This is a genomic window from Streptomyces sp. NPDC059875, assembly GCF_042731085.1.
Lineage (GTDB): Bacteria > Actinomycetota > Actinomycetes > Streptomycetales > Streptomycetaceae > Streptomyces.
Map to the genome: position 1 here is coordinate 1 of NZ_JBHWJZ010000018.1, position 54,765 is coordinate 54,765.

Annotated in this window: 55 protein-coding genes, 1 pseudogene and 1 riboswitch (1 of these 57 only partly in view); of the genes and pseudogenes, 22 read left to right on the top strand and 34 right to left on the bottom strand. The window is 71.9% G+C overall.

Annotated features, from left to right (window positions below; all coding sequences use genetic code 11):
• Positions 1-48: 48 nt before the first annotated feature.
• The 9 genes from ACFV9D_RS22035 to ACFV9D_RS22075 form a co-directional block, all read right to left on the bottom strand.
• On the bottom strand, positions 49-540 hold the full coding sequence (locus ACFV9D_RS22035; RefSeq protein ID WP_385148663.1) for a hypothetical protein: 492 nt from the start codon (positions 538-540) through the stop codon (positions 49-51).
• Between the two features lie 74 nt (positions 541-614).
• Complete coding sequence (locus ACFV9D_RS22040) at positions 615-1,520, bottom strand: hypothetical protein (RefSeq protein WP_385148666.1); 906 nt, start codon at positions 1,518-1,520, stop codon at positions 615-617.
• A gap of 98 nt (positions 1,521-1,618) precedes the next feature.
• Positions 1,619-3,004 (bottom strand): protein kinase, encoded by a 1,386-nt coding sequence (locus ACFV9D_RS22045; protein ID WP_385148669.1) that lies wholly within the window; start codon positions 3,002-3,004, stop codon positions 1,619-1,621.
• Complete coding sequence (locus ACFV9D_RS22050; RefSeq protein ID WP_385148672.1) at positions 3,001-3,741, bottom strand: FHA domain-containing protein; 741 nt, start codon at positions 3,739-3,741, stop codon at positions 3,001-3,003. The genes ACFV9D_RS22045 and ACFV9D_RS22050 overlap by 4 nt, the downstream gene beginning before the upstream one ends.
• An 86-nt stretch (positions 3,742-3,827) precedes the next feature.
• Positions 3,828-5,099: an ABC transporter permease gene (locus tag ACFV9D_RS22055; protein WP_385148675.1), complete on the bottom strand. Its 1,272-nt coding sequence runs from the start codon at positions 5,097-5,099 to the stop codon at positions 3,828-3,830.
• Positions 5,089-5,736, bottom strand: coding sequence for an ABC transporter ATP-binding protein (locus ACFV9D_RS22060; protein ID WP_385148678.1), 648 nt, complete (start codon positions 5,734-5,736; stop codon positions 5,089-5,091). Before ACFV9D_RS22060 ends, ACFV9D_RS22055 begins: the two co-directional genes overlap by 11 nt.
• A gap of 37 nt (positions 5,737-5,773) precedes the next feature.
• Positions 5,774-7,192, bottom strand: a complete 1,419-nt coding sequence (locus ACFV9D_RS22065; RefSeq protein WP_385148681.1) for a hypothetical protein — start codon at positions 7,190-7,192, stop codon at positions 5,774-5,776.
• A 1-nt stretch (position 7,193) separates the two neighbouring features.
• Positions 7,194-8,192: a hypothetical protein gene (locus ACFV9D_RS22070; RefSeq protein ID WP_385148684.1), complete on the bottom strand. Its 999-nt coding sequence runs from the start codon at positions 8,190-8,192 to the stop codon at positions 7,194-7,196.
• Between the two features lie 119 nt (positions 8,193-8,311).
• Positions 8,312-8,695, bottom strand: coding sequence for a peptidase inhibitor family I36 protein (locus tag ACFV9D_RS22075; RefSeq protein WP_385148687.1), 384 nt, complete (start codon positions 8,693-8,695; stop codon positions 8,312-8,314).
• Positions 8,696-9,111: 416 nt separating this feature from the next.
• Here ACFV9D_RS22075 and ACFV9D_RS22080 point away from each other — a divergent pair, with 416 nt between their 5' ends.
• Positions 9,112-10,560 (top strand): DUF2079 domain-containing protein, encoded by a 1,449-nt coding sequence (locus ACFV9D_RS22080; protein WP_385149093.1) that lies wholly within the window; start codon positions 9,112-9,114, stop codon positions 10,558-10,560.
• A gap of 65 nt (positions 10,561-10,625) precedes the next feature.
• Here ACFV9D_RS22080 and ACFV9D_RS22085 read toward each other — a convergent pair whose 3' ends face one another.
• Positions 10,626-11,219, bottom strand: a complete 594-nt coding sequence (locus ACFV9D_RS22085; protein ID WP_385148690.1) for a hypothetical protein — start codon at positions 11,217-11,219, stop codon at positions 10,626-10,628.
• Positions 11,220-11,497: 278 nt separating this feature from the next.
• On the opposite strand from ACFV9D_RS22085, the gene ACFV9D_RS22090 reads away from it, so the two are divergent.
• The 4 genes from ACFV9D_RS22090 to ACFV9D_RS22105 all read left to right on the top strand — a co-directional run bounded on the left by ACFV9D_RS22090 (position 11,498) and on the right by ACFV9D_RS22105 (position 15,572).
• Positions 11,498-12,358: a bifunctional methylenetetrahydrofolate dehydrogenase/methenyltetrahydrofolate cyclohydrolase gene (locus ACFV9D_RS22090; protein WP_385148693.1), complete on the top strand. Its 861-nt coding sequence runs from the start codon at positions 11,498-11,500 to the stop codon at positions 12,356-12,358.
• 2 nt (positions 12,359-12,360) lie between these two features.
• Positions 12,361-12,972 carry a DUF3017 domain-containing protein gene (locus tag ACFV9D_RS22095; RefSeq protein ID WP_385148696.1) on the top strand — a complete coding sequence of 204 codons (612 nt, stop codon included), beginning with the start codon at positions 12,361-12,363 and terminating at the stop codon, positions 12,970-12,972.
• Positions 12,973-13,239: 267 nt separating this feature from the next.
• Positions 13,240-14,337 (top strand): DUF2690 domain-containing protein, encoded by a 1,098-nt coding sequence (locus tag ACFV9D_RS22100; RefSeq protein WP_385148699.1) that lies wholly within the window; start codon positions 13,240-13,242, stop codon positions 14,335-14,337.
• Between the two features lie 245 nt (positions 14,338-14,582).
• A complete protein-coding gene (locus ACFV9D_RS22105; protein ID WP_385148702.1) occupies positions 14,583-15,572 on the top strand; it encodes a malate dehydrogenase in 990 nt (329 codons plus the stop codon).
• Between the two features lie 114 nt (positions 15,573-15,686).
• On the opposite strand, the gene ACFV9D_RS22110 is transcribed toward ACFV9D_RS22105, so the two are convergent.
• Both ACFV9D_RS22110 and ACFV9D_RS22115 read right to left on the bottom strand, forming a co-directional pair.
• The gene (locus ACFV9D_RS22110) at positions 15,687-16,439 is read right to left on the bottom strand and encodes an isocitrate lyase/phosphoenolpyruvate mutase family protein (RefSeq protein WP_385148705.1); all 753 of its coding nucleotides are present in this window, start codon (positions 16,437-16,439) and stop codon (positions 15,687-15,689) included.
• Positions 16,436-16,951 carry a carboxymuconolactone decarboxylase family protein gene (locus tag ACFV9D_RS22115; RefSeq protein ID WP_385148708.1) on the bottom strand — a complete coding sequence of 172 codons (516 nt, stop codon included), beginning with the start codon at positions 16,949-16,951 and terminating at the stop codon, positions 16,436-16,438. The genes ACFV9D_RS22110 and ACFV9D_RS22115 overlap by 4 nt, the downstream gene beginning before the upstream one ends.
• A gap of 47 nt (positions 16,952-16,998) precedes the next feature.
• On the opposite strand from ACFV9D_RS22115, the gene ACFV9D_RS22120 reads away from it, so the two are divergent.
• Positions 16,999-18,453 (top strand): PLP-dependent aminotransferase family protein, encoded by a 1,455-nt coding sequence (locus ACFV9D_RS22120; protein ID WP_385148711.1) that lies wholly within the window; start codon positions 16,999-17,001, stop codon positions 18,451-18,453.
• A 78-nt stretch (positions 18,454-18,531) separates the two neighbouring features.
• On the opposite strand, the gene ACFV9D_RS22125 is transcribed toward ACFV9D_RS22120, so the two are convergent.
• Positions 18,532-19,392, bottom strand: coding sequence for a hypothetical protein (locus tag ACFV9D_RS22125; protein WP_385148713.1), 861 nt, complete (start codon positions 19,390-19,392; stop codon positions 18,532-18,534).
• 90 nt (positions 19,393-19,482) lie between these two features.
• Here ACFV9D_RS22125 and ACFV9D_RS22130 point away from each other — a divergent pair, with 90 nt between their 5' ends.
• Both ACFV9D_RS22130 and ACFV9D_RS22135 read left to right on the top strand, forming a co-directional pair.
• The gene (locus ACFV9D_RS22130) at positions 19,483-19,773 is read left to right on the top strand and encodes a hypothetical protein (RefSeq protein ID WP_385148716.1); all 291 of its coding nucleotides are present in this window, start codon (positions 19,483-19,485) and stop codon (positions 19,771-19,773) included.
• An 18-nt stretch (positions 19,774-19,791) separates the two neighbouring features.
• Complete coding sequence (locus ACFV9D_RS22135) at positions 19,792-20,976, top strand: glutathionylspermidine synthase family protein (RefSeq protein WP_385148719.1); 1,185 nt, start codon at positions 19,792-19,794, stop codon at positions 20,974-20,976.
• 15 nt (positions 20,977-20,991) lie between these two features.
• On the opposite strand, the gene ACFV9D_RS22140 is transcribed toward ACFV9D_RS22135, so the two are convergent.
• From ACFV9D_RS22140 to rocD, 3 genes are all read right to left on the bottom strand, one after another.
• A complete protein-coding gene (locus tag ACFV9D_RS22140) occupies positions 20,992-21,384 on the bottom strand; it encodes a type II toxin-antitoxin system VapC family toxin (protein WP_385148722.1) in 393 nt (130 codons plus the stop codon).
• Positions 21,384-21,638: a hypothetical protein gene (locus ACFV9D_RS22145; protein WP_385148725.1), complete on the bottom strand. Its 255-nt coding sequence runs from the start codon at positions 21,636-21,638 to the stop codon at positions 21,384-21,386. Before ACFV9D_RS22145 ends, ACFV9D_RS22140 begins: the two co-directional genes overlap by 1 nt.
• Before the next feature lie 70 nt (positions 21,639-21,708).
• A complete protein-coding gene (gene rocD / locus ACFV9D_RS22150; protein ID WP_385148728.1) occupies positions 21,709-22,914 on the bottom strand; it encodes an ornithine--oxo-acid transaminase in 1,206 nt (401 codons plus the stop codon).
• A 108-nt stretch (positions 22,915-23,022) separates the two neighbouring features.
• Positions 23,023-23,115, top strand: a riboswitch (ZMP/ZTP riboswitch).
• 148 nt (positions 23,116-23,263) lie between these two features.
• On the opposite strand from rocD, the gene glyA reads away from it, so the two are divergent.
• Positions 23,264-24,553 carry a serine hydroxymethyltransferase gene (glyA, locus tag ACFV9D_RS22155; RefSeq protein ID WP_385148731.1) on the top strand — a complete coding sequence of 430 codons (1,290 nt, stop codon included), beginning with the start codon at positions 23,264-23,266 and terminating at the stop codon, positions 24,551-24,553.
• A gap of 15 nt (positions 24,554-24,568) precedes the next feature.
• Here the strand turns inward: glyA and ACFV9D_RS22160 are convergent, their stop codons facing one another.
• A complete protein-coding gene (locus tag ACFV9D_RS22160) occupies positions 24,569-25,369 on the bottom strand; it encodes a hypothetical protein (RefSeq protein ID WP_385148734.1) in 801 nt (266 codons plus the stop codon).
• Entirely contained in the window at positions 25,344-25,949 is a 606-nt protein-coding gene (locus tag ACFV9D_RS22165) for an RNA polymerase sigma factor (protein ID WP_385148737.1), read from the bottom strand. The genes ACFV9D_RS22160 and ACFV9D_RS22165 overlap by 26 nt, the downstream gene beginning before the upstream one ends.
• A gap of 56 nt (positions 25,950-26,005) precedes the next feature.
• Here ACFV9D_RS22165 and trpS point away from each other — a divergent pair, with 56 nt between their 5' ends.
• Together trpS and ACFV9D_RS22175 are read left to right on the top strand one after the other, a co-directional pair.
• Complete coding sequence (trpS, locus tag ACFV9D_RS22170) at positions 26,006-27,019, top strand: tryptophan--tRNA ligase (RefSeq protein WP_385148740.1); 1,014 nt, start codon at positions 26,006-26,008, stop codon at positions 27,017-27,019.
• Positions 27,020-27,112: 93 nt separating this feature from the next.
• Positions 27,113-27,703, top strand: coding sequence for a 2'-5' RNA ligase family protein (locus tag ACFV9D_RS22175; RefSeq protein WP_385148743.1), 591 nt, complete (start codon positions 27,113-27,115; stop codon positions 27,701-27,703).
• A 40-nt stretch (positions 27,704-27,743) separates the two neighbouring features.
• On the opposite strand, the gene ACFV9D_RS22180 is transcribed toward ACFV9D_RS22175, so the two are convergent.
• A complete protein-coding gene (locus ACFV9D_RS22180; RefSeq protein WP_385148746.1) occupies positions 27,744-28,499 on the bottom strand; it encodes a decaprenylphospho-beta-D-erythro-pentofuranosid-2-ulose 2-reductase in 756 nt (251 codons plus the stop codon).
• Positions 28,500-28,546: 47 nt separating this feature from the next.
• Positions 28,547-29,938, bottom strand: a complete 1,392-nt coding sequence (locus tag ACFV9D_RS22185; protein WP_385148749.1) for an FAD-binding protein — start codon at positions 29,936-29,938, stop codon at positions 28,547-28,549.
• A gap of 136 nt (positions 29,939-30,074) precedes the next feature.
• On the opposite strand from ACFV9D_RS22185, the pseudogene ACFV9D_RS22190 reads away from it, so the two are divergent.
• From ACFV9D_RS22190 to ACFV9D_RS22200, 3 genes and pseudogenes are all read left to right on the top strand, one after another.
• Positions 30,075-30,587, top strand: a pseudogene (locus ACFV9D_RS22190) (phosphatase PAP2 family protein); the annotation flags it as partial.
• Between the two features lie 313 nt (positions 30,588-30,900).
• A complete protein-coding gene (locus ACFV9D_RS22195; RefSeq protein ID WP_385149096.1) occupies positions 30,901-31,785 on the top strand; it encodes a decaprenyl-phosphate phosphoribosyltransferase in 885 nt (294 codons plus the stop codon).
• A gap of 172 nt (positions 31,786-31,957) precedes the next feature.
• Positions 31,958-32,884, top strand: coding sequence for a YihY/virulence factor BrkB family protein (locus tag ACFV9D_RS22200; RefSeq protein ID WP_385148752.1), 927 nt, complete (start codon positions 31,958-31,960; stop codon positions 32,882-32,884).
• Here the strand turns inward: ACFV9D_RS22200 and ACFV9D_RS22205 are convergent.
• Complete coding sequence (locus ACFV9D_RS22205) at positions 32,811-34,067, bottom strand: D-alanyl-D-alanine carboxypeptidase family protein (protein WP_385148755.1); 1,257 nt, start codon at positions 34,065-34,067, stop codon at positions 32,811-32,813. The genes ACFV9D_RS22200 and ACFV9D_RS22205 overlap by 74 nt on opposite strands.
• 118 nt (positions 34,068-34,185) lie before the next feature.
• On the opposite strand from ACFV9D_RS22205, the gene ACFV9D_RS22210 reads away from it, so the two are divergent.
• From ACFV9D_RS22210 to ACFV9D_RS22220, 3 genes are all read left to right on the top strand, one after another.
• Complete coding sequence (locus ACFV9D_RS22210) at positions 34,186-34,431, top strand: SCO4848 family membrane protein (protein WP_385148758.1); 246 nt, start codon at positions 34,186-34,188, stop codon at positions 34,429-34,431.
• Positions 34,432-34,443: 12 nt separating this feature from the next.
• Entirely contained in the window at positions 34,444-35,880 is a 1,437-nt protein-coding gene (locus tag ACFV9D_RS22215) for a metallophosphoesterase (protein ID WP_385148761.1), read from the top strand.
• A 238-nt stretch (positions 35,881-36,118) separates the two neighbouring features.
• A complete protein-coding gene (locus tag ACFV9D_RS22220) occupies positions 36,119-37,675 on the top strand; it encodes an ABC transporter substrate-binding protein (protein ID WP_385148764.1) in 1,557 nt (518 codons plus the stop codon).
• 69 nt (positions 37,676-37,744) lie between these two features.
• On the opposite strand, the gene ACFV9D_RS22225 is transcribed toward ACFV9D_RS22220, so the two are convergent.
• Genes ACFV9D_RS22225 through ACFV9D_RS22235 form a run of 3 tightly spaced genes read right to left on the bottom strand, consistent with a single transcriptional unit; the run spans position 37,745 to position 39,430 of the window.
• Positions 37,745-38,545: a TetR/AcrR family transcriptional regulator gene (locus ACFV9D_RS22225; protein ID WP_385148767.1), complete on the bottom strand. Its 801-nt coding sequence runs from the start codon at positions 38,543-38,545 to the stop codon at positions 37,745-37,747.
• A gap of 20 nt (positions 38,546-38,565) precedes the next feature.
• Complete coding sequence (locus ACFV9D_RS22230) at positions 38,566-38,988, bottom strand: thiol-disulfide oxidoreductase DCC family protein (RefSeq protein ID WP_385148770.1); 423 nt, start codon at positions 38,986-38,988, stop codon at positions 38,566-38,568.
• A 10-nt stretch (positions 38,989-38,998) separates the two neighbouring features.
• Complete coding sequence (locus ACFV9D_RS22235) at positions 38,999-39,430, bottom strand: hypothetical protein (RefSeq protein ID WP_385148773.1); 432 nt, start codon at positions 39,428-39,430, stop codon at positions 38,999-39,001.
• A gap of 147 nt (positions 39,431-39,577) precedes the next feature.
• On the opposite strand from ACFV9D_RS22235, the gene ACFV9D_RS22240 reads away from it, so the two are divergent.
• Positions 39,578-40,384: an alpha/beta fold hydrolase gene (locus ACFV9D_RS22240; RefSeq protein WP_385148776.1), complete on the top strand. Its 807-nt coding sequence runs from the start codon at positions 39,578-39,580 to the stop codon at positions 40,382-40,384.
• On the opposite strand, the gene ACFV9D_RS22245 is transcribed toward ACFV9D_RS22240, so the two are convergent.
• Both ACFV9D_RS22245 and ACFV9D_RS22250 read right to left on the bottom strand, forming a co-directional pair.
• Complete coding sequence (locus tag ACFV9D_RS22245; protein ID WP_385148780.1) at positions 40,356-42,827, bottom strand: DUF4132 domain-containing protein; 2,472 nt, start codon at positions 42,825-42,827, stop codon at positions 40,356-40,358. The genes ACFV9D_RS22240 and ACFV9D_RS22245 overlap by 29 nt on opposite strands.
• A gap of 44 nt (positions 42,828-42,871) precedes the next feature.
• A complete protein-coding gene (locus tag ACFV9D_RS22250) occupies positions 42,872-44,104 on the bottom strand; it encodes an MFS transporter (protein WP_385148783.1) in 1,233 nt (410 codons plus the stop codon).
• 87 nt (positions 44,105-44,191) lie between these two features.
• Between ACFV9D_RS22250 and ACFV9D_RS22255 the strand changes: the two genes are divergently transcribed.
• Entirely contained in the window at positions 44,192-44,764 is a 573-nt protein-coding gene (locus ACFV9D_RS22255; RefSeq protein ID WP_385148786.1) for a MarR family winged helix-turn-helix transcriptional regulator, read from the top strand.
• Here ACFV9D_RS22255 and ACFV9D_RS22260 read toward each other — a convergent pair.
• The 7 genes from ACFV9D_RS22260 to ACFV9D_RS22290 form a co-directional block, all read right to left on the bottom strand.
• Entirely contained in the window at positions 44,712-45,809 is a 1,098-nt protein-coding gene (locus ACFV9D_RS22260) for a serine hydrolase domain-containing protein (RefSeq protein WP_385148789.1), read from the bottom strand. The two genes, ACFV9D_RS22255 and ACFV9D_RS22260, sit on opposite strands and share 53 nt — an antisense overlap.
• A gap of 91 nt (positions 45,810-45,900) precedes the next feature.
• The gene (locus tag ACFV9D_RS22265) at positions 45,901-46,443 is read right to left on the bottom strand and encodes a hypothetical protein (protein ID WP_385148792.1); all 543 of its coding nucleotides are present in this window, start codon (positions 46,441-46,443) and stop codon (positions 45,901-45,903) included.
• Between the two features lie 161 nt (positions 46,444-46,604).
• Complete coding sequence (locus ACFV9D_RS22270; protein ID WP_041130880.1) at positions 46,605-47,363, bottom strand: succinate dehydrogenase iron-sulfur subunit; 759 nt, start codon at positions 47,361-47,363, stop codon at positions 46,605-46,607.
• A complete protein-coding gene (gene sdhA, locus ACFV9D_RS22275; RefSeq protein WP_385148795.1) occupies positions 47,363-49,117 on the bottom strand; it encodes a succinate dehydrogenase flavoprotein subunit in 1,755 nt (584 codons plus the stop codon). Before sdhA ends, ACFV9D_RS22270 begins: the two co-directional genes overlap by 1 nt.
• Positions 49,118-49,142: 25 nt before the next feature.
• Complete coding sequence (locus tag ACFV9D_RS22280; RefSeq protein WP_329116889.1) at positions 49,143-49,619, bottom strand: succinate dehydrogenase hydrophobic membrane anchor subunit; 477 nt, start codon at positions 49,617-49,619, stop codon at positions 49,143-49,145.
• An 8-nt stretch (positions 49,620-49,627) separates the two neighbouring features.
• The gene (gene sdhC / locus ACFV9D_RS22285; RefSeq protein WP_015035721.1) at positions 49,628-50,008 is read right to left on the bottom strand and encodes a succinate dehydrogenase, cytochrome b556 subunit; all 381 of its coding nucleotides are present in this window, start codon (positions 50,006-50,008) and stop codon (positions 49,628-49,630) included.
• 192 nt (positions 50,009-50,200) lie between these two features.
• Positions 50,201-50,764, bottom strand: a complete 564-nt coding sequence (locus ACFV9D_RS22290; RefSeq protein ID WP_385149099.1) for a 2-oxo-4-hydroxy-4-carboxy-5-ureidoimidazoline decarboxylase — start codon at positions 50,762-50,764, stop codon at positions 50,201-50,203.
• A 183-nt stretch (positions 50,765-50,947) separates the two neighbouring features.
• On the opposite strand from ACFV9D_RS22290, the gene ACFV9D_RS22295 reads away from it, so the two are divergent.
• The 3 genes from ACFV9D_RS22295 (at position 50,948) to ACFV9D_RS22305 (ending at position 53,908) form a co-directional block, all read left to right on the top strand.
• Positions 50,948-52,570 (top strand): glycoside hydrolase family 20 protein, encoded by a 1,623-nt coding sequence (locus ACFV9D_RS22295; RefSeq protein WP_385148798.1) that lies wholly within the window; start codon positions 50,948-50,950, stop codon positions 52,568-52,570.
• 95 nt (positions 52,571-52,665) lie between these two features.
• Positions 52,666-53,298, top strand: coding sequence for a DUF4328 domain-containing protein (locus tag ACFV9D_RS22300; RefSeq protein WP_385148801.1), 633 nt, complete (start codon positions 52,666-52,668; stop codon positions 53,296-53,298).
• 58 nt (positions 53,299-53,356) lie between these two features.
• Positions 53,357-53,908 (top strand): hypothetical protein, encoded by a 552-nt coding sequence (locus ACFV9D_RS22305; protein ID WP_385148804.1) that lies wholly within the window; start codon positions 53,357-53,359, stop codon positions 53,906-53,908.
• Between the two features lie 177 nt (positions 53,909-54,085).
• On the opposite strand, the gene ACFV9D_RS22310 is transcribed toward ACFV9D_RS22305, so the two are convergent.
• Positions 54,086-54,765, bottom strand: the 3' portion of a protein-coding gene (locus ACFV9D_RS22310) for a Clp protease N-terminal domain-containing protein (protein ID WP_385148807.1). Its footprint extends 55 nt past the window's final position; 680 of the gene's 735 nt are visible here — the last part of the coding sequence; the start codon falls outside the window, past its right edge; it ends in the stop codon at positions 54,086-54,088.

Consider the following 54,765-nt stretch of genomic DNA (forward strand, 5'->3'; position numbering starts at 1 on the left):
CAGCCGGTACGTCACGTACCGGCGGGCCGCCCCGTACGCGTGCCCCGGTCAGGTCAGGAAGCTGCCCGCAGCGCAGGCCGAGGCGTACACCCACTGGTGGGAGCGGATGTCGTCGTCGACGTCCTCGTCCCAAGGGCCGTTGTGGAACCTGTTGTCGGTCAGATCGTCCGCGTACTTCTCGCCCGGCCTGAGGCAGGTGTAGCCGTCCGCGTAGGCGTAGTTCTGGTACCTGTAGAACGCGACCACGTCCTTGCCACCGAAGTATCCGCTGTTCATGACGGACGAGGCCTTGTCCCAGGCCCCCGTGAACCCCCCGCCCGGAGCGTTCCAGTCGGGGTCGTTGCCCGCAGTTCCGCCGAGGTACGCGCCCCAGCAGTCGAACCCGTCCCAGGCGCGGACGTAGCCGTCACGGCCGGGCCACTTGGCGTTGCAGTTTTCTCCCTGCGTACCCACTTCGGTGGCCTGGGCAGTCGTGGCGGGGCCCACGAGGCCGACGGCCGCGAGGCCGAGTGCTGCGATGACTGTGCCCAACTTGCGCATGGCTGACTCCCGATGGTCTGTCCGTTGATGGGCGTGCTCATCCACGGCAGGTGCCGTGGAGGTCTGTGGTGGTGTCAGGTCCGCGGGCCGACGATCTTCACCGCGCGTGCGAGCGCCTCCCGCCGCATCCGGAGGCTCGTGTCGAGCGCGTCGCCGTACTGGGCGCGCAGCTTGTTCACGTAGTAGGCCTCCCGCTCCGTGCCGACGGCCCGGAGCGAGGTGTCCCGCGCGCAGGTGGCATCGGCGACCGCGAGCTGTCTCTCGGCGGCGAACGCTTGGTCCGGACGTGTTCCGGGGGCCTGCCGAAGAGCCGCCTGGCGGACCGCCGGTGGGTCGCTGAAGGGGTGGCCCGCCCGTTTCATGCACTGCGACCAGGCCTTCAGCGCCGCGGTGAACTGCTTGTCGCGCAACACGTTCGGTACGTAGAGCGGCCTGAGGTTGCTCGCGGTCTTGTCGGCGGTGAACCACGCCTTCAGATCCCCGTACAGCTTCTTCTCCGCCTCGGCCGCGCATCCGCCCACGCGTTTCTGGATCTTCCCGCCGGAGGGGACGTCGGCCGAGATCACGGGTGCGTCGCGCCCGCCGTCCAGAGCGGTGTCAAAAGCCACTCGCCGCTCCTGGGACAGCGTCGTGAGGTAGGCGTGGTTGGGGTTGGCGTGGCGCGCGCGCTCCTCCTTGGCCAGGATGCGGCTGCCGTAGCCGTGCTTGCGTGCCCAGTCGACGTCATCCGCCACGTATCCGAGCGTGCGGCTCTCCTCCAGGCTCAGCCGGGGACTCGTCCAGTAGGAGAAACCCGCCCGGGCCATGCACTGCTTGATCAGCGCCTCGGTGGCGTCCGAGATCCGCAGTTCTTCGGCCTGCGTCAGCTCGCGCTCCGGCCGGGCCTCGGCCGGCCGGACCGCCTCGTGGGCGGCGCACCCGGTCGTGGCGGCCGAGAAGACCGCCACGACCGTGCACGCCCGAACGAACAGCTGCTTCATTCCGGCGCCCCCCGTGTGACTGCGCCGCCCCTCGGCGACGCAGTCACACCATGGCCCCCGCAGGGGAAAGGGGGTACCTCGTAGCTCCTAGGGTCGGCTCACCAGTCGAGCTCCGGTTCCCGTACCGGGACTTCGGAGGGCGACGTGCAGCTCGCGCGCCACATGTGGGACATGGGCGACACCGGGGTGGTGAAGTCCGTGCGGGTCGTCCGCTTCAGGCACCCCATGAGCTCCTTGTGGGCGGCCTTGGAGTAGTACTCGACGTCGATCAGGTTCGTGCCCCTGTCGACGTTTCCGTTGTTGAAGACCGACCTGGCCGGCATCTCCGCCGCCCAGGCGCACCGTCCCGGTCCCTTCGACCAGTCCGGCGAATTGCCTTGCCAGGAACACATCTCGCCCCGGCCGCCGGGCTCGCTGAAGAAACAGACAGCGCCTGGTACACAGCGTTCGTAGCCCGATGCGTCCGTACCCGCGTCCGCCTCACGCCCCAGCGCGCTCAGTGCGAAGCCGAGCGCCGTCGCGGCCAGCCCCGCCGCGGCCACGACGGCCCGCCGACGAGCCCGCGGCAGCCGGATCCGGCGGCGCGTCACCCGCCCGGCCGACGCCTCCCGGACCCGGCGCAGGAGCGAGGCCGCGTCATGGGCCGCTCGTTCCTCGTGCGTACGGCTCAGACAGTCCGCGACGATCTCCCGCCACGGCGGCGGCAGTCCGGGGGAGAGGCGCAGTTCCTCCTCGCCGCGCGCGTAGCGCAGCGCCGCGTCCCGGCGGGCGGTCGGCGTGCCGCCGGGGAGCGGCGAGGCTCCGGTGAGGACGAGGTGGGCGAGGACGCCGAAGGCCCAGATGTCGGCGCTCGGGCGGATCCGCATGCCGCGGTCGCCCAGCTCCGCCCAGAGCAGTTCGGGCGGGGTGTGGTCGGGCGTGGCGAAGCCGGGGGCGTACGCGTGGGTGCCCTCCAGTTCGCTCGCGGTGCTGAAGTCGCCGAGCCGGACGCTGCCGTCCTCCATCAGCAGCACATTGGCCGGTTTGAGGTCGCCGTGCACCCAGCCCGCCGTGTGCAGCTGGTGCAGGCCTTCGCAGACCTGGACAAGCAGCGCGGGCCCGGCCGGGGGCGGGGCGGCCCCCGACAGCAGCGCCTGGAGCGAGCCTTCCGCCTTCTCGAGTACGAGAACGGTGGCGCCGTCCAGCTCGGGGTGCGCGGGGTCATCGACGGTCAGCGTCTCGTACATCCGGATCAGACGTGGCGAGCGCAGCCGGCGCAGCAGCTCCACCTCGCGTTCGACCAGCTCGCGCAGATGGCACAGCTGGCGCGGGGTGCGGGTACCGGTCGGCAGGAACTTGAGCGCCGTCAGGGCCGGTAGGTCGTCCCGGCCGCCCGAGCGGCGGGCCGCGTACACGCTGGCGAACGCCCCGGCCCCCAGCGGTCGTTCGACCGTCCAGGCGCCGACCCGGTACCCGTCCGGAACGGTCAGGGGGAAGCCGCTCATCGCGCCGGGGCCAGGGCCGCGAGGTCGTCCTCGCGGACGAGGTCGAAGCGGAGCGCGAGCGAGACCAGGGACTCCTTCTTGCCGTTGAGCCGCGGTCCGGCGTCGGCCGTGTCCGGTCCCGGTTTGAGCCGCAGCTTCACCGCCAGGTAGTCGATGTTCCACTGCACGGAGGCACGGTTCACGGCGGGCCACACCGGACGCAGCCGGTCCGCGATCTGATCGACCGTCGGCAGCGGCGCGTGCGGAGTGTCCCGCAGGCGTAACTCGCACAGCGCGGCGAGCACGAGGAAGTACCGTTTCGAGCGGTCGAGGGGAAACGCGAGCGCGGTCGGCTCGCCGCCCTCGGCGGCGGGCGCGTGCTCCACGTAGTCGTGGCGCGGCGCCCACACGCCGAAGTCGAGCAGCTCACCACCCGCGGGCAGTACGACCCGGGAGAACTCGAACGGGATGGGAGCGTCGACCCTCCCCGGAGCGATCTTGACGTGTTCTCCGGCTCCCTCCGGGTTCTCGACGACGTAGGTGGAGGCCGCGCTGAAGTTGCTGAGAGCCCAGTGACTCCCGGTGGCGCTGATCTCGCCGGCCGAACGGGACACCCCGGGGTGGGGGATGTCCAGATGCCGGCAGCGGTCGGCCGCGCGAGGGTTCGCGCGGCCGAAGTGGAGCCTCTCCCCGGGGGCCAGTCTGACGTGGCTTCCCGGCGATGTGGCGTGTCTGGGCACCACGATGATGCTGTACATGGCGCTTCCTTTCCCCGAGGTTCTGCGCGGCCAGGCTAGGAGGAAGCGATAAACGAAAGCAGAACGTGAGGACATGGAAGGGGAGTTCAGCCGCGGAGCGTCTCCGCCGGTGCGATACGGGACGCCGCCAGGGCCGGGTACACCCCCGCCAGCATGCCCACCGCGAGGCCGAGCAGCGGACCGGCGGCGGTGAGCCGGGGGTCGAGGACCACCAGCCAGCCCTTCGCCAGCGCCGTACCGGCCGTCACGTCCACCCCGACGGCCGTCCCCAGCACCCCGCCCACCAGTCCCAGGAGCCCGCACTCCACGAGGAACTGGCCCGAGACCGCCGCCCGTCCCGCGCCGACCGCGCGGCGCAGACCGATCTCCGAACGGCGCTCGACCACGGACACGTACGTCGTGTTGCTGACGCCGAGTGCGCCGATGAGGAGGGACACCCCGGCCAGGCCGAGGAACAGGGCCCGGGTCTCGCTCTCCACCCCGCCGCGGAAGCTCCCGAGATCGGCCGGGACGATGGCCGCGAGCCGGTCCGGTCCCTCCGGGTGGAGCGCCAGTGGGGCCTCCTGCCCGACCTGCTGCGCGGCGCCCAGTTCGGTGCGCAGGACCGCCTCGGTCGCGCCGAAGACCAGCTGTTCGCCTCCGCCGTGCTGGGGGCGGTTCAGGACTCCGCCGTCCGTCGCACACGCGGTGTACGGGACGATCACGCTGCCGGTCAGCCGGGCCTCCCCGGCCGGGGCCCGGAAGCTGCCGATCACCGTGAACGGCCGGCCCGCGAGATGGACCGAAGGGGCGGCCTCCGGGTTCTGTTCGAGGAGGGTGTCCAGGCCGAGCGCCTTGGCGGCCACCGTGTCCACCAGCGCCACCGCGTCACCGCGCGCGATGTGCCCCGCGTCCGGCAGCCGCCCGGAGCGGGCGGTGACACCGAGGGCCACGAGGGCGCCCTCGTCGGCGGCCAGGACCCGCAGCTCCTGCGGGGTCGCCCAGTCGTAGCCGGGGCCGAGGGCCGAGACCGCCGGACGCTCGTCGGCGGTGCAGAGCAGCCCGGCCGACCGTACGCCGTTCAGCTTCCGTGCCCGTACCGCCGCCGCTGTCGTGGGCCGGGCCGCCTCGTTGTGGAAGCGGACGGTCACGGCGGTCGCCTTCAGCGCGTCGAAGCGGCCGGACACGGCGTCGGCGGCGCTCGCCGTGATGCCGGTGGTCGCCAGCGCGGCGGCTATGCCGAGCGCGATGCCGAGGACCGTCAGGACGGAGCGCAGGCGCCGCCCGAGGACGGCGTGGACCGCCTGGACGACGATGTCCGTGAACGCCGTCCCGGTCCGGCTCCGTCGGCCCCGTCTGCCGGGGCGCTCAGACCACATGTCCGTCCACGACCCTGAGTTCGCGGTCGGCCCGCTCCGCCACGTCCCGCTCGTGGGTGACGACGACGACCGTGCGCTCCGGGGTGACGAGCCCCCGCAGCAGGGTCATCACCTGGTCGGTGTTGGCCGAGTCCAGGTTCCCGGTCGGTTCGTCGCAGAGCAGCACGGACGGCTGGTGCACCACGGCCCTGGCCAGGGCGACCCGCTGCCGCTCGCCGCCCGAGAGCGTCGTCGGGCGGGCGGAGATCCGGTGACCGAGCCCGACCGACCGCAGCGCCCGTTCCGCCCGCTCCCGTCGCTCGGCGCGCGGGTGCCGGGTGTGCACCAGGGGCAGCTGGACGTTGCGCAGACAGGTCAGGTACGGCACCAGATGGAACGACTGGAACACGAACCCGAGCCGGGTCGCCCGCAGCCGCGTCCGCTCGCGCTCCCCGAGCGTGCGGACGTCGACGCCGTCCATGGCGTAGGTGCCGCCGGTGGCGGTGTCGAGCAGGCCGAGGATGTTGAGGAGGGTGGACTTGCCGGAGCCGGAGGGGCCGGTGATGGCGACCATCTCGCCGGTACGGATCTCCAGCGTCGCGTCCTTGAGGGCGGTCACGGGCGTGGCGGCCGGGTAGGTCTTGGAGACCCCGCTCATCGCGATCACCACGCGCGGTCCAGGGGGTGAGGCTCCGTCAGCCAAGGCCGGCCTCCCGGTAGGCGTACCCGACGAGCAGGTGCGCGCCCTTCGCGAGGGCGGGGTCGGCGCCGGTCACCGCGGCGCGGCCGCCGACCGTGAGGCCCACGTCCACCGGTACGTGCCGGCGCCGGTCGCCCTGGACGACGGTGACGGAGACGAGACCGGCCGGGTCGGTCCACAGCGCGGAGACCGGGACGATCAGGGAGTCCGGCGAGCTGCTGCGGCGGACGGCCTCGACCTTGACGGAGCTGCCGAGCGCGCTGTCCGGCACCGAGCCGGTGACGTCGAAGAACGCGTGCCGCGCGGTCCCGGTCGACACCTTCTCGTACGAGCCCTGGAGCGCGGCCCCGGCGAGCCGGTCGCCGGAGATCTTCGCGCGCGTGCCCTGGGGGAGGGAGGTGAAGTCGGGCAGGGTCGTGTCCGACACAGGGATCTTGATCTGCCAGCGGCCACCGGTCACGGTGAAGAGCGGGTCCGAGGCGTTCGCGCCGACCCGGCCGGAGACCTCGCCGACGGTCGCCGGGAGCGAGCCCATGAAGACGACCTCGGACATGGGGAGGGTGACGACGGTCCTGGTGGCGGGCGGCGGCATCGCACCGGACCCGGAGGACCCGGCGGACCCGGCTGACCCTGAGGACCCGGAGTTCGCGCCTGTGGCGCCGGTCGCGCCTGTGTCGCCTCCGCCGGTCCCACTCCCGCCCGTCTTCCCGTCCGCCGTGCCGCTCGTTCCGGCGGACCCGCCGGCCGTGGACCCCGCATCCCCGCCGCCCTCGGCCCCGAGCAGCGGCCGGTATCCCGCGCTCCGGTACAGCCGCTTCAGGTCCCGGGCCGTGCGGTCGTCGAAGGTGCCGGTGACGGGCGTTCCGTACAACTGCTGCAAGGCCTGCTGGAGTTGGCGTACGTCCGGGCCCTGCATGCCCTCGCCGAGGTCGCGGTAGGCCGGGAACGCCCCTTCGAGGAGGAACAGCGGACGGCCGGAGATCTCCGCCCCGAGCGACCCGTTGGCCAGCTTCCTGCCGGGCTTCACGGAGAGCCGGGTCACGACCTGTCGGGCCGCTCCCCCGCCCGACTCGGGACCGCGGACGACCAGGTTGCTGCTGCGGGTCAGGGTGCCGTCCCAGGTCCTGCGGTCGACGAGCGGGCCCGCCTCGGCGGGGACGGTGACGCTGGAGCGCGGCGGGGCGGCGGCCGAGGCGGCGCGCTGCTCCGGCGTACGGGCCTGGGACGCGGCGAGCCAGGCGCCGCCGCTCGCCGCCAGCGCGACGACGACACCGCTCGCGGCCGCGACCCGGCCCCAGCGGCGCCGCGGGATCACGCCCCTCGCGGCCCCCGCACCCTCCGCGCGCTCCTCGTCGTGCTCGCCGGCGACGGACTCCTCGTCCGCGGTGCGGCGGCCCCCGCCGCTGATCTCCACCTCAGGACTCCAGCATCTTCTGGGCCTTCTTCTGAGCCTCGGTCAGGATTTCCTGGTAGGCGACCAGGTCGGCCTCGTTCTTGACGTAGAGCGCGCTCAAGGCTTTCTGATTCGCGCTGCGCCAAACCGTGTCGTACTTCGAGGTGTCGGCACACCTCGCGTCGGCTTTCGCCTGGGCGATCTCATTCTTTCGGCCGGTTTCCACGGCCGCCGCGTCAAGATTCTTTCCGGCGTCTTTTCCGCCGTAGTAATCCTTGGCCTTCTTCACTGCCTCGGTCGGCGATTTCAGGCCGTCGTATCCCGCCTTCGCCATGCAGGAGGACCAGTCTCCGACGGCTTTGAGGAATGTGTCGGTCTGTTCGGCCTGTCGGCCGGCCTCGTGGCGCATTCCGTTGTCGGTCAGCCACATGAGGCGGAGATACTTCGGCATGTCGCCGTAGAGCTTCTTGCGGGTCTCTCCCATGCAACCGCCACTGGGCGAGGAGAACGTGCCCTCCCCGGTCTCGTAGCTGACCAGTTGGTCGGGGTCGCCGCTCTTGGCCAGGGTGTACCGCTGCTTCTCCGCTTCGGGCAGGTCCCGCCAGGGGCCGGGCTGCTCCTGTGTGGAGTTCTCGGGCTGCTCGCCTTCGGTGGCCGGCGCGGCGCCGTAGCCGCGCTGGGCCGCCTGCTCGGCGGTGGGGGAGACGCGGCCCTCGGGGGCGTCGGTGCCGTCCGCGTCCGGCATGGCCACCGGGTCCGGCGGATGCACCGTGAACCCCTGGGAGACCATGCACTTCTTGGTGATCTGCATTTCCATCGCGCCGACCTGGCGCGACAGTTCCTTCGCCGAGTTGAAGGCCGAGGTGGCCTTCGCCGCGCTCGCCGCGTCGGGGGCGGCCGCGGGGCCGCCGGACGGATCTCCCGCTCCGTCGCGGCCGGTGTCGGATCCTGAGCTGCAGCCGACGAGTGCGGTCAGGGCGGCGGCGACCAGGCCGGCGCCGATCCGGTGACGGGGGAGCATCTGGGTCCTCTCGGGGATATGGTGGGCCGGATGCCTCCCCCTCCTGCGATGAGGGGGAGGCATCCGGCTTTTCACCTGAGTGCGAACCTCGGACCGTCGGACGGTCCGTCAGTGGCGCGTCAGCACCAGCTGGTGCCGTCCCACTTGTGCGAGCGGCCGTTGTTGTTCTGCGAGCTGCCGCCCGCCCCGAGCTGGTAGCCGGGGTTGAAGCAGGTGTTCACGGTGGAGTAGTTGGCGAGGGCGTACACCTTCACCGTGACGCTCCAGCGGTTCCGCCAGGAGCTGTCGTTGTCGTAGATCGCCGACTGGTCGGACCAGTTGGCGTCCGCCCCGCTGAAGCGGTACATCGGGTAGTTCGTGTTGAACTCCGCGGCCTGATAGACGCAGAAGTTGCCGTCGTAGCAGTTGCGGTCGACAGCCTGGGCGGGAGCCGAGGCGACCATCGTCATGCCGGCCGCGGCGGCGGTGCCGAGAACGGCGGCCATCAGTCTGCGCTTGACCATGTGCTCTTCCTTTCACGTGCCGTGAGTGGGAGAAACGGGTCTTGCCGGTCGAGGAAGCTAGCACAGCATTTGAATGCCTCGGACGGAACTTTTTGCTCCGCAGGACGAGTTCGGGCCAGCGTCGTTGTCATGTGGCCGAAATATCGCAGCGTGATCGAATGATTCCGCTCGTGACGAATCCGTGAGCGGGTAGATCCGCCCCCACCGCAGCCAGTGGGAATCGCGAACAGGCGGGGGGTGGGTGGGAGTGGAGTGGCGAATTCCAACTCCCGTCAATGTGACGCGCATCACACTCTCTTGATCCTCTTTCCCGGATCCCCCTTCCGCGCGGGTTTGACCGGTGATTCCGCCCCTCGCGCCCTCTCTGGTCTAATGGGTTGCTCTTTTGTCGGCGGCTGCTAGGTGGGGGCGCGGTGTTGGATGTACAGAACGGGGCGGCGGCGGAGACCTCCGCCCCGGAGACCGGCGCCGGGCCGCCGGACGGCAGCCCCTCCCAGGTGCCCATACGCCCGTACGTACTCGTGGCGGGCGTGCTCTGCGCGCTGTACTTCCTCTATTCATGGGTGCAGTACGAGCAGTTCCGTACGCCCTCCTGGGACCTCGGGATCTTCAACCAGTCCGTCCGGGCCTACGCCGAGCTCCGGGCGCCCGTCGTCGACATCAAGGGCCCGGGCTTCCTCATACTCGGGGACCACTTCAGTCCGGTCACCGCACTCCTCGCGCCCCTGTACTGGATCTGGTCCTCCCCGCTCGCGCTCCTCTTCGCGCAGGCCGCGCTCTTCGCCGCCTCCGCCGTCGTCGTCGGGCGCACCGCGCAGCAGGTGCTCGGCAGCCGGGCGGCCGGCCTCGGCCTCACCGTGGCCTACGGCCTGTCCTGGGGCCTCCAGGAAGCGGTCAAGTCCGACTTCCACGAGATCGCCTTCGCCGTCCCGCTCCTCGCCCTGACCTGCCGGGCCCTGCTCCTGGGGCGCTGGACCGCCGCCGTCGCCTGGTCCGCCCCCCTCGTCCTGGTCAAGGAGGACATGGGGCTCACCGTCGCCATGGTCGGCGCGGTCCTCGTCGTGCGGGGGCAGAAGCGTCTCGGCGCCGCGCTGGCCGCGTTCGGCGCCGCCTTCTTCGCCCTGACGGTCCTGGTCCTGATCCCCGCCGCGAGCCGGGTCGGGCAGTACGACTACTGGGCCAAGATCGAGAAGTCGAACGAGGGGGCCGACGTCTCCTTCGCGCACGCCGTGCTCTCCTCGCTCGGCTCCGACGTCAAGTGGGAGATGCTCTTCTTCCTCGTCGGCATCACCGGCTTCCTGGCCCTGCGCTCCCCGCTGATGCTGCTCGTCCTGCCGACGCTCGGCTGGCGCTTCCTCTCCCAGGACCCGAACCACTGGGGGATGATCTGGCACTACAGCGCCATCCTGATGCCGGTCGTCTTCCTCGCGCTGGTCGACGCCGTCCGTGCCGTCCGCACCTCGCCGCGCGGCTGGCTCGTCGCGTACGGCAAGGTCGCCGTCCCCGTCGTCACGGCGGTCTCGATCGTGATCGCCCTGGACCTGCCGCTGCGGGAGCTGCTGCGCTCGGAGACGTACCGCACGGACACCCGGACGCTGGACGCCAGGCGGGCGGTCGACGCGGTGCCGGAGGGGGCGAGCGTGGAGACGAACGTGACGCTCATGGCCCACCTCACGGCGGACCGCACCGTCTACTGGGTGGGCGGGGCGAAGGGCGTCAGCCCCGACTATCTCGCCCTCGACCTCGACTCGGGCTGGTCCCAGCCGGTGACGGACCCGGTGGGCCTCGCGGCGTCACTGCATCCGGAGGCGCGGTACGAGGTGTCGGCGCGGGCGGGACAGTTCGTGGTCCTCAAACGCGGCTGAGAAATGCCGAAGGGGCCCGGTTCCGTGCGGAACCGGGCCCCTTCGCGTGAGTGGATCCGTTCGGATCAGTACTGCTGACGCGGGCGGTTGAACCAGGCCGCGCCGTCCGCCTTCGCGACGAAGACGATGATCAGGATGCCCAGCACCAGGCTGACGATGCCGCCCGGCAGCGAGAACACACCGCTCACCACGAGGAAGGCGCCGTAGACGATGGAGCAGATGCGGACGCCGTTGCCGCCGGACTTGAACTTGGCGGCCAGCACCATCGCCAGGACGGCGAAGACCAGCACGAGGACGCCCACGAAGATCAGAAGGCCCTGGCCGAAGTCGGAGAACATCTCGGCGTCGGCCGAGCTGGCGCCCGAGTCCTTGGCGAGCTCCTCGACGGCGAAGGACATGACGAAGATCATCAGCGCGCCGATGACCTGGAGGCCGCCCAGGATCCAGAGCATGACGCGGGCGGACTTCACACCGCCGGGCATCTCCATGACCGCGCCCGGGTAACCGCCGCCGTACGGCTGCTGGACCGGCGGCGCCTGGGGGTAGCCGTACTGCGGGGGGACACCCTGCGGGGTCTGCTGCGGGTATCCGTAGCCGGGCTGCTGCTGGCCCTGGCCCTGCGGCTGGCCGTAGGGGTTGTTCGGTTCGCCGAAGCTCATCGCCGGTTTCCTCCGTGGGTTGTGCGGGGACGACGCGGCCCGCGCGGAGGAACTTTCACAGCTTATGAGTGATTTGCCCCCCGGCACTGCCCGCGGCACTGCGCGGTCATCGTCGTCGCAGCATCGACTTTTTGTCCAGTCGGAATGCCGGGAGTTGTGCAAGTGCAACCTCCCCTGACGCGCCCCCTGTGCCCTGAGGGCGTGGGGGGACCCCCAGCCCGCAGGGCCGTGTGCGGCCGAATTGGAACAAGCGAGGGGTCATCCGGGAGGATGGGCTCATGAGCGCCCAGATTCTCGATGGCAAGGCCACCGCAGCCGCGATCAAGTCCGACCTGACCGCCCGTGTGGCGGCCCTGAAGGAGAAGGGCGTCACGCCCGGCCTCGGCACGATCCTGGTCGGCGACGACCCGGGCAGCCAGAAGTACGTCGCCGGCAAGCACCGTGACTGCGCACAGGTCGGCATCGCCTCGCTCCAGCGCGAACTGCCCGCCACCGCCACCCAGGAAGAGATCGAGGCGGTCGTACGCGAGCTCAACGAGGACCCGGAGTGCACCGGGTACATCGTCCAACTGCCGCTCCCCAAGGGCATCGACGAGAACCGCATCCTCGAGCTGATGGACCCGGCCAAGGACGCGGACGGTCTGCACCCGATGAACCTCGGCCGTCTCGTCCTGAACGAGCCGGCGCCGCTGCCGTGCACGCCGTACGGGATCATCCAGCTGCTCCGTGAGCACGGCGTGGAGATCAACGGCGCGGAGGTCGTGGTCGTCGGGCGCGGTGTCACGATCGGACGCCCGATGCCGCTGCTGCTGACCCGCCGCTCGGAGAACGCGACGGTCACGCAGTGCCACACCGGGACGCGCGACCTCTCCGCCCACCTCAAGCGGGCCGACATCATCGTCGCCGCGGCGGGTGTGCCCCACCTGATCAAGCCGGAGGACGTGAAGCCGGGCGCCGCGGTGCTGGACGTCGGCGTCTCGCGCAACGGCGAGGGCAAGATCCTCGGCGACGTCGACCCCGGGGTGACCGAGGTCGCCGGCTGGATCTCGCCGAACCCGGGCGGCGTGGGTCCCATGACCCGCGCGCAGCTCCTGGTCAACGTCGTCGAGGCCGCTGAGCGCGCGGCCGCGGCGCTCTGACGATGACCACGCGCGTGAGCGCCCAGGGCGCCGCGGGCGCCGAGGATCCGGGCGAGGGCCCGGACTCCTCGGCGATGAAGGGTTCCGCCGAGGGTCGGGTTGAGGGGGCGGAGGCCCCTGCCGCGCCGTCCGGCGAGGACGCCAAGGGCGCCGAGGGCGCTGCAAAGGACGTCAAGGGCGCTGCCAAGGACCCCGCCGAGACCGCCGCCGCCGTGCGGCCGTCGCGGCGTCCGCCCGCCGTGACCACCGATACCGCGCGGCCCGAGGGCGGCGGGCGGGCCGCCCCCGGTGGGGCGCCCGCGCCGGCGCGGCAGTGGCCGCTGCTCACCGTGCTCGGCCTGACCGCGCTGGGGCTGCTCGTCGTCGGGACCGATCTGTTCGCGCAGTCGTTCCGGGTCGGGGCGATTCTCGTCGGGGTGGCGCTGCTCACCGGCGCGGGTCTGCGGCGCGCGCTGCCGTCCGTCGGGATGCTCGCCGTACGGTCGAGGTTCACCGACATGGTCACGTACGGGGTCATGGGCGGACTCATCGTGCTGCTGGCGCTCATGGTGCAGCCGAGCCCCTGGCTGAGGATCCCGTTCCTGGAGGACATCCTCCATCTCACGGTCACCTAGGCACCCGCGACCAGGAGCTCCGGCCTCACGACGGCGCCCGTCCTCTCCCCCGAGGGAGGACGGGCGCCGTCTGCGTCTGAGCGTCATGTACGCGCCAATGTGGTTCAAGGGTCGTCAGCGCCCTGTGGCACGGAAGTGACCATTCCGCTACACCCGGGGGCGCACGTCCGATTCGTATGCACCCGTGCGCTCCTGCCCCGGGAACTGCCATCCTGGCCCCGAGCATCCTTCTGGGGGGACACAAAGGGGGACAAGGGGGGAACGCGCATGCCTCGCTGGAAAGCGCTGCCCGACGAACTCGACCCACGGATACGCGAGTTCGCGAGTCAGTTACGACGGCTGGTCGACCGCAGCGGACTGAGCATCGCCGCCGTCGCGGACCGCACCGGCTACAGCAAGACCTCGTGGGAGCGGTATCTGAACGGACGGCTCCTCGCGCCCAGAGGCGCGGTCGTCGCGCTCGCCGAGGTGACCGGCACGGACACCGGCCATCTCACGACGATGTGGGAGCTCGCCGAGCGCGCCTGGAGCCGCTCCGAACTGCGTCACGACCTCACGATGGAAGCCCTGCGGATCTCGCAGGCACGCGCCGCCCTCGGCGAGCCGGGCCCGCCGTCCGGCCCCAGCGCCGGGGCGAGCGCCTCGACCGAGACGAGGGGCGGGAGCGGGGGCACCGGCGCCGGGGTCACCGGCGCTGGGTCCGGGGGCGCCGGCGCCGGGGCAGGGCGTGTCGGTGGCGGGGCCGGGCGTGTCGGTGGCGGGGGCGGTGGTGCGACCCCCGCCCGGCGCACCACCGCCCCCGCGGGACCGGCCCCGCCGGCCCCCGTACCGCCCCGGCAGCACTCCGCGGCGTCCCGCCCGCGCCGCGCCGCCCTGATCCTGACCGGCGTGCTCGGCGCCCTGCTCGTCATCGCCGCCGCCGTCCTCCTCACCGACCTCGGGGGCGGCGCAGGCCGCGACGACGGGAAGAAGGTCGGCGGTACACCCACGGCGACCCCGAGCGCCCCACCGAGCACCACCCTCCCCGCAGGGGTGAAATGTGTCGGCGCCGGCTGTGCGGGCCAGGATCCGGAGGCGATGGGCTGCGGCGGCGCCTTCGCCACCACCGTCTCCCGCGCCCGCGTCGGCACCGCCGGCCAGGTGGAGCTGAGGTACAGCCGGACGTGCGGCGCCGCCTGGGCCCGGATCACCGGGGCCGGCCCGGGCGACACCGTCACCGTCACCGCCGCCGGCACCAGCCAGAACGTGGTCGTGGAGGCCGACACCGACGCGTACACCCCGATGGTCGCCGTGGCCAAGGGAACGGACGCGACGGCCTGCGCGACGCTCGGCAGCGGGGCGAAGGGGTGCACCGGGGAGGGGTGACCGCGCCGTGGCCGCGCCCCGGCCGGGCCCCGTCCGGGCCGTGGCGCGGTGCGGACGCAGTCGGGTGGCAGTGAGCCGGACCACAAGGGGGTGGGGGTTGAGCGGGTCCCGGGTCGGATAGCCTGACCGCTGGATATCTCTTCACGTCGAGACATCGACCGCTCGGCCGATCGATCGTCGATCAGGAGAGGTGTCCCGCACCAGGGGCAGGGACCCCCACCGCCAGCTGTCTTACGGAGATCGCCATGACCCGCACTCCCGTGAATGTCACCGTCACCGGCGCGGCCGGCCAGATCGGCTACGCGCTGCTCTTCCGCATCGCCTCCGGCCACCTGCTCGGCGCGGACGTGCCGGTCAAGCTGCGCCTCCTCGAGATCCCGCAGGGCGTCAAGGCCGCCGAGGGCACCGCCATGGAGCTCGACGACTGCGCCTTCCCGCTGCTCAAGGGCATCGACATCTTCGACGACCCGAACCAGGGCTTCGAGGGCGCGAACGTGGCCCTGCTCGTCGGTGCCCGCCCGCGCACCAAGGGCATGGAGCGCGGCGACCTGCTCGCCGCCAACGGCGGCATCTTCAAGCCGCAGGGCAAGGCCATCAACGACCACGCCGCGGACGACATCAAGGTCCTCGTCGTCGGCAACCCGGCCAACACCAACGCCCTGATCGCCCAGGCCGCCGCCCCGGACGTGCCGGCCGAGCGCTTCACCGCGATGACCCGCCTGGACCACAACCGCGCGCTCTCGCAGCTGGCGGCCAAGACGGGCGCCTCCGTCGAGGACATCAAGCGCCTCACCATCTGGGGCAACCACTCGGCGACCCAGTACCCGGACATCTTCCACGCGGAGATCGCCGGCAAGAACGCCGCCGAGGTCGTCAACGACGAGAAGTGGCTGGCCGACACCTTCATCCCGACCGTCGCCAAGCGCGGCGCCGCGATCATCGAGGCCCGTGGCGCGTCCTCGGCCGCCTCGGCCGCCAACGCCGCCATCGACCACGTCCACACCTGGGTCAACGGCACGGCCGCCGGCGACTGGACCTCCATGGGCATCCCGTCGGACGGCTCCTACGGCGTCCCGGAGGGCCTGATCTCCTCCTTCCCCGTCACCTGCAAGGACGGCACGTACGAGATCGTCCAGGGCCTGGACGTCAACGAGTTCTCCCGCGCCCGCATCGACGCCTCGGTGCGCGAGCTGGCGGAGGAGCGCGACGCCGTCCGCGAGCTCGGCCTCATCTGAGCCGACCCGCAATCCTGCGCCCCGCCCCCGGTCGTCCGCGACCGGGGGCGGGGTCGTTTTTGTCTGCCGACCGGCCCGAGCGGCAGGAGGTCCTGAGCAGGGCGTTCGGCTTCTTCAGGCCCGGGCCCTGAACTCGGCCGTGTCTCCGGCCAGTTCTCCCGCCAGCTCCGCGACGCCCCGCAAGGTGCGGAGCAACAGCCCGTGGCCGAAGGTGATCCGGGCCGCGCCCAGCCGCCCGAGCTCGGCAAGCGAGGGCCCGCCGGGCAGGGCGAGGGCGTTGAGCGGCGCGTCGATCCCGGCGCACAACCGCGGAAGATGGGCCGCCGGCGCCTTGATCGGGTAGACGCAGTCCGCGCCCGCCGCCGCGTAGAGCCTCGCCCGCTCGATCGCGGCGGCCGGGTCGTCCACCCCGCACAGATACGTGTCCACGCGCGCGTTCACGAAGAGCCGCGGCCCGGCCTCCGCCCGTACCTCCGCGAGCCACGTGGCGTGCTCCCGCGGGTCCTTGAGCGCACCGGAGCGGTCGGAGTCCTCCAGGTTCAGGCCGACCGCCCCGGTCTCCAGGACCCGCGCCACGAGCTCCCTCGGGGCCAGGCCGTAGCCGTCCTCCAGATCGGCCGTGACCGGTACGGAGACGGCCCGCACGATCCGCGCCACGGCCGCGAACATCTCCTCGGGCGGGGTCGACCCGTCCTCGTACCCGAGCGAGGCGGCGATCCCGGCGCTCGGTGTCGCGAGCGTCGGGAAGCCGGCCTCCTCGAAGACACGGGCGCTCGCCGCGTCCCACGGGCCCGGCACCACCAGCGGATCGTCGGCGGCGCGGTCGGAGTGCAGGGCGCGCAGGACGTCGGCGGCGGCGGGGCTCACTGCTTGTACATCCCGGGGGTGTAGTGGCCGGGCGTCAGCCGGGTGGTGACGCCGATCCGGTTCCAGGCGTTGATGACCGTGATGGCGGCGATGACCCGGGCGAGCTCGGTCGGATCGAAGTGGGCCGAGGCCTGCGCGTACACCTCGTCCGGGACGAAGCCGTCGGTGAGGACGGTGACGGCCTCCGTCAGCGCGAGCGCGGCCAGCTCGCGCTCGGTGTAGAAGTGCCGCGACTCCTCCCAGGCCGACAGCAGGACGATCCGCTCGACCGACTCGCCGGCGGCCAGCGCGTCCTTGGTGTGCATGTCGATGCAGAACGCGCAGCGGTTGATCTGCGAGGCCCTGATCTTGATCAGCTCGTAGAGGGTGGGGTCGATGTCCTTCGCGGCGGCCTGCTCCAGCCGGATCATCGCCCGGTAGAAGTCGGGGAGCTGCTCGGCGAGGTTGAGGCGGGGGCCGTGCTCGTGGGCGTACTCGGCGGTGTTCGCGTGATCATGGGTCGTGGTCGTCATGGTTCTCACCGTACGAGGGCGATGGCGCAGGAGTATGGTCCATTCACATGGCGAATGACTGGGCCACTTTCGGGGCCGACCTCCATCTGGAGCTGCGGGGACCGGGGCTGCGTACGGGGCTGATGGACGCGCTGCGGGAGGCGGTGCGCAGTGGGCGCCTGGAGGCGGGGGTACGGCTGCCGTCCTCTCGCTCGCTCGCGGCGGACCTGGGCATGGCCCGCAACACCGTCGCCGACGCGTACGCCGAACTGGTCGCCGAGGGGTGGCTGACCGCCCGGCAGGGCTCCGGGACGCGGGTCGCCCAGCGGGCGGTGCCGCGGCGGACGGCGGGGGTGACGGCCGGTGGGGCGGGTGCGGCGGGTGCCGTGGTCGGGGCGGGCGCGCGGCGCCCGGTCGCGGCCAGGCCGAGCGCCGCCCGGCCGACGTACGACCTGAAGCCGGGCGTGCCCGACCTCGCGTCCTTCCCGCGCGCCGAATGGCTCAAGGCGTCCCGGCGCGCGCTGACGGCCGCGCCCCACGAGGCGTTCGGCTACGGCGATCCGCGCGGCCGGATCGAACTGCGCACCGTGCTCGCCGAGTACCTCGCCCGGGCGCGAGGGGTCCACGCGCGGCCGGAGCGGATCGTGATCTGTTCCGGGTTCGTGCACGGGCTGATGCTGATGGGCCAGGTGCTGCGGGCCCGCCGTGTGCGGGAGGTGGCGGTCGAGTCGTACGGGCTCGACGCCCACTGGGAACTGCTGACCCGCACGGGGCTGCGGCTGCCCGCGCTGCCGTACGACGAACTCGGCACCAGGACCGAGGAACTGGGCGCGATGAAGGGCGTCGGTGCGGTGCTGATGACGGCCGCCCACCAGTTCCCGCTCGGCGGCGCGCTCCGCCCCGAGCGGCGGGTGGCGGCGATCGACTGGGCGCGGGCCGCGGGCGGGCTCGTCCTGGAGGACGACTACGACGGGGAGTTCCGCTACGACCGCCAGCCCGTGGGCGCGCTCCAGGGCCTCGACCCCGAGCGGGTGGTCTACATGGGCACGTCCAGCAAGTCCCTGGCGCCCGGGCTGCGGCTGGCGTGGATGGTGCTGCCGGAGAGCCTGGTGGACGAGGTGGTGGCGGCGAAGGGGCGGGTGGACTGGGTGTCCAGCTCGCTGGAGCAGCTGACCTTCGCGGAGTTCCTCGCCTCGGGCGCGTACGACCGGCATGTCCGGGCGATGCGGCTGCGGTACCGGCGGCGCCGCGACGAGCTGGTGGAGGCGGTGGCCGCGCACTCCCCGGAGACCCGGGTGAGCGGCATCGCGGCGGGCCTGCACGCGGTCCTGCAACTCCCGCCGGGCCTGGAGCCGGCGGTCCTGCGCTCCGCCGCCTGGCAGGGCCTGGCCCTCCTCGGCCTCAACCGCTTCCGCCACCCCGACGTCCCGACGACCCAGGACGGCCTGGTGGTCGGCTACGCCACCCCACCGGACAGCGCGTGGTCGGGCGCGCTGGGAGCCTTGTGCCGCGTCCTGCCATGACGACGAGACCATCCGCCCCCGCCGGCCTCCCGCCCACAACGGGGGCGGGGTGGTTGGGCGCGTCGCCGCCCGGCGTGGCTAGTGGCCCGTTGGGGCGCGGCGGGCCCCGGAGGTCGCCGGTTCCGGTACCGGGGGCGTCGGGGGTTCTCCGAAGCGGGCCAGGACCAGCGCGCCGGCCAGTGCGATCGTGAAGCCGAGGATCGCCAGCCACGCCAGCCCCTCCCGCGTGGTGTCGCCGAGCCAGACCACGCCGACCAGCGCCGGCCCGATCGTCTCGCCCAGGACCGCACCCGCCGTCGCCGTCGTCACCGAACCCCGCTGGAGCGCCGAGGTCAGCAGCAGGTACGCCGTCCCGCCGCCCAACAGCAGCGCGTACACGGCGGGGTTCGCGAGATCCCAGCCGTCGATCAGCCGGACCGACACCTCGACCACCCCGAAGCCGAAGCCCGCGAGGAGTCCGAGCGCCAGCGCCCGCGGCCGGTCGGACAGCCGCCCGGCGACCGCGCCGAGCGCGAGCACCACGAGCGCCGCCGCGAGCATCGCCCACCGAAGCGCCACCGACGCGCTCTGCTCGCCCTCGGACCCCGAGGCCAGTGCGAGCATCGCGAGCCCCGCGCACACCACGCCCACCGCCGTCCACTCCCAGCGGCTCAGCCGGACCTCGAGCAGCCACGAGGCGGCCACCGCCGTGACCGCCAGACTCGCGGCGAGCGCGGCCCCCACCAGGTAGATCGGCAGCGTGAGCAGGGCGACGATCTGCAGCCCGAACCCGATCCCGTCCAGGGAGAGCCCCGCCACGTACCGCCACTGCCGCAGCGCCCGCCACAGCAGGGCCACATCGACCCCGCCGCCCGTGCCGGGCTTCACCGCCCGCGCACCGAGCGCCTGCAACACCGACGCCATACCGAAGCAGAGCGACGATCCGAGCGCACAAATCATCCCGAAGAGCACAAAGGGACTCTAGTGCGAGGGCGTTCGGGCACCGGCCTAAACTGTGCGGTCGCTGACGATGCGATCGAGAGGAATGACATGCGCAGGCTGAGGTCGAGCACGGTCGTGCTCGGCGGGATGGGGGTGCTCGCGGCGACGATCACGTCCTGCGGCTCCGAGCCGGACCGGCGGTGTGTCGACCCGCTGACACGCGAGAAGCTGCCGAGCTACGAGTGCGAGAGCGGCAGCGGCAATGGCAGCAGCAGCTCGACCCGCGGCTCGTACTACTACGGCGGCAGCGTCAGCGACAACAGGGTCAGCGGCGGCAGCTTCGACAAGACGGCCGTCGACACCGGCGGTTTCGGCTGCTCCGGTTCCAGCGGCGGCTGAGCGGACGGACCGTACGACATGCAGCGGCACACGATCGAACCCCGTCCCGGCTGGCAGCAGACGGTGGAGGAGCAGGGGCTCGTCTACCCCCTCACCCGCTATCCCGACGACTCCCTGCGCCCGTACTGGGACGAGAGCGCGTACTACTCCTTCACCCTGCCCGAGGTCGAGGCCCTGGAGGAGGTCGTCGAGGAGCTGCACGGCATGTGTCTCGCTGCGGCCGCGCACATCGTCGAGCAGGACCGTTTCGCCGATCTCGGACTCACCGACGCCCGGCTGGTCTCCCTCGTCGCCGAGTCCTGGCGCCGCAGGGCCGAACTGCCCTCCCTCTACGGCCGGTTCGACCTCCGTTACGACGGTACGGGCCCGGCCAAGATGCTGGAGTACAACGCCGACACCCCCACCTCCCTGGTCGAGGCCGCGAGCCCGCAGTGGTTCTGGATGGAGGAACGCTTCCCCGGCGCCGACCAGTGGAACTCGCTCCACGAGCGGCTCGTCGACGCCTGGAAGCGGCAGGCCAAGCTGCTGCCGCCGGGCAGCCCGGTGCACTTCGTCCACTCCGAGGGCGACGAGCTCGGCGAGGACCTGATGACGGTCGCGTATCTGCGCGAGACGGCCCAGCAGGCCGGGCTCGAAACGGAGGCGCTGTCGGTCGAACAGATCGGCTGGGACCGGCTCTCGGGGCGGTTCGTGGACGACCGGCTCCGGTTCATCCGCAGCTGCTTCAAGCTCTACCCGTGGGAGTGGCTGGCCACCGACCGCTTCGGCCCGTACGTCCTGGACACCCTCGACAACGGCGGCGGTACGGGCACGACCTGCTGGATCGAGCCGGCCTGGAAGATGCTGCTCTCCAACAAGGCGCTGCTCGCGATCCTCTGGGAGCTCTACCCGGGCCACCCGAACCTGCTGCCGGCCTACCTCGACGGCCCGCGCGAACTGGCCGCGACGGGCGGCTACGTCGCCAAGCCGCTCCTCGGCCGCGAGGGCGCGGGCGTCACCGTCCACGAGCCGGGGGCGGCCGCCGCCGTACGGGACGAGCCCTGCTGCTACCAGGAGCTGGCCCCGCTGCCGGACTTCGACGGCAACCGCGTCGTGCTCGGGGCGTGGGTCGTCGAGGACGAGGCGGCGGGGCTCGGCATCCGGGAGTCGGCGGGCCTGATCACGGACGAGTACGCCCGCTTCCTGCCGCACGTGATCCTGTGACGCCGGCCCGGGGCCTCAGACCTTGATGATCCTGACGTCCGGACCGCAGAGAAGCGTCAGGTCCTCCGGGTCGGACGTCACCACGGTGACAGGGCGGGGCGCGGTGCGGGCGATCGCCGCCAGGACGGCGTCGATGGCGTACTTGTGGCCGCGCAGGCCGTGTTCGCGCAGCAGCCGGGCCGCGTCGTCGCTGACCGACCGGGTGACGTCAAGGACGTCGATCCGGGAAAGCACCCAGCGGATACGGGCAGCGTGGACGCGCTCGTAGTCGGCCTCCAGGCGGGTCATGGCCGTCGTGGCCACGGTTACCTCGGCTTTGGCGGCCGCATCAACGACGGCTGTGAGCATGCGATCCATGAGGTAGAGCTTGGACAGGCCCTCGCTGTCGAGGAGCAGAGTCCCAGGCATCAGGCGGCTGCTTCGCCGGCACTCGGATCCTCGTGGTGGCGGAGCATCGCTCGCGCCTCTTCGAGCTCTTCAGGGGTGAGGGGGTCGTTGTGTCGCTCGAAGTCGGCGACGATCTCCCGGAGCCGTTCCATGGCGACGCGCTTCTCCAGCGCCTCAGCAACGTACGCGGAGAAGCCGCCGGGCCCGACCTGGCGCCGGATGCTCTCGGCGAGTTCCTCGGGAAGGCTGATCGAGTACTTCTTGCTACCGCTCATTCTCCGGATCCTACCGCTGATGACCCCTGCCGGGGCGCGATCCGGTCACTCCGGCAGGGGCTCCCGCACGTCAGTCCGAAAGGACCGCCCGCAGCTGCTCCAGACCCCAGTCCAGGTCCTCCTTGCTGATCACCAGCGGCGGAGCGATCCGGATCGTCGAACCGTGGGTGTCCTTCACCAGCACACCCCGGTCCATCAGCTTCTCCGAGATCTCCCGGCCCGTGCCGCGGGACGGCGCGATGTCCACCCCGGCCCACAGTCCGCGCCCGCGCACCGCCTCCACCGCGCCACCGCCCACCAGCAGCCCCAACTCGGCGTGCAGGTGCTCGCCCAGCTCGGCCGCCCGCTGCTGGTACTCCCCGGTCCGCAGCATCGCGATCACCTCCAGCGCCACCGCGCAGGCCAGCGGATTCCCGCCGAACGTCGACCCGTGCTCGCCCGGCCGGAACACACCGAGCACATCACGGTCCGCGACCACCGCCGAGACCGGGACGACACCGCCGCCCAGCGCCTTGCCCAAGATGTACACGTCCGGCACCACGCCCTCGTGCTCGCACGCGAACGTCCGCCCGGTCCGGCCGAGGCCCGACTGGATCTCGTCCGCCATCAGCAGCACGTTCCGCTCCCGGGTCAACTCCCGCACCCCGCGCAGATATCCGGCCGGCGGCACCAGGACCCCCGCCTCGCCCTGGATCGGCTCCAGGAGCACCGCCACGGTGTGCGCGGTGACCGCGGCCTGCATCGCCGTCAGATCCCCGTACGGGACGATCTCGAAGCCCGGCGTGTACGGGCCGTAGTGGTCACGGGCCTCGTGGTCCGTGGAGAAGCTGACGATCGTCGTCGTCCGGCCGTGGAAGTTGTTCGCCGCGACCACGATCTTCGCGTGCCCGTCCGGCACGCCCTTCACTTCGTACCCCCACTTCCGCGCGGTCTTCACGGCCGTCTCGACCGCCTCCGCGCCCGTGTTCATGGGCAGGACCATCTCCTTGCCGCACAGCTCCGCGAGCCGCGTACAGAACTCCGCGAACCGGTCGTGGTGGAACGCCCTCGACGTGAGCGTCACCCGCTCCAGCTGCGCCCGCGCGGCGTCGAGCAGCCGCCGATTGCCGTGCCCGAAGTTGAGCGCCGAGTACCCGGCGAGCATGTCGAGGTAGCGGCGTCCCTCGACATCGGTCATCCATGCCCCGTCCGCCGAGGCGACGACGACGGGCAGGGGGTGGTAGTTGTGAGCGCTGTGCGCCTCCGCGGAAGCGATCGCGTCTTGCGTCCTCGACACGGGATCTCCGTTCGTCCTGCGGCCCGGGGGTGGGTGTGGCCCCTTTCTTATCGTCGCTCGGATGGTGGAAGAAGAAACCTTGGGCGACGGCGCGCCCGCTAATGTGGATACACGCACGGCGACTGGCGTACGGGGAAGCGACCCCGGGGGAGCCGTGCGCGGCAGGATCAACACGAGGTGCCGTTCGCCTGGGCACCACGGGAACAGAACAATCCCGTGTGGGTGCCGCCCGCCCCCTGCCTTCGGCGGGTGAGCCCCCAGTTCGCACCACTGGGACCCGTCCCGTGTGGTGCCGGCCGGCTGGGCTGACCGTGACCCCGGGATCCGCCAACACGCCCGGAGGAACGCCATGAACGCCACCCCTCACGCCGTCGATCTTCCCGCCCACCACCCCGCCCTCGCCGCCACCGACCCCGAACTCGCCGCGCTCGTCGGCGCCGAGGAGCAGCTGCAGGCCGAGACCCTGCGGCTGATTCCCAGCGAGAACTACGTCTCCCACGCCGTCCTCGAAGCCTCCGGCACCGTCCTGCAGAACAAGTACAGCGAGGGCTACCCCGGCCGCCGGTACTACGAGGGCCAGCAGAACATCGACAAGGTCGAGACCCTCGCCATCGAGCGCGCCAAGGCCCTCTTCGGCGTCGACCACGCCAATGTGCAGCCCTACTCCGGCTCCCCGGCCAACCTCGCGATCTACCTCGCCTTCGCCGAGCCCGGCGACACCGTCATGGGCATGGCCCTGCCGATGGGCGGCCACCTCACCCACGGCTGGGGCGTCTCCGTGACCGGCAAGTGGTTCCGGGGCGTGCAGTACGGCGTGCGCCAGGACACCGGGCTCATCGACTTCGACCAGGTACGCGACCTCGCGCTCGCGGAGCGGCCCAAGGTGATCTTCTGCGGCGGCACCGCGCTGCCCCGCACGATCGACTTCGCCGCCTTCGGCGAGATCGCCCGCGAGTCCGGCGCCGTGCTCGTCGCCGACGTCGCCCACATCGCCGGCCTGATCGCGGGCGGCGCCCACCCCTCCCCGGTCCCGCACGTCGACGTCATCTCGACCACCACCCACAAGACCCTGCGCGGCCCGCGCGGCGCCATGCTGATGTCCCGCGAGGAGCACGCCAAGGCCCTCGACAAGGCCGTCTTCCCCGGCCTCCAGGGCGGCCCGCACAACCAGACCACCGCCGCCATCGCCGTCGCCCTGCACGAGGCGGCCCAGCCCTCCTTCCGCGACTACGCCCACGCGGTCGTCGCCAACGCCAAGGCCCTCGCCGAGGCGCTGCTCGCCCGCGGCTTCGACCTGGTCTCCGGCGGCACCGACAACCACCTGATCCTGATGGACCTCACCCCCAAGGAGGTCCCGGGCAAGGTCGCCGCGAAGGCCCTCGACCGGGCCGGGATCGTCGTCAACTACAACACCGTCCCCTACGACCCCCGGAAGCCCTTCGACCCCTCAGGCGTCCGCATCGGCACCCCCTCCCTCACCTCCCGCGGTCTCGGTACGGAGCACATGGTGCAGGTCGCCGACTGGATCGACCGCGGTGTCGCGGCGGCGGGCTCGGGCGACGAGGACGCGCTCCTCAAGATCCGCGCGGAGGTAGCGGAGCTGATGGCGGCCTTCCCGGCGCCGGGCCTCCCGGTCTGATCCGGCCGCGGGCGCTCAGCCCGCCGACTCGGCGATGCGGCGGGCCTCCTTCAGGGTCGGCTCGCCCTCCAGGCGCAGGGTCAGGGCTCCCGCGTTCCTCGTCCAGAGGAGCGTGGGGCCCGCCGTGCGTATCGAGTGGGTCCACTCCTGCCCGCTCGCGTCCGTCATCGGGAACCGCAGCAGATGCGGCTCGGCGAACCAGTAGCCCTGCTCCCCGTCCGGCAGATCGACCCACTCCGGATGCGTCTGCACCTGCTTGCCGAAGCCCACGTCGAGCCGCGCCGGGAACTCGTCGAGCCGGACCGTCCGGTCACCGTCCCCGTACCAGCACAGGCTGATCACCGCCCGCCCCCGCTCGGCCGCGCCGGTCACCGAGACCGCGTCCGGCGGGCGGAGCGCGCTCGGTATCAGCGGCACGAAGCCGGCCCTGCGCCCGGCCTCCTCCAGCGGCACCGGGTCGGGACAGCCCGGCACCACCGAGCCCGGGTCGGGGTGCGCCCGGGGGTCGAACCGCACCTCCACCCCGCCGAAGCCGAACCAGTCCGCCACCGTCGCCCGCACCGGCGGGGTCAGTACCAGGACCACCAGGACCCCGGAGAGGACCGCGAGCAGGGCCCTCCACCGCCCGCGCAGCCACGCGAACCACACCCCCACGAAGGACGCCCGCGCCCACCGTCGCCGGGGGACCGGCGCCGGCGCCGGCTCCGCCAGGAGCTGAGCGAGCACCCGCTCGGCCATGGTCTCCCCGTCCACGTCCGGCACCCTCAGATGCCGTCCGAGGTCACGCAGCTCATCCGAGAGCCCGTCGTCCGTCATGCTCGTCACCTCCCTCCAGTGCCATCCCGAGCTTCTTCAACGCCCGGCTGAGCCGGGACTTCACCGTCCCTCGCGGCCAGCCGAGCGCCTCGGCCGTCTCCGTCTCGTCCAGCTCCAGCAGATACCGATGGATCACCACCTGCCGGTGGTCCTCGCCGAGCCGGTCGAGCGCCGCGAGCAGCTGCCGCCGCCGCTCGTCCTCCTCCACCGCCACCGCCGGGTCGGCCCCGTCCGGTATCAGCGGCTCGCCCGCCAGCAGCTCCGCCTCCCGCCCCGCGACGGCCCGCTGCCGACCCGCCGAGCGCACTGTGTTCCTGGTCTCATTGACCACGATCCGCAGCAGCCACGGCCGGAACGCGGAGCCCTCCTTGAACCGCCCCAGCGACCGATACGCCTTGAAGAAGGCCTGCTGCACCACGTCCTCGGCCTCCGCACCTGCCCCGCACGCCACCGCGGCCCGCAGCGCGACCGCCGTGTGCGCGCGGACCAGCGCCGCGTACGCCTCCGCCTCCCCGGCGCGTACCCGTGCGATCACGCCAGCTTCGTCGACGACGATCCGGCCCCCCTCCCGCGTCCTCACACCTTTGATACACCGGCAGTCGGGGATCGGTTCCCACACCTGAGAGAATGATGAGCATGGCCTCTGACAGTCCCCGTGTGCTCTCCGGAATCCAGCCCACCGCAGGCTCGTTCCACCTCGGCAACTACCTCGGCGCCGTCCGCCAGTGGGTCGCCCTGCAGGAGACTCACGACGCCTTCTACATGGTCGTCGACCTGCACGCGATCACGGTTCCGCAGGACCCCGCGGAGCTGCGCGCCAACACCCGGCTCGCCGCCGCCCAGCTGCTCGCCGCCGGCCTCGACCCGGAGCGCTGCACGCTCTTCGTCCAGAGCCACGTCCCCGAGCACGCGCAGCTCGGCTGGATCATGAACTGCCTCACGGGCTTCGGCGAGGCCTCCCGCATGACCCAGTTCAAGGACAAGTCCTCCAAGCAGGGCGCCGACCGGGCCACCGTCGGTCTCTTCACGTACCCGATCCTCCAGGTCGCCGACATCCTCCTCTACCAGGCCGACCAGGTCCCGGTCGGCGAGGACCAGCGTCAGCACATCGAGCTGACCCGCGACCTCGCGGAGCGGTTCAACGGCCGCTTCGGCGAGACGTTCACGATCCCGGCGCCGTACATCCTCAAGGAGACGGGGAAGATCTACGACCTGCAGGACCCGACGATCAAGATGAGCAAGTCGGCGTCCACGCCCAAGGGTCTGATCAACCTGCTCGACGAGCCGAAGACGACGGCGAAGAAGGTCAAGAGCGCGGTCACGGACACCGACACGGTCATCCGCTTCGACCCGGAGAACAAGGCCGGCGTCTCCAACCTGCTCTCCATCATGTCCACGCTCACCGGAACGAGCATCCCGGACCTGGAGAAGAGCTACGAGGGCAAGATGTACGGCGCGCTGAAGACCGACCTGGCGGAGGTCATGGTGGACTTCGTCACGCCGTTCCGGACCCGTACGCAGGAATACCTGGACGACCCGGAGACGCTGGACTCGCTCCTCGCCAAGGGCGCGGAGAAGGCCCGCGCGGTCGCCGCGGAGACCCTGGCGCAGACGTACGAGCGGGTGGGCTTCCTGCCCGCGAAGCACTGAGTCCAAGGACTCTGGCCTCAGGGGTGGTGCAGGCCGCACACTGGCGGCTGCACCACCACCGACCCGAATGACACGACGACGGAGGAGAACGACGTGGGGACCGTAACGCTCGGCGTTTCGATCGCGGTCCCGGAGCCCTACGGCAGCCTGCTCCAGGAGCGGCGCGCGGGCTTCGGGGATCCCGCCGCGCACGGCATCCCCACGCACGTCACCCTCGTCCCGCCGACGGAGGTCGACGAGGAGCGGCTGCCCGCGATCCGGGCGCATCTCGCCGAGGTCGCGGCCGGCGTCCGCTCCTTCCCGGTCCGGCTGAGCGGCACCGGAACGTTCCGCCCGCTGTCACCGGTCGTGTACGTCCAGCTGGCCGAGGGCGTCTCCGCCTGCGCCTGGCTCCAGGAGCGGGTGCGGGACGAGTCCGGGCCGCTCGTGCGCGAGCTGCAGTTCCCGTACCACCCGCACGTCACGGTGGCGCACGGCATCTCCGAGGAGGCGATGGACCGGGCGTACGAGGAGCTGGCCGACTTCGAGGCGGCCTGGACCTGCTCGTCCTTCGCGCTGTACGAGCAGGGGCCGGACGGGGTGTGGCGCAAGCTGCACGCGTACGAGTTCGGCGCCGGCCGCGCCGTCCCCACGGTCCCCGCCCAGGGCGCCCCGGTCGACACCCCGACCCCGGCCGCCGGCTGACCGTCCCCGCCGACGCCGCCCTCCGACGCCCCTCGGGGCGTCAGACCGGCAGACGCCGGAACACCGGCCTCGGCATGTGCCGGAGCGCCGACATCACCATCCGCAGCGCCCCCGGCACCCACACCGTCTCCGAGCGGCGCCGCAGCCCCAGCTCGATCGCCCGCGCGACCTCCTCCGGTGTGGTCGCCAGCGGGGCCTCCTCGAGACCGGCCGTCATCCGCGACCGCACGAACCCGGGTCGTACGACCATCACGTGCACCCCCGTCCCGTGCAGCGCGTCCCCGAGCCCCTGCGCGAACGCGTCGAGACCGGCCTTGGACGAGCCGTAGATGAAGTTCGCGCGGCGGGCGCGCTCGCCGGCCACGGAGGAGAGCACCACGAGCGAGCCGTGCCCCTGCGCCTGCAGCGCCGCCGCACAGACGAGCCCGGCGGAGACCGCCCCCGTGTAGTTGGTCTGGGCGACCCGGACGGCGGCGAGCGGATCGGCCTCGTCGTGCGCCTGGTCGCCGAGGATCCCGAAGGCGAGCAGCACCATGTCGATGTCGCCCTCGGTGAAGATCTTGCCGAGGCGCTCCGCGTGCGACTCCGTGTCGAGCGCGTCGAAGGGGACGGTGTGCACCTCCGCGCCCAGCACCCGCAGCGAGTCGGCGGCGGCCGTCATCGCGGGGGAGGGGCGCCCGGCGAGCCAGACCGTGCGGGTGCGGCGGGCGATCAGCCGGCGGGCGGTGGCGAGCCCGATCTCGGACGTGCCGCCGAGGAGGAGCAGGGACTGCGGGGTGCCGAAGGCGTCCTTCATGACGATCAAACTCCTCAGAGGGCGATCAGAGAGCAACCGGAGAGCATTCAGAGGGCGAGACGACGGGAGAGGTCGGAGACGAAGACCGAGCGCGGGTCGAGCGAGGCACGCAGCGCCTGGAAGTCGGCGAGCCGCGGATACATGGCGTGCAGCAGTTCGGGCCGCAGCCGGGAGTCCTTCGCGAGGTAGACCCGGCCGCCCGCGCCCACCACCTCCTCGTCCAGCTCGTCGAGGAACGCGCCGAGCCCCGAGAGCCCGGCCGGGATGTCGAGCGCGAGCGTCCAGCCGGGCACGGGGAAGGAGAGCCAGCCCGGGTCGCCCTCGCCGAAGCGCTTCAGGACGGCGAGGAACGACGGGCAGCCGCGTCGCGCGATCCGCTTCACGATCCGGCGCAGGGTCTCCTCCTGCCCGTACCCGACGACGAACTGGTACTGCACGAAGCCGCCGCGTCCGTAGATCCGGTTCCAGTGCGGGACGCCGTCGAGCGGGTGGAAGAAGGTGGAGATCCGCTGGAGTTCGCCGCTGCGGCGGCGGGGCGCCCTGCGGTACCAGACCTCGTTGAACAGGCCCACCGTGGTGCGGCCGAGCAGCCCCTCGGGGACGAGCGCGGGCGCGGCCGGCAGCCGCCCGGGGCGGAAGGCGAGGGGCGCGCGACGGGCGCGGCGGTCCCGGACCGGGATCGCGTCGTACGGGGCGTGGTCGCCGCGGGTGAGGACGGACCGGCCGGTGGCGGCGCCGCGGGCGAGCAGGTCGATCCAGGCGACCGAGTAGCGGTAGCGGTGGTCGGTGGCGGTGAGCCGGGCCATCAGGTCGTCGAGGTCCGTGGCGCGTTCGGTGTCGACGGACATCAGCGAGGTCTCGACGGGCAGGAGCCGGAGGGTCGCGGAGAGGATCACACCGGTCAGGCCCATGCCGCCGGCCGTGGCGTCGAAGAGGTCGGTGCCGGCGGCGACGGTACGGACCTCCCCGTCGGCGGTGAGGAGTTCGAGGGAGGACACATGGCGGGCGAAGGAGCCGGAGACATGGTGGTTCTTGCCGTGGATGTCGGCGCCGATCGCGCCGCCGACGGTGACGTACCGGGTCCCGGGGGTGACGGGGACGAACCAGCCGAGCGGGAGCAGCACCTCCATCAGTCGGTGCAGGCTGACACCTGCCTCGCAGACGACGACGCCGGCGGTGGCGTCGATCGAGCGGACGCGGTCGAGGCCGGTCATGTCGAGGACGGAGCCGCCGGCGTTCTGGGCGGCGTCCCCGTAGGCGCGCCCGAGGCCGCGGGCGATGGAGCCGCGGGCGCCGCACGCGCGAACCGCCGCGGACGCCTCCTCGTAGGTACGGGGGCGGTGCACGCGCGCGAGGGTGGGTGCGGTGCGGCCCCAGCCGGTGAGGGGTTCGGGAATGTCGGTCTCGGCAGCCATGGAGGCGACCGTATCGCCCGGCATGTGGTGTATGCCTGCTTTGCACCATGGTTCGTCGAAATGGGTGATTAGACGAGTGTCAGGAAAGATTGCCGTGCGGTCGCGGAACCCTCGGGCCAGAGTCACCCCTGGTTGACCGAGAACCGGGGAGGCGGAGCCGATGCGATACGCGGAATGGGCCGGGGCCGAGCGAAGGATCCTGGCCGCCCTGCGCCGCTGCGGGCGGCGGACGCCGGTGGCGACGGCCGCCCGCGCCCTGTCCCTCAGTGGTGAACACGGCGCGCTGTGGCTCGCGGCCGGCCTCACCGGAGCGGCGGTGGACCCGGAGCGCCGGACCGGCTGGCTGCGCGGTACGGCCCTGATCGCCGCGGCGCACCTGGCGAGCATGGGCGTCAAACGGGTCGTGCGGCGGCCGAGGCCGGGGTCGGCGGAGTACGAGCCCCTGGTCCGCACGGCGGGCCGGCACTCCTTCCCGAGCTCCCACGCGACCTCCGCGGCGGCGGCCGCCGTGGCCTTCGGCGCCCTGCACCCGGCCGTCCGCCGGCTGGCCGCACCGGCCGCGACCGCGATGTGCGTCTCCCGCCTGGTCGTCGGCGTCCACTACCCGACGGACGTCGCGGCCGGCGCCCTCCTCGGCGCGGTCACGGCGACCCTGGGCCGCGGCTGGCTGCGCGCACCCGGCCCCGCCGGGGCGCGCTTCGCGGCGCCACGGGCGCGTGAGTCCGTGCCGCCTCACGCGCGCGTGACGCCTGCGCGTCCGGTGCCCATCCCGGGACACGGCCCACGAGGCACCTCGTCGTGGCCGGGCCTCGGAAGTCGCGTGGCCGCCAGGGCCTCATCCGTCCTACGGGCGGCGGTCCCGGCCGCCGTCGGGCCGAACACCGCACTCCCCGGTGGCCGCCGTGGCTGACGGCACCACCGGCGCCGCCGTCCTCGACAGGCCCGTCGCCGTACGAGAAGGGCGGCGCGGGCGAGGAAGCCGGCAGGTGTACGCGGTGGCCGCCGGACTCGTGCGGACCGCCCGGCCCCGCCAGTGGGTCAAGAACGTCCTCGTCCTCGCCGCGCCCGTCGCCGCGGGTCAGCTCGTCTCCTGGCACGCGGCCGCCCGACTCGCCCTCGTCTTCGCCCTGTTCACGGCCGCCGCCTCCGCCGTCTACCTCGTCAACGACGCCCGCGACGCCGCCGCCGACCGCGCCCACCCCGCGAAGCGCCGCCGCCCCGTCGCCGCCGGTCTCGTCCCGGTCCCCCTCGCCTACGCCACGGGTGCCCTTCTCGGCCTCGGGGCCGCCGTCGCCGGCGCGGTCCTGTGCAACGCCATGACCGCCGCGCTCCTCATCGCGTACCTCGCCATGCAGTTCGCGTACTGCGTGCGGCTCAAGCACGTCCTCGTCGTCGATCTCGCCGTCGTCACCACCGGGTTCCTGATGCGGGCGATGATCGGGGGCGTTGCTCTGTCGATCCCGCTCTCCCGCTGGTTCCTCATCACCACCGGCTTCGGCGCGCTCTTCATGGTCGCCGCCAAGCGGTACTCCGAGGCCGTGCAGATGGAGGACGCGCGGGGCACGACCCGCGCGCTGCTGACCCAGTACACGACCGGATACCTGCGCTTCGTCTGGCAGTTGGCCGCCGGAGTCGCCGTCCTCGGCTACTGCCTCTGGGCGCTGGAGAGCGGTGGCGTCGCCCACGCCGGACTGCTGCCCTGGCGCCAGCTCTCCGTGATCGCCTTCATCCTCGCCGTGCTGCGCTACGCCGTCTTCGCCGACCGGGGCACCGCCGGGGCGCCGGAGGACGTCGTCCTGCGCGACCGCCCGCTCGCGGTCATCGGCCTGGTCTGGGCCGCGATGTACGGCATGGCGGTCGCGGACCTGTGAGGCGCGAACTCCGCCTCGGCGTCTCCCGTTACGGCCTCGGACTCGGCTCAGCACGGGCCGACACGGTGTCAGGACTCGGTATCGGCATGGTTCTCGTGACCTGTCTGCGATTCTGGGGAACCCGGACGATCGGGTTCCGTTCGGCTGCCGGAGCAAGGGGTACGCGTACGACATGGACTGGCTGACCAAGCTCCCCGTCATCGGCCCCTGGGTCGCCCGGCTCATGCGCACCCACGCCTGGCGTTCGTACGAGACCCTCGACGCCGTCCACTGGACCCGGCTCGCCGCCGCCATCACCTTCATCAGCTTCCTCGCGCTCTTCCCGCTGATCGCCGTCGCCGCGGCCGTCGGCGCCGCGCTGCTCAGCAAGGAGCAGCTGGACAAGATCGAGGACAAGGTCTCCGAGCAGGTCCCCGGCATCTCCGACCAGCTCAACATCAGCGGGCTCGTGGACAACGCCGGCACGATCGGCCTCGTCGCCGGCGCGCTGCTGCTCTTCACCGGCATCGGCTGGGTCGGCTCGATGCGGGACTGTCTGCGCGCGGTGTGGGGGCTCGACGACGAGGACGAGGGAAACCCCGTCGTGCGCAAGGGGAAGGACGCGATCGTGCTGCTCGGGCTGGGCGGGGTCGGGCTCTGCTCGCTCGCCGCGTCCTGGCTCGGTTCCACGGCCGTCGGCTGGAGCGCCGACCGGCTGGGGATCTCCGGCGACGGGGCCACCGGAATCCTGCTCCAGGTGGCCTCGGTCGCCGTCGCCGCCGTCGCCGGCTTCCTCATCCTGCTGTACCTGCTGACGCTGCTGCCCGGTGTCCAGCCGCCGCGCCGCCGCCTGATGGTGGCGGCGGTCATCGGCGCGATCGGCTTCGAACTGCTGAAGCTGCTGCTCGGCGGCTATATGAAGGGCGTCGCGGGGAAGTCGATGTACGGCGCGTTCGGTGTTCCCGTCGCGCTGATGCTGTGGATCAACTTCACCGCGAAGCTGCTGCTGTACTGCGCGGCCTGGACCTCGACCGGAGCCGACGGTTCTACTCGTCGTCGACGTCCTCGCGGGAACGCGGACGACGGCCGACCAGCTCCGGCAGCGGCCAGCGACGATTGACGAGGAAGACCGCGCCGGCGAGCACCACCAGAACCCCGCCGATCACCCCGAGGGCGATCCCGATGCCGCCGGACTTCTCGTCGGCCGCGGCGTTCGCGGTGTTCCCTGGCGCGTTCTTGCCCGGGGCGGGCGTGGAGCTGTCGCTCTCGGTACCGGGGTTCGTACGGGCGGACTTCGGCGGGACCAGCTCCCCGACCGGCTGCACCTTCCCGGACGCCGCGAAGCCCCAGTCGAGGAGCCGGGCGGCCTCCTTGTACACCGCGTGCTGCTCCTTGGCGGACGGGTTCATCACCGTCACGAGCAGCACTTTGCCGTTGCGCTCCGCAACGCCGGTGAAGGTGGAGCCGGCGTGCGTGGTGCTGCCGTTCTTCACGCCCGCCATGCCCTGGTACGGCGCGATGCCGAGCGCGCCGGTCAGCAGCCGGTTGGTGTTCTGGATCTCGAAGGTCTCCCGCTTCTTGCCCGGCTTCTGCTCGCCGGGGAACGTGGCGCGGGGTGTGGCGGCGTACTCCCGGAAGTCCGCCTTCTGCATCCCGCTGCGGGCGATGAGGGTGAGGTCGTACGCGGAGGAGACCTGGCCCGGGGCGTCGTAGCCGTCCGGAGACGCGACGTGGGTGTCGAGGGCCTGGAGCTCGACGGCGTGGTCGTTCATGTCCTTCACGGTCTGCCGGATGCCGCCGTTCATCGCTGCGAGCACCCGCACGGCGTCGTTGCCGGAGCGAAGGAACACACCGAGCCAGAGGTCGTGCACGGTGTAGGTCTGCTTCTCCTTGACGCCGACGAGGCTCGAGCCCGCGCCCATCCCGGCGAGGTCCTTCGGATCGACGGTGTGGCTCGTGGTCTTCGGGAACTTCGGCAGGACGGTGTCCGCGAAGAGCATCTTGAGCGTGGAGGCGGGGGCGAGGGGCCAGTGGGCGTTGTGCGCGGCGAGCACGTCCCCGGTCTCCGCGTCCGCCACGATCCAGGACCGCCCGCTCAGCTCCTTGGGCAGCACCGGCGCCCCCGCACCGAGCCGCACCTGGGTCCCGGGCACGCTGAGCTGGGTGCCGCCGACGGAGGACATGAGGGCGGGGGGCTTGGGCTGCTGGTCCTCCTTCTTGTCCGCATGGGCCGGCGAGGCGGCGACAAGGGGGAGCAACGCGGCAGCAGTGACCGCCCAAGCGGTCTTCTTCGAGGCAGACACGATCGAAAACGTACAGGCATGGACCGCGGATCCGAACCCCACCAGGCGGTTCGCCCCCGGGCGTCCACCCGGACGCCCCGGGCGCGGGGAGGGGCGGGCGGGTGGTGATACTGGGGTTATGAAGCTCAGCCGGCCCGTCTCATGGTTCCTGCTCGCGTTCGGGGTGTGGAGCTGGTTCATCTGGATCACTTTCGTCAAGAATCTGGCGAACGACGGGAGCGGTCTCGCCTTCGACGACGCGGGCGACCCGACGGCCTATTTCTGGGTTCATCTGCTGCTCGCCATCACGTCCTTTGTCCTGGGGACGGTGGTGGGCGTGATCGGGTTGCGTGGCGTGCGCGCATTGCGGCGCGAGCGCGGATAGGGGTTGGGGCGCGTGCTGGTCTTCCTGCTGGTGGTCGTCGTGGTCCTCGCCCTGCTGGGCGGGGTCCACTGGTACGTGTGGAAGCGACTGGTCCGTGATGTGACCGTGGCGGGCGGCGCGGCGCGGCGCCTGGGGACGGCGGCCGCGTTCGTCCTGCCGGTGCTGTCGCTCGCCGCCCTCGCCGCGGGCCGCGCCGGAGCGCCGTTCCGGCTCCAGCAGGTCGTGGCCTGGCCGGGCTTCCTCTGGCTGGCGCTGCTGCTCTATGTGACCCTCGCCCTCGTCGTCGGCGAGGCCGTCCGCCCGCTCCTGCGGCGGTGGCTCGACCGCCGGGACGGGACGGGCGCGGACGGGACGGCCGGGGACCTCGCGAGCGGGGACGGCGCGGGATCCGGGCATGAGCTCACGGACTCCGCGCGCACCGGGTCGCGGGCCGGCAGCCCGGTCGCGGCAGCCGGCGGGGGCGCCGGTGCGCCGGCCGGCGGGGTCCTGACCGAGGTCGACGGGGACCCGTCACCCACCGGGTCGGAGGACGGCGACGACGCGTCCCACGCCGCGGGTACGTCGGGTGCCACCGGTACGTCGGGTGCCACGGGTACGTCGGGTGCCTCAGGTGCCACCGCCGTGTCGCGTCGGCTGTTCGTGTCGCGGGTCGTCGGTGGGGCCGCTGCTGCCGCCGCCGTGGGGACCGTCGGGTACGGGACGTACGGGGTGCTGCGCGGGCCCCGCGTCAAGCGGGTCACCGTGCCGCTCGCCAAGGTGCCGCGCGCCGCGCACGGGTACCGGATCGCCGTTGTCTCCGACATCCACCTCGGTCCCATCCTGGGCCGCGCCCACACCCAGCGCATCGTCGACGCCATCAACGCCACCCAGCCCGACCTGATCGCCGTCGTCGGCGACCTCGTCGACGGGACCGTCGAGAACCTCGGGCCCGCCGCCGAGCCGCTCGCCCAGCTCCGGGCCCGGCACGGCTCGTTCTTCGTGACCGGCAACCACGAGTACTTCTCGGGTGCCGACGCCTGGGTCGATCACGTCCGCGAGCTCGGCCTGCGCCCGCTGCGCAACGAACGTCTGGAGATCGCGGCCGGCTTCGACCTCGCGGGGGTCGACGACATCGCCGGCGAGAGCGAGGGCCAGGGCCCCGACTTCGTCGCCGCGCTCGGCGACCGCGACCGCGCCAAGGCCGCCGTCCTGCTCGCGCACCAGCCGATCGTCATCCACGACGCCGTCCGCCACGGCGTCGACCTCCAGCTCTCCGGCCACACCCACGGCGGCCAGCTCTGGCCCGGCAACTACCTCGCCGATCTCGCCAATCCGACGGTCGCCGGCCTGGAGCGGTACGGCGACACCCAGCTGTACGTCTCCCGGGGCGTCGGCGCCTGGGGACCCCCGGTCCGCGTCGGCGCACCCTCCGACATCACCCTCGTCGAGCTGGCTTCCAAGCAGGCCTAGGAGACCTGGCGGGCCTGGCGGACGGAGCAGGCCCAGCCGGCGTAGCGGAATGGGTCACTCATCGCGCAGGGGTGGATACGTGCTGCTCAGTCGCCTGAAGTCCCCCTATCCCGGACATATGCCTGCACTGTGAAGGTTTACTCTTCCACTTGTGAAATCCGTGTGATTGGGTGGGCGCCATCGCGGCAGGCTGGGCGCCGCCGCGCCAGGGGTGGGCACGAAAAAAGGAAACACGGCGATGCGGTCGACGGTCCGTCTGCGGATCCTGATCACTTGTGGAGTTCTGGTGGCCGCCGGGGTGGGGGGCTGGCAACTGCTGCCGTCCGACGACGTCCGGACGGACGCCATCACCGTCGGCACCACCGACGAGGTGACCTCTCTCGACCCGGCGGGTGCGTACGACGCCGGTTCCTGGGCGATGTACAGCAACGTCTTCCAGTCGCTGCTGACCTTCAAGCCGGGCTTCACCACGCCCGTCCCGGACGCGGCCGAGAGCTGCAAGTTCGTCGGGGCCAAGCTGACCACGTACCAGTGCACGCTCCGGGACGACCTCAGTTTCGCCAGCGGCCGCAAGGTCACCGGCGAGGACGTCAAGTACTCCTTCGAGCGGATGCTGGGCATCAAGGCGGACGTCGGTCCGGCTCCGCTCTTCCCGACCCTGAAGACGGTCGTGGCCGAAGGCCAGACGGTCACCTTCCAGCTGAGCGGCCGCGACGCCACCTTCCCGCTGAAGCTCGCGACGGGCGCCGGTTCGATCGTCGACCGCACCCAGTACCCCGCCAAGGAGCTGCGCGAGGGCGTGACGGTCGAGGGATCGGGGCCGTACGTCCTCAAGGAGTACAAGCCCGGTGAGAGCGCCCGTCTGGAGCCGAACCCGAAGTACCGGGGCGCGCTCGGTAGGACCGGCGGCCCGATCGTCGTCAGGTACTTCACCGAGTCCGAGCAGCTGGCCTCCGCCTGGAAGACCAAGCAGGTCGACGTCACGCACCGGCAGATGCCGCCGGAGCTGCTCTCCACGCTGGGCAACGGCGAGGACTCGACCCGGATCACCGAGGCGCAGACCGCCGAGATCCGCAATCTCTACTTCAACGTGAAGTCCGGCTCCCCGATGGCGAAGAAGGCGGTCCGGCAGGCCGTCGCCGCCGTCATCGACCGCCCGGCGATCGTCACCGGCGCCTACCGCGGCACGGTCGAGCCGCTGTACTCCCTCATCCCGCAGGGCTTCAACGGCCACAGCACCGCGTTCTACGACGCCTACCCGGAGCCGTCCAAGAAGGAGGCCGCGAGCCTCCTGAAGGACGCCGACGTCGAGACCCCGGTGTCCTTCACCCTCGGCTACCGAAAGGACGCCACCTACGGCGCCGAGGCGGCCGAGCTGAAGCGGCAGCTGGAGGCGACCGGCCTGTTCAAGGTCAAGCTCGTCGAGGCGGAGTGGAAGGACTTCCAGAAGGCGTACGCGAAGGGCGACTACGACGCGTACCCGGTCGGCTGGCTCCCCGACTTCCCGGACTCCGACAGCTTCACCGCCCCGCTCGTGGGGTCCGCCAACGCCATGCACAACGGCTTCTCGAGCAGGAAGATCGACTCGTTGATCTCCGCCACGCAGCAGTACAGCGACCGGGCCGCGGCCGCCAACGACTTCGAGGCGATCCAGGCCGAGGTGGCCGCGGACGTGCCGCTGGTGCCGCTGTGGCAGAAGAAGGACTACGTGCTGGCGACGGAGGACGTGGCCGGTTCGCAGTACCTGACCGACGGCACCGGCATCTGGCGCCTGTGGGAGCTCCACTGGATCTAGGAGTGTCCCGCTCCACGCGGAGGGCCCCGAGTCGTGTACCGGCTCGGGGCCCTCCGCGTGTGCGGCGCGTCAGTCCTGCGGTGCGTCCGCCGTCTTCGTCTTCGGGACCGCCCGCTTGGGCTTGCCCGAGGCCGCCATGCCCGCCGCCGTCGGCATGAAGTCGGCGAGCAGGTCGTGCGTCTCGCGGACCAGAGGGCGCAGCAGCCGGAAGCGCGAGAGCGAGATCGCCCGGGCGGTGACCGGTGCCAGCCGCTCGACCAGGCGGCGGCTGTTGGCGCATCCCTCGGAGCGGTCGTACACCCAGAACAGCACGAGGCCCATCTGCTGGAGCCAGAGCAACTGCGGCAGCGGTTCGGCCAGTTCGGGGTCGATCTTCACCGAGGCGCCGGAGATGACCCTCCGATGGACGTCGATCGCCGCCTCGCGCGGGCCCTCGGACTCGGGGGAGAAGGGGCTGAGCGGGCTGTCGGGGTCGGCGGCGTTCTTGAAGAACTGGGACGCGAACTCGTGGTACGGCTCGGCGATGTCGAGCCAGCCGAGGAGGACCCCGCGGATGCGGGCCGTGAGGTCCTTCTCGTCGCTGTCGAGGATTCCTTCGACGGCCGCCTGGTGCTCCTCGGCGATCCGGTCGTAGAAGCCCTGGACGAGGTGTTCCTTGGACGCGAAGTAGTAGTACGCGTTGCCGACGGAGACCCCGGCCTCCTGGGCGATGGCCCGCATCGTCGTCTTGTCGTAACCGCGCTCCTTGAAGAGCCGGAGGGCGGTTTCGAGGATGAGCGTGCGGGTCTGTTCGCTCTTCGCGGCCTTGGCCGGGGCCTTCGCCCCGTCGGCGGCGGGCTCGGTGGGCTCGGCGGGCTGCACTTCCTTCACGTCCTTCACAGTGCCCGAGCCTAACCGGGCGGGCCGGGCAGCTCACACGTCCCGTCCTCGCAGGCCGGTCCGTACGCCCTGACCGCCTCGCGCCACTTGGCGGCGGCGAGGACGGTCGCCCGGGCGAACGGTTGGCCGGCCGGCGTGGCCAGCCAGTGGGCCTTGGGCCGGTACTCGGCCAGGGCCCACAGGCAGACGATCCAGGCGGAGGTGGCGCGGTAGATCTGTCCCCGGTCCCCGATCACGGTGATCTCCTTGAGGGTGGACGCGTGGTCGAGGCCGGGGAAGCGGCGCCGGGCCTCCTGGGATGCGGCCGGGACGAGGTCGAGCGGGACGAGCTGCCGCTGTCGCAGGAGCCAGTGACGCAGATGGACGCAGAGCGAGCAGTCGGCGTCGTACAGCACGGTGAGGCGGTGTACGGGGGTCACGGGCGGCCGGCTCATCCGTGGCTCCTCAGGATCCGGTGACGGGCGGTGCCCACGGACCCTTGGGGCTCCCGGTCCAGCCCTGGGGGGGCACCGGCGGGACCTGCTCGCGCTCCATCACGCCCCGGCGGCGGATCTTGTTGAGGACGTAGACGTTGCCGAGGTGCATCACGCCGAGGACGAGGAGGACCACGCCCAGCTTGACCGAGAGGGCCTCGAAGAGGGACCGGGCGTCGGCCACGGCCTCGTCCTGGCTGAGGTAGAGCGCGACGAAGCCGAAGTTGACGAGGTAGAACCCGACCACCAGGAGGTGGTTCACGGCTTCGGCGAGCTTCTCGTTCCCGTGCAGGACGTCGGCCAGGAAGATCCTTCCGTTGCGGCTGAGGGTGCGGGCGACCCAGATGGTCAGAGCCACGCTGATCAGCAGGTAAACGATGTACGCGACGACAGTGAGGTCCATGCCCCACCCTCCCTTGAACGCGTTCAAAAGCTGGCAGTCATGACTGTAGACCCCTGCTTGAACATGTTCAAGTAGGGGCCTTCGCGGGGGTCCGAAGGGAGTGCGAAAAGAGCGGGCGGCGGGCGCGCCGGGTGCCTAGGGTGGCGCGTGATGCTCTCTCATGACCTGGCCGGTGAAGGCCCTTCCGTCGTCCTCCTGATCCACTCCGGCGTCTGCGACCGGAGGATGTGGGACGCGCAGTTCGCGGCGCTGGCCGCCGCCGGCACCCGCGTGGTGCGCTGCGACCTCCGGGGCTTCGGCGAGACGCCGATCGGCGGCCCGCACACCCACTGCGACGACGTCGTGGAACTCCTCGACGCCCTCGGCGTCGAAAGCGCCGCCCTCGTCGGCTCCTCCTTCGGCGGCGCGGTCGCCCTGGAGACCGCCGTCCGTCACCCCGGGCGCGTCTCGGCGCTCGTGCTGCTCTGCTCCGCCATGCCCGGCTTCGAGCCGAGCGACGAGCTGCGCGCCTGGGGCCGGCGCGAGGACGAGCTGATCGAGGCGGGCGACCTCGACGGCGCGGTCGCGCTCAACGTCGACACCTGGCTCGGCCCGGAGGCCGGAGCCGAGGCCCGCGAGCGCGTACGGCTCATGCAGCGGCGCGCCTTCGACGTCCAGCTCGCCGCTCCCGAGGAGTTCGCCCCGGTCGACACCGGTGTGGAGGCCGCGGACCTGGCCGGGATCGACGTGCCGTGCCTGGTCGTCTCCGGGGCGCACGACCTACCGGACTTCCGGCAGGTCGCCTCCCGGCTCGCCGCCGTCCTGCCGGACGCCCAGCACATCGACCTGGACTGGGCCGGTCATCTCCCCGCCCTGGAACGTCCGGAGGAGACGGCGGAGCTGCTCGCCGAGTACCTGACCGAGGATGCCGGCAGCCGGGGGGTCGCTACAGCCCCTGCCGTATCCGGGCCGTGATCGCGCGGTCGGTGATGCGGGTGTCGTCGGCGAGCAGGAAGGCCTTCGAAAGGATCACCGACAGCAGGCCGCCGTCCTCCTCGAACGGCAGGAACACCTTCTCGTTCCCCGCCGCGATGTCCCTGTCCACGTCGACGGGCAGAGGGGCGCCCTCCGGCTCCATCAGGACGTCTCCTGAGCCCAAGTGGATGCGGTACGAGCGCAGTTCGCCCCGCACCCGCAGGAAGCGGTCCGACAGCTCCGTCCGGTCCACGATCCGGGTGCCCGGAAGCAGCCGGGCCAGCGTCTCCCGCCGGACCCGCGCCGACTCCGTCGGCTCGCTCCGGTCCCACCGGTCCGGATCCGCGTCGGCGGACGCCACTTCGGTGAACAGGTCGACGTCCCGCAGGGCCTCCGACAGCACCAGCGCCGGTACGTCGGTCAGTGCGGCCCGCTCCCAGGTGCCGCGCGCCCCCGCCGAGGCCGCACGGCGCTCGAAGCGCACCCGGTCCGTGGAACAGAGGGCGGCGACCCCGTCGGTCCGGTCTTCGCGGACCAGCTCGACGAGGAACCGGGCCCGCCAGAACGCGCCCTCGGCGACCGGCAGATCACCCGGCCGGGGCAGCTCCCGCGCCATCTCGGAGGAGGCGCCGTCCCCGAACCAGCCCAGCTGGTCGCCGGTCCAGCGGCGCTCGGCCATCAGCGCCCTGGCGTGGTCGTAGCGCAGGACGTGGCCGGCGAAGCGGTCGGAGTGCGAGCCGGTCGCCACCTCCGCCGGGGTGAGCGGATACGCCTCGCGGAAGACCTGCTTGAACGGCTGGCGCAGCTCCCGTCCGGTGATCTCGGCCCGCCACTCGGCGATCTCCTCGCCGTCGGCCCGGACCGGGTGCCACAGGCGCAGCCGGGCCCCCGGGGCGACCGGGGTCGCGGTACCGTCCGCGCCGGCCAGCGCCCAGCCGCCGCCGGTCCGCTCCGGCAGCCCCGCGATCCACCGCTCGTCGCCGTCCGGCGCGACCTCCCACAGCAGCGCGCGGGCGGCGGCCCCGGTCACCGGGTGGTCGATGTAGTACCGCTCCCAGTCCTCCGTCGGCCAGGTCGTCCCCGCCGCGAGATGGTCCTCCAGGCGGGACCGCTCCACCGCCAGCAGGGTCCGCAGCTCCTTCAACGCGGCCCGGAGCGGCGCCAGTCGCTCCCCGTGTCCCTCCCGGGCCGCCTTCGGCGCGGACTTCAGGACGCGTCCCTGGGGGCCGCGGAACGACAGCGAGGCCACGCCCGGCTCCCTGACCGCGAGCACCGCCGTGTACTCCCCGAGGGCTTCCTCGCGTACCCCGCGCGCGTCGAGCCCGTGCGCCGGGACGCCGCGCTCGCGCAGCATCGACGGTGTGAGCCCGGCCCGCCCGGCGAGGGTCTCCAGGGCCTTCTCGATGCCCTTGACGACCGTCCGGTTGCGTACCTTGCCCTTGAGCCGCCCGAGCCACTGCACGGCGTCGGCGGCCCGTTCGGCCTCGCAGGCTCCGAGGAAGGCGACACCCGCAGAGGCGAGCTTGGCGCTCCGGCAGACGCCGCCCGAACCGCCCGTGCCCGTGCCGGCGTTCAGCGCGACCGCGCCGACGGCGGGCACCACCCAGGCTCCGGCCAGGCCGGCCGCCGTCCACAGGGCCCCGCGCACGACCTTCTCGTTGTGCTCGCCGACCAGGCCCGGCTCGCGGTTGACGCCCATGGAGTGGGCCGCGACCACCGGGTGCTCGGCCTGTCCCGCCGCCCCGTCGAGCAGCGCCCGCACCAGCTCGTCGCCGCCCTCCACGGCCGCGAGCAGCTCCGCGGCGGCCTTCTGCCACTTCCGCGTCGGCCGGGACGATTCGAGCGCCGCGCAGTGCAGCAGGAACGCCTCCACACCGGCCGCCGCGAGCAGCTCCGGGTGCTCGGCACGCATCCGCGGCCCGTACGCGTCCTCGTCGTTCAGCGCCGCCCACGGCAGCCCGGTGGCGTCGGGCACCTCGGGGCCGATCAACCGATCCAGGGCCTCCCGTATCGCGGCGTTGTCCGAGCCCTCCGCCTGATCACCCCAGGCCGACAGGGACGCCTTGCGCGCGGCCCGCATCAGCGCCGGATCGCACCCGCCCACCTCGCGGGCGGCGGCCAACGGGAGGCGCATCAGCGGGCCGTACTCCTGCAGCAGCCGCAGCGGATCGACCATCGCCATCACGCCGACCAGCCGCTCCAGCAGCTCCTCCGCCTGGGACACGGACCACCCGAGCCGCCGCCCGGCCAGCCAGGACACGCTCCAGTCGGTGACCCGATCCGCGCCGCCCCGGCACTGGTTCCGGTGTACCCACAGGGCGGCCCGGCGCAGCTCGTCGGGCGCCAGCCCCTGCAACAGCTCCTGGACAGCGTCACCCCCCTGGGTCCGCTGCCGCACCCCCGCCTCGTACAGCCTGACTTCCAGACTCGTCGTCCCCACCATGCCAGTGACGGTACGGGGCGCCACTGACAGCCGGCGCGGCCCCCTCAGGTGAACTTCCGTACCCCCGGGACCAGCGCCGTCCCCAGGCAGCATCCGCCCACCACCACCGCGGCGGCGATCAGCGGGACCTCGGGTCCCCAGGCGGAGGCGGCGATCGGGGCCAGGGCGTAGCCGAGCGGCATGGCGGCCAGGGAGAGCAGCCAGTCGTACGAGGTGACACGGGCCAAGGCGTGGTCGGGGATCGCCCGTTGGACGGCTGTCTGCCAGACGGGGGAGAGGAAGCCGAGACCGGCCTGGGCGATCCCGTACGCGGCGATGGTCACCGGCGCGGGGGCGGGGAGGGCCAGCAGGAGCAGGGGCAGGGCGTACGTGGCGAGGCCGAGGTTCGCGGTGAGGACGGGACGGCGGGGACGCGCGCGGTGGGCGAGCAGCGAGCCGAGCAACAGGCCCACCGCGCCGACCTGGAGGAACGCCAACCAGGCCTCCTCGCCGCCGAGCCGGGTGAGCGCGATCGCCGGGCCGAGGGTCATCAGGACGGCGGCCGCGCCGTTCCAGGCGCTGTGGCCGATGAGGCTGGTCCAGTACCAGTCGCGGGACCTGACCTCCCGCCAGCCCTCCTTGAGGTCGGCGAGCATCGAGCGCCGGGGGATCGGCACCCTCTCGACCCGTACGGCGAGGAGCAGCAGGGCGCTGAGCGCGAAGGTGGCCGCGTCCAGGACGAACGCCCAGCCGGCGCCCGCCGTGAGGATCAGCGCGCCGGCGAGGGCCGGCCCGCCGAGGCGGGTGGCGCTCTGGGCCATGCCCATCACGGCGTTGGCACGCTGGAGCGCCTCGGGGGCCACGGTCCCCGTGATCAGAGGGGAGCCCGTGGGCATCGAGAAGGCGCCCGCCGCGCCGCCGACGACCTCGGCGCAGGCGATGGCCCAGAGGGACGGCTCGCCGCCCAGCAGCTGGACGCCGACGAAGAGCTGGGTCCCGCAGCGGACGAGGTCGGTGGTCAGGGCGACCGTGCGGGCGTTGAAGCGGTCGCCGACGACTCCGCCGACGGGCAGCAGGAGCAGCTTGGGGACCATCGCGCAGGCAAGGACGAGCGCGAGCGCGGAGCTCGACCCCGTGGCCTCCCAGACGGCGATGGCGAGCGCGGCGGGGATGACGGCGTCGCCGAGGAGGGAGAGCGTGCGGCCGGTGAAGAGCAGCCGGAAGGCGCGGGTGCGCAGCGGGTGGGGGACGGGGGCGGGCGGGGACACGGAGGCCGTGTCGGAAGGAAGGGCAGGCACGATCCCGAGAGTATTTCGACGCCGAATAATTCGTCAACGAAATATTCGGCCTCGAAGGAGCGCGGAGATCGACGTACGATCGATCTCATGGAGCCGACCGAGCCCGCGGGGCCGACGCAGCGGGACTGGACCGACGAGCACGTGGCCCAGTGGCAGCCCGTGCTGCCCGGCCTCGACCCGGTCGTGGAGGGCGCGGTCACCCGCATGAAGAAGCTCTCCGTCCATCTGCGACGGGTGCGCGAGCAGTCCCTCGTCGACTTCGACCTGGAGCGCCACGAGTTCGACACCCTCCACAAGCTCGCCGGCCGCGGCGGCACCGCCGCCCCCTCCGAACTTGCCCAGGACCTCGACCTCGCCCCCGCCTCGGTCACCGGTCGCCTCGACGCCCTGGAGAAGCGCGGCTTCGTCCGGCGCAAGCAGTCCACGACCGACCGCCGCCGCGTCGTCGTCGAGCTCACCGCCTCGGGCCGCGAGACCTGGCTCGGCGCGATGGACGTCCTCGGTCACGAGGAGTACCGCCTCCTCGGCGTCCTCGACGAGGACGAACGCACCCTGCTCAACGACATGCTCCGCCGCATCATGCTGGTCGCCGAGGAGCCCGACGGCCTCACCGACGCTTCTCGTGGCCCTCGCGCCCCTCGCCCTCCTCATACCCCTTGAACCCCGCCGTGGCGATGCGCAGGACCCGGTCCACCTCCTGATCGACGTCCTTCCCGGTCGGGAGCGTGGAGTACACCACCACCCGGTCCAGGTCGGGCGTGGCGAACACTCCGCCGGTGTACCCCCGGTTGGTCCCCGTCTTGCCCCAGACGAGGGGGCCGCCCCCGGGCACCCGGGTGTGGGTCAGGCCGCCGTAGCTGAAGCTCGCGCCGGGTATGGGCGGTGTCGTGAACAGCAGCTTCCGCTCTGCCGGGCGCAGCAGCCCGCCCCGCATCAGCGCGTTCATGAAGCGGGTCACCTCGGGCGCGGTGGAGACCATCCCGCCCTCGGCCCACGCCCAGTCGTCGGCAGGGAGCGAGGTGCGGCGCAGTCCGAGCGGGCGCAGGACGCGGGCGCGGAGCTCCTCGTCGTACGTCCTGCCCGTCACCTTCTCGACGACCAGACCTGCGATGAAGTAGTTGATGCCGTTGTACTGAACGCTCGTGCCCGGAGGCTTCGGTATTCCGCAGGACACCGCGGAGGTCACGACCTCCACCGGCGTCCCGGGCCGGACGCATGTCGGCTGCTGCAGCCCGCTGCTGTGGCTGAGCAACTGCCCCACCGTGATGGGCGCGTACGAGGCGGGCAGCAGGCCCGGCAGGTGCTCCTGGACCGTGTCGTCCAGGGGCAGGCGGCCCTCGCCGACGAGTTGGAGCGCGATGGCGGCGGTGAAGAGCTTGGTGACGCTGCCGATCGCGTACGGCGCGTCCGCGGGCGCCGTCCACTCGCCGGAGGTCCCCGTCCACCGCCCGTCCCGCCCGGAGACCTTGACCATCGCCCCGCGTACGTACGCGTCGGGCAGCCCGGCCAGGGCGGCACGCAGGGCGACCGGGTCGACCCTTCCGGCCCGTGCGTGGTCGGGAGCGAGGCCGTACGCGGTGGCCGGGGCGGGTGGTGTCGTGGTCGCCGCCGCGGCCGGTGTCGTCGCCGCGAGGACGCCGACGAGGGCGGCCCCGGCCGCCGCCGTCATCGCCCAACCCGATCTGCTGATCCGTGAGTTCGTCATGGATCAAGAATCTCGCCGGACGACCGTCCGGCCCATCGGGGACGACCCTGGCCGGCCCCTGACCCTTCCCCTACGTAGACCGCGTACGCGACTACATGCTCAGCGAGCGCGCGTAGTTGAGCTGGCCCATCACCCGGTGGATGGTGTCCGGTCCGGTCGCGGGGATCATCGTGGCGTGGTGTCGGCCGCCGCTGGTCACGGTGACCTGGATGAAGCCGGTGGTCTGCTTCTCCTTCATCAACAGGAACAGCAGGCCCAACAGGCAGAAGATGAAGAAGATGACCGCCAGCACGATCGCGACCGTGGGCATCTTCTCCTCGGTCCGCGACATGTCCATCGCGTTCCACACCGCGCCCTTGAGGGGCATCGAACCGGCCGGCGTGATGATCTGGTCCCCGACGACGGTGATGTCCCCGAGGCTCAGCACCGGCGCTCCGCCGCCGCCCTGCGGCACCGGCGGATACTGCGGCGGAACCGGCACCCCGCCGGCGACGGTCGGCTGGTACCCGGCCCCCGGCTGCGGATAGCCGTAAGCGGGCGTGCCCGCCTGCGGATAGCCGTAACCGGGCGCCCCCGCCTGCTGATCGGGCCCCCACTTGTACTCGCCGTCTGCGTAAGGGTTCGGCTCGCTCATCTGTCCCCGTCCTCCCTGGGCTGCCAACGCTCCCCAGATCCTGGCACATGGGCTCGGCCCTGTAACGCCGCCGCCACCGCCGACAGGCGCCGGACAGGCGAAGGCCCCGCCTCCCTGACGGGAAGCGGGGCCTTGAGCCGAACGGACCTCGGTCCAGAAGGCTAGAAGCGACGCGTGATCAGCGCGCGCTTCACTTCCTGGATCGCCTTCGTGACCTCGATGCCACGCGGGCAGGCGTCCGTGCAGTTGAACGTCGTGCGGCAACGCCACACGCCGTCCTTGTCGTTCAGGATCTCCAGGCGCTGCTCGCCCGCCTCGTCACGCGAGTCGAAGATGAAGCGGTGCGCGTTGACGATCGCGGCCGGGCCGAAGTACTGGCCGTCGTTCCAGAAGACCGGGCAGGACGACGTGCACGCGGCGCACAGGATGCACTTGGTGGTGTCGTCGAAGCGCTCGCGGTCCTCGGCCGACTGCAGACGCTCGCGCGTCGGCTCGTTGCCCTTGGTGACCAGGAACGGCATGACGTCCCGGTACGCCTGGAAGAAGGGCTCCATGTCGACCACGAGGTCCTTCAGCACCGTGAGGCCCTTGATGGCCTCGACGGTGATCGGCTTCTCGGGGTTGATGTCCTTGATCAGCGTCTTGCAGGCGAGCCTGTTCTTGCCGTTGATCCGCATCGCGTCCGAGCCGCAGATGCCGTGCGCGCACGAGCGACGGAAGGTCAGCGTGCCGTCGACGTCCCACTTGATCTTGTGGAGGGCGTCGAGCACACGCTCCTTCGGGTCGATCTCGATCTGGAAGTCCTCCCAGACCGCGGCGTCCGACACCTCGGGGTTGAAGCGGCGGATCCGCATCGTGACCGTGATGTACGGGGAGGCGGCGGACTCCGCCTCGACCTTGTCCAGTACGGGGGTAGCCATCAGTACTTACGCTCCATCGGCTGGTAGCGGGTCTGGACGACCGGCTTGTAGTCGAGACGGACGGTCTCGGAGCCGTCGTCGCCGACCTCGCGGTACGCCATGGTGTGGCGCATGAAGTTGACGTCGTCGCGGTTCGGGTAGTCCTCGCGGTAGTGACCGCCGCGGGACTCCTTGCGCGCCAGGGCCGAGACGGCCATGACCTCGGCCAGCTCGAGCAGGTTCCCCAGCTCGATGGCCTCCAGCAGGTCCGTGTTGAAGCGCTTGCCCTTGTCCTGGATGGACACGTTCTCGTAGCGCTCGCGCAGCTCGGCGATCTTCTCGACGGCCGTCTTGATCGTCTGCTCGGTGCGGAACACCATCACGTTGGCGTCCATCGTCTCCTGGAGCTCACGGCGGATGTCGGCCACCCGCTCGTTGCCCGTGGAGTTGCGCAGCTTCTCGATCTGCGTGACGACGAGGGACTCCGGGTTCTCCGGGAGCTCGACGTAGTCGTTCTTGGCGGAGTACTCGGCCGCGGCGATGCCCGAGCGCTTGCCGAAGACGTTGATGTCGAGCAGCGAGTTGGTGCCCAGACGGTTGGCGCCGTGCACGGAGACACAGGCGACCTCGCCGGCCGCGTACAGACCCGGGACGACGGTGGTGTTGTCCGCCAGGACCTCACCCTCGACGTTGGTCGGGATGCCGCCCATGGCGTAGTGCGCGGTGGGCTGGATCGGGATCGGGTCCGTGTACGGCTCGATGCCGAGGTACGTACGGGCGAACTCGGTGATGTCCGGGAGCTTGGCGTCGAGCTGCTCCGGCGGAAGGTGCGTCAGGTCGAGGTAGACGTGGTCGCCCTCGGGACCGCAGCCGCGACCCTCGCGGATCTCCGTGTAGATGGAGCGCGAGACGACGTCACGGGACGCGAGGTCCTTCATGACCGGCGCGTACTTCTCCATGAAGCGCTCGCCGTCCTTGTTGCGGAGGATGCCGCCCTCACCACGGGCGCCCTCCGTCAGCAGGATGCCCATGCGCCAGATGCCCGTCGGGTGGAACTGGAAGAACTCCATGTCCTCCAGCGGCAGACCGCGGCGGTAGCAGGCCGCCTGGCCGTCACCCGTCAGCGTGTGCGCGTTGGAGGTCACCTTGAAGAACTTGCCCGTGCCGCCGGAGGCGTAGATCACGGCCTTGGCCTGGAAGATGTGGATCTCGCCGGTGGCCAGCTCGTAGGCGACCACACCGGCGGACTTCTTGACGCCGTCGACCTCGGTGATCAGCTGGTCCAGGACGTAGAACTCGTTGAAGAACTCCACGCCCTCCTTGACGCAGTTCTGGTACAGCGTCTGGAGGATCATGTGGCCGGTGCGGTCCGCGGCGTAGCAGGACCGGCGGACCGGCGCCTCGCCGTGGTTGCGGGAGTGACCGCCGAAGCGACGCTGGTCGATGGTGCCGTTCGGGGTCCGGTTGAACGGCAGACCCATCTTCTCCAGGTCGAGGACGGCGTCGATGGCCTCCTTCGCCAGGATCTCGGCGGCGTCCTGGTCGACCAGGTAGTCACCGCCCTTGACCGTGTCGAAGGTGTGCCACTCCCAGTTGTCCTCCTCCACGTTCGCCAGCGCGGCGGCCATGCCGCCCTGCGCGGCGCCCGTGTGGGAGCGGGTGGGGTAGAGCTTCGTGAGCACGGCGGTGCGGCTGCGCTTCGTCGCCTCGATGGCGGCGCGCATGCCGGCGCCGCCGGCGCCGACGATGACGGTGTCGTACTTGTGGATCTTCATGACGTGGATTACCTCAGCCCCGTGCCTAGCGGATGTTCGGGTCGAAGGTGAAGATCACCAGCGTGCCCAGAAGGATGGTGAACACCGTGGCGGTGTACAGCAGGCCCTTGAGCCACAGGCGCGTGTTGGCCCGCTCCGCGTAGTCGTTGATGACCGTGCGGAGGCCGTTGGCGCCGTGCAGCATGGCGAGCCAGAGCATCAGCAGGTCCCAGACCTGCCAGAACGGGGACGCCCAGCGGCCGGCCACGAAGGCGAAGCCGATCTTGGAGACGCCGCCGTCGAGGAAGAGCTGGATCAGCAGGTGGCCGAGGACCAGGACGACGAGGACGATGCCCGAGAGGCGCATGAAGAGCCACGCGGCCATCTCGAAGTTGCCTCGGGTCGCCCGCGGCGTCTTGCCGGTGCGCTTGCGGGGGGCCTCGATGTACGGGGCCGGGTTGTCCACGTCGTAGTGGGCCGCGCCCTCGACGGGACCGATGGCGGAAGTGGTGTCAGCAGACATGTCTGGCGTCAGCTCCCGAACAGTTCACGTGCGGCGTGGCCGAGGACGGGGTACAGGGAGCCCGCCATCAGCACGACCCAGATGCCCACGACGGTCCAGAGCATCTGCTTCTGGTAGCGCGGGCCCTTGGACCAGAAGTCCACGGCGATGACCCGGAGGCCGTTCAGCGCGTGGAAGAGGATGGCGGCGACGAGGCCGTACTCGAGGAGTGCGACGATCGGCGTCTTGTACGTGGCGACCACTTCGTCGTAGGCCTCGGGGGAGACGCGGACGAGAGCGGTGTCCAGCACGTGTACGAACAGGAAGAAGAAGATGAGGACGCCGGTGACTCGATGAGCCACCCAGGACCACATTCCTTCCCGGCCGCGGTACAGCGTTCCAGCCGGCACGGAAAAACCCTCCGGGAGCGGGGATCAGGGTCGGCCGGCTTCAGTGTCGGTCTGACCCGGCCGGGTACGGTCCACCGGCCCCGGTCATCGTAGCGACGACTTGTCGGTTCGCTCGCGCGGGGTCCATAGGTGTGATCAAAGAGGCACGGACGGGCTATCGCCTGGGCGGGAATCGCCGCATTCCGGACGGAATCACGAGGCGGCGATCCCGAATGTGAGACGGGCGCGGGCCAGCCGGCGCAGTTCGTCGGCGGCGATCACCCGCTCCTCCTCCGGTTCGTTGCCGAGCCGTGAGCGGATGCCGGCGAGGACCTGATCGAGGCGCTCACCGGGGCGTACGCCGTCGAGGCTGATCACGAAGGCGTGCCCGAACCTGCTCTCGTACGCGGCGTGGGCGGCCCGCAGGGCGGTGTGCGCCGCGGGCGGGGCGTCGGGGTGCGGCGCGGCGGAGGACTCGGCGGCCAGCGCCTCGTCGAGGTCGGCACGGGACAGGTCGTATCCGGCCTCGTCGGCGGCGGCGAGCAGCGCGTCGAGCGTGGGGTACGGGCGATGCGCGGTCACCCGTTCGGCCCAGCGGCGGCTGTGGCAGCAGGAGAGGAGCAGCTCCTGGGCGAGGGCTGTCGGGGCCGCGTTGAAGCGCCCGAGACCGATGGTGTGCCGCGGGTCGCCGTGCTGGGCGGGTATCGCGGGGGTCGCGGGCGTGGCGGCGGAGCCCAGGTTCCGGTTCCGGGAAGGGGCGCGGGTGTCGCTGGTCAGCGTGGACTCCGGGAAAGGTGGGGTGGGTGTGACGCAACGTTATCGACGGCAAGGGGGAACTGTCCGACGGATGCACGAATTTCACCCGGAAGGGAGAGTTTCGGAACGTGTGCGTGACGTTCCGGTACCGGCGGCCACCCCCCGAATGGCCCCATCCCGACCCCTGAGGGAGGATGCCGAGTGATGCGGTACGCCATACGAGGGCCCCACGCGGGCCCCACACTCCTCGCGGCCGCGGTGGCACTGGTCACCGTGACGGCCTGCTCCGACGGTTCTTCCTCCGGCCCCGGCGGTGCCACCTCCGCAGCCGGGACGCCGTCGTCCGTCACCGGCGCGGCGACGCGTACGGCGCCGGAGCCGAGCCCCACGCCCACCCGGACGTACCCGCTCTCCACCGCGCCGCGCACCGTCCCCGCCGTCCGCTCCCACGAAGCGGCCCGCGGACCCGGCTGGCGCCCCGCGCCCGAAGCCGGCGTGGTCGTCGCCCCGGGCAGCGAGGGACTCGCCGACGAGGGGCGGCTGCTCGCCGGGGAGCTCAAGATCGCGTACCGGGGCGCCGTCGCCGCCCGCGCGGGCGACGTCGAGCTGGCGCTCGGCGGGAAGGGCGCCCCCGAGTCGTACACGCTCACCACGCGCGACGACCGGGTCCGGATCACCGGCCCCGACCAGGCGGGGGTCTTCTACGGCACCCGCACCCTGAAGCAGTCGGTGAAGGGCTCGGGCGCGATGCCCGAGGGGGTCGTCACCGACGCGCCCGCGAAACCCCAGCGCGGACTGAACCTCGACATCGCCCGCAAGTTCTTCACCGCGGAGTGGATCGAGGCCCGGCTCCGCGAGATGGCCGACCTCAAGCTCAACCAGTTCGGTCTGCACTTCTCCGACGACCAGGGCTTCCGGATCGAGTCGGACACCCACCCCGAGATTGTCTCGGCCCAGCACCTCACCAAGGCCGAGGTGCGCCGGATCCTCGCCCTCGCGGAGACCCTGCACATCACGGTCGTGCCCGAGATCGACTCGCCCGGACACCTCGGCGCCGTCCTGCGCGCCCACCCGGACCTCCAGCTGCGCAACGTCCAGGGGACCCCGCGCCAGGGCGCCATCGACATCTCCAAGCCCGCCTCGGCAGAGCTCGTGGACGAGCTGCTGCGCGAGTACGCCGCCCTGTTCCCCGGCGGCTGGTTCCACGTCGGCGCCGACGAGTACCAGGCACTGACCGTCCGCTCCCCGGCGGCCTCCTATCCGCAACTGGCCACGGCGGCGCGGCAGAAGTACGGCCCGCAGGCGGGCGTCCAGGACCTGGCGGAGGGCTGGCTGAACGACCGGGCGGCGGTGGTCCGCGGCACGGGCAAGGTGGCGAAGGCCTGGAACGACGGGTTCTTCCGGGGCGGGGTCGTCACCGCCGACAAGCGCATCGAGGTCGAGTACTGGACCGGCAAGGAGATCGGGGCCCGACCGCCGGTCGAGTACCTGGCCGAGGGTCGGAAGGTCGTGAACCTCAACGACGAGTTCCTGTACTACGTCCTCGGCGAGCCGAACCAGTTCACCTACCCCACCGGCCGCCGGATCTACGAACAGTGGACCCCGCTCGTGCTGCGCGGCACGACCCCCGTCCCGGCACGGTACGGACCCCAGATCCTGGGCGGCCGGTTCGCCGTCTGGTGCGATCTGTCCCAGTCGCAGACGCAGGCGCAGGTCGCGGACGGGATCCGGATGCCGCTGACGGCGACGGCACAGAAGCTGTGGGACGAGCGGAAGCCGACGATGAGCTGGGACCAGTTCAGGACCCTGGCGACGAACGTGCGTTGAAACGGTGGGAGTACGCTCCCCCAGCGCGGCGGCCGCCCGGGCCGCCCCGGTGCCTCGGGGAGGGGCGCCGCTCGCCGTGGGGGGTCCGCTCCGTCATGCTCCGCAATCCCGTTGGTCTGTCGTACGCCGTCGTGGCGCTGCTCGCGGCGATGGCCCTGTCGGACGTGTTCCTCGTCCTTTCGGCGCTTCAGGTGTGGCTGCTGATGGCCGACGGTCCGGACGCGACAGGCTTCACTCACCTGGGCGTCGATGCCGCGACGTGGGTCCAGGCGCTGCTGTCGCTGCCGACCCAGATCGTCTTCATCATCTGGTTCTTCCGGGTGCGGCGGAACGCCGGGGTCTTCGCTCCCGACCTCCACCGGGGCGGCCCCGGCTGGGCCATCGGCGCCTGGTTCGTGCCGATCGCCAACCTCTGGTGGCCGCGGACCGTTGCGGCCGGCACGTGGCGGGCGAGCCGCCGGGACCCGTACGGCGACGGCAAGGAGGAGTCGCTCGCCCTGCTCAACTGGTGGTGGACGCTCTGGATCCTCTCCGTGCTCCTCGGGATGTTCGCGAGCGCGGTGTACGACGACGCCGACCAGGCCGCCGAGTTCGCGGCCGGGGCCCGGCTGCTCATGGCCTGGGCCGCCCTCGACATCGTCGCCGCGCTCCTCGCGATCCTCTTCGTCCGGCGTCTGACCTCTATGCAGCACGCGAAGGCCACTGGCATGATTCCGGCCGCGCAGTGACGTAATCGCGCCAGGCGGCGCAGTAAGGGGAGTACTGCGTCCGCAACGGGAGGCCTCCATGAGCCTGCTGGAACTGATCGACCGGGCCGACGAACGGAGTCTGGCGGCCGCCGGGCTCGCCTGTCTGGACCGGTGTCTGCCGCTGCTCGCGCCCGAGGGCGGAGAGGCGCTGCGGCCCGTCTGGGCCGCGGTGGCCCGCGGTGACGGCGAGGCGTGGGGCGAGGCGTTCGCCAAGGCCCGGGTCGAGCTGGACGCTGCCGCCGCCGATGCGGACGAGGCGGCCGGGCTCGTGCGCGGGATGCTGGACGCCGCGCCTGTCGAGTGGGCCGTGGGGCCGCTGCGCGAGTGGGCCACCGGATGTTCCGTCACCGCGCTCGCCCTGCACGGCCGGTACGACGCGGCCGAGGTCACCGACGAGTCGATCGCGCGCTGCCGGGCCGGGGACGGGGCCGGTGCGGGCCCGCTCCTCGCCGGCGAGCTGCGCCGGCAGGAGACCGTCCTCGATTCGGTCGCCCACGGTCCGACCGGTCTGCGCCGGGCCCGCGAGCTCTCCACGGAGGGCGGCCGGGTGCTGCGCGCCGTCGTCTCCCGCCGGGCGCGCACGGCCTGATGCCGCCCGCGGGTGACGCCGCCCATGGCCCGCCCGGTCCGAGGCCGTACGTCCGCCGCCGGCCCGCGCGCCGCCCGGCGGGTCTTGCACGCGCGCGTGGCCGGGAGCCCCCGAGGACACCCGGCCACTGTCGTAGGCCCGCACCCCGGAGGGCACCTGCCCGCTGTCGTCAGCCTGTCATTCCGACGGCTTCACCGTGAGCTGCTCGACCATCGCCGCGATGTCCGCCTCCGCCCGCGCCTTGTCGAGGCCGAGGCCCGTGAGGGCGCCTTCGCCGTCCTCGAACTCCAGCAGCGCCAGCAGGATGTGCTCGGTGCCGACATAGTTGTGGCCGAGCCGCAGTGCCTCGCGGAAGGTCAGCTCCAGGACCTTCTTCGCCGCCGCGTCGTACGGGATGAGCGCGGGCACCTCCTCGACCGCCGCCGGCAGCGTCGGGGTGACCGCCTCGCGCAGCGCCTCGGCCGTCACGTCCTGGGTGGTCATCCAGTGCACCGCGAGACCCTCGGGTTCGGCGAGCAGACCGAGGGCGAGGTGTCCGGGGACGGTCTCGGCGTTGCTCGCGGCCGTGGCCTCGTTCTGGGCGGCCATGACGACGTTCCTGGCCCGGGGGGTGAACCGGCTGAACCCCGCGTTCGGGTCCATCTTCTCCGCGTCCGGGTCCTTCGGGACGAACCGCTTCTGGGCCGCCTGTCGGGTGACGCCCATGCTCCTGCCGATGTCGGTCCAGGAAGCACCCGAGCGCCGTGCCTGGTCGACGAAGTGCCCGATCAGATGATCGGCCACGTCGCCGAGGTGGTCCGCCGCGATGACCGCGTCGGACAGCTGGTCGAGGGCGTCCGTATGGCTCTTCTTGATCG

Coding starts and splice junctions, on each gene's coding strand:
- ACFV9D_RS22130 (WP_385148716.1), top strand. CDS start 19,483: ATGCGCAGGCTGAGGTCGAGCACGGTCGTGCTCGGCGGGATGGGGGTG.
- ACFV9D_RS22255 (WP_385148786.1), top strand. CDS start 44,192: ATGGAGCCGACCGAGCCCGCGGGGCCGACGCAGCGGGACTGGACCGAC.
- glyA (WP_385148731.1), top strand. CDS start 23,264: ATGAACGCCACCCCTCACGCCGTCGATCTTCCCGCCCACCACCCCGCC.
- ACFV9D_RS22120 (WP_385148711.1), top strand. CDS start 16,999: ATGGCGAATGACTGGGCCACTTTCGGGGCCGACCTCCATCTGGAGCTG.
- ACFV9D_RS22095 (WP_385148696.1), top strand. CDS start 12,361: ATGACCACGCGCGTGAGCGCCCAGGGCGCCGCGGGCGCCGAGGATCCG.
- ACFV9D_RS22125 (WP_385148713.1), bottom strand. CDS start 19,392: ATGATTTGTGCGCTCGGATCGTCGCTCTGCTTCGGTATGGCGTCGGTG.
- ACFV9D_RS22075 (WP_385148687.1), bottom strand. CDS start 8,695: ATGGTCAAGCGCAGACTGATGGCCGCCGTTCTCGGCACCGCCGCCGCG.
- ACFV9D_RS22100 (WP_385148699.1), top strand. CDS start 13,240: ATGCCTCGCTGGAAAGCGCTGCCCGACGAACTCGACCCACGGATACGC.
- ACFV9D_RS22145 (WP_385148725.1), bottom strand. CDS start 21,638: ATGAGCGGTAGCAAGAAGTACTCGATCAGCCTTCCCGAGGAACTCGCC.
- ACFV9D_RS22045 (WP_385148669.1), bottom strand. CDS start 3,004: ATGAGCGGCTTCCCCCTGACCGTTCCGGACGGGTACCGGGTCGGCGCC.
- ACFV9D_RS22305 (WP_385148804.1), top strand. CDS start 53,357: ATGAGCCTGCTGGAACTGATCGACCGGGCCGACGAACGGAGTCTGGCG.
- ACFV9D_RS22180 (WP_385148746.1), bottom strand. CDS start 28,499: ATGAAGGACGCCTTCGGCACCCCGCAGTCCCTGCTCCTCCTCGGCGGC.
- ACFV9D_RS22055 (WP_385148675.1), bottom strand. CDS start 5,099: ATGTGGTCTGAGCGCCCCGGCAGACGGGGCCGACGGAGCCGGACCGGG.
- ACFV9D_RS22260 (WP_385148789.1), bottom strand. CDS start 45,809: ATGACGAACTCACGGATCAGCAGATCGGGTTGGGCGATGACGGCGGCG.
- ACFV9D_RS22200 (WP_385148752.1), top strand. CDS start 31,958: ATGGACTGGCTGACCAAGCTCCCCGTCATCGGCCCCTGGGTCGCCCGG.
- ACFV9D_RS22185 (WP_385148749.1), bottom strand. CDS start 29,938: ATGCCGGGCGATACGGTCGCCTCCATGGCTGCCGAGACCGACATTCCC.
- ACFV9D_RS22085 (WP_385148690.1), bottom strand. CDS start 11,219: ATGAGCTTCGGCGAACCGAACAACCCCTACGGCCAGCCGCAGGGCCAG.
- ACFV9D_RS22090 (WP_385148693.1), top strand. CDS start 11,498: ATGAGCGCCCAGATTCTCGATGGCAAGGCCACCGCAGCCGCGATCAAG.
- ACFV9D_RS22295 (WP_385148798.1), top strand. CDS start 50,948: ATGCGGTACGCCATACGAGGGCCCCACGCGGGCCCCACACTCCTCGCG.
- ACFV9D_RS22105 (WP_385148702.1), top strand. CDS start 14,583: ATGACCCGCACTCCCGTGAATGTCACCGTCACCGGCGCGGCCGGCCAG.
- ACFV9D_RS22070 (WP_385148684.1), bottom strand. CDS start 8,192: ATGCTCCCCCGTCACCGGATCGGCGCCGGCCTGGTCGCCGCCGCCCTG.
- ACFV9D_RS22300 (WP_385148801.1), top strand. CDS start 52,666: ATGCTCCGCAATCCCGTTGGTCTGTCGTACGCCGTCGTGGCGCTGCTC.
- ACFV9D_RS22035 (WP_385148663.1), bottom strand. CDS start 540: ATGCGCAAGTTGGGCACAGTCATCGCAGCACTCGGCCTCGCGGCCGTC.
- ACFV9D_RS22270 (WP_041130880.1), bottom strand. CDS start 47,363: ATGGCTACCCCCGTACTGGACAAGGTCGAGGCGGAGTCCGCCGCCTCC.
- ACFV9D_RS22140 (WP_385148722.1), bottom strand. CDS start 21,384: ATGCCTGGGACTCTGCTCCTCGACAGCGAGGGCCTGTCCAAGCTCTAC.
- ACFV9D_RS22050 (WP_385148672.1), bottom strand. CDS start 3,741: ATGTACAGCATCATCGTGGTGCCCAGACACGCCACATCGCCGGGAAGC.
- ACFV9D_RS22040 (WP_385148666.1), bottom strand. CDS start 1,520: ATGAAGCAGCTGTTCGTTCGGGCGTGCACGGTCGTGGCGGTCTTCTCG.
- ACFV9D_RS22135 (WP_385148719.1), top strand. CDS start 19,792: ATGCAGCGGCACACGATCGAACCCCGTCCCGGCTGGCAGCAGACGGTG.
- ACFV9D_RS22265 (WP_385148792.1), bottom strand. CDS start 46,443: ATGAGCGAGCCGAACCCTTACGCAGACGGCGAGTACAAGTGGGGGCCC.
- sdhA (WP_385148795.1), bottom strand. CDS start 49,117: ATGAAGATCCACAAGTACGACACCGTCATCGTCGGCGCCGGCGGCGCC.
- ACFV9D_RS22115 (WP_385148708.1), bottom strand. CDS start 16,951: ATGACGACCACGACCCATGATCACGCGAACACCGCCGAGTACGCCCAC.
- ACFV9D_RS22230 (WP_385148770.1), bottom strand. CDS start 38,988: ATGAGCCGGCCGCCCGTGACCCCCGTACACCGCCTCACCGTGCTGTAC.
- ACFV9D_RS22245 (WP_385148780.1), bottom strand. CDS start 42,827: ATGGTGGGGACGACGAGTCTGGAAGTCAGGCTGTACGAGGCGGGGGTG.
- ACFV9D_RS22160 (WP_385148734.1), bottom strand. CDS start 25,369: ATGACGGACGACGGGCTCTCGGATGAGCTGCGTGACCTCGGACGGCAT.
- ACFV9D_RS22210 (WP_385148758.1), top strand. CDS start 34,186: ATGAAGCTCAGCCGGCCCGTCTCATGGTTCCTGCTCGCGTTCGGGGTG.
- ACFV9D_RS22220 (WP_385148764.1), top strand. CDS start 36,119: ATGCGGTCGACGGTCCGTCTGCGGATCCTGATCACTTGTGGAGTTCTG.
- ACFV9D_RS22280 (WP_329116889.1), bottom strand. CDS start 49,619: ATGTCTGCTGACACCACTTCCGCCATCGGTCCCGTCGAGGGCGCGGCC.
- ACFV9D_RS22235 (WP_385148773.1), bottom strand. CDS start 39,430: ATGGACCTCACTGTCGTCGCGTACATCGTTTACCTGCTGATCAGCGTG.
- trpS (WP_385148740.1), top strand. CDS start 26,006: ATGGCCTCTGACAGTCCCCGTGTGCTCTCCGGAATCCAGCCCACCGCA.
- ACFV9D_RS22060 (WP_385148678.1), bottom strand. CDS start 5,736: ATGAGCGGGGTCTCCAAGACCTACCCGGCCGCCACGCCCGTGACCGCC.